This is a genomic window from Candidatus Bathyarchaeia archaeon, from assembly GCA_038882715.1.
Classification (GTDB): domain Archaea; phylum Thermoproteota; class Bathyarchaeia; order Bathyarchaeales; family DTEX01; genus DTEX01.
The window spans coordinates 1-57,585 of record JAVZNR010000011.1; the positions used below are offsets into that span (position 1 = coordinate 1).

Annotated in this window: 52 protein-coding genes and 1 tRNA gene; 35 read left to right on the plus strand and 18 right to left on the minus strand. The window is 44.6% G+C overall.

Translation table 11 applies throughout. The annotated features are described in order from the left end of the window. Positions 1–2,706 (minus strand): hypothetical protein (locus QXR61_07135; GenBank protein ID MEM3757719.1); only part of this gene is annotated, 2,706 nt, incomplete at its 3' end. Positions 2,707–2,804: 98 nt separating this feature from the next. Continuing rightward, positions 2,805–4,406, minus strand: coding sequence for a tagaturonate epimerase family protein (locus QXR61_07140; protein MEM3757720.1), 1,602 nt, complete (start codon positions 4,404–4,406; stop codon positions 2,805–2,807). Between the two features lie 70 nt (positions 4,407–4,476). Here QXR61_07140 and QXR61_07145 point away from each other — a divergent pair, with 70 nt between their 5' ends. Then, entirely contained in the window at positions 4,477–6,021 is a 1,545-nt protein-coding gene (locus QXR61_07145) for an L-lactate permease (GenBank protein MEM3757721.1), read from the plus strand. 34 nt (positions 6,022–6,055) lie between these two features. On the opposite strand, the gene thrC (QXR61_07150) is transcribed toward QXR61_07145, so the two are convergent. Next, on the minus strand, positions 6,056–7,282 hold the full coding sequence (gene thrC, locus QXR61_07150) for a threonine synthase (protein MEM3757722.1): 1,227 nt from the start codon (positions 7,280–7,282) through the stop codon (positions 6,056–6,058). A gap of 109 nt (positions 7,283–7,391) precedes the next feature. Between thrC (QXR61_07150) and thrC (QXR61_07155) the strand changes: the two genes are divergently transcribed. The 5 genes from thrC (QXR61_07155) (at position 7,392) to QXR61_07175 (ending at position 12,150) form a co-directional block, all read left to right on the plus strand. Next, positions 7,392–8,786 (plus strand): threonine synthase, encoded by a 1,395-nt coding sequence (gene thrC / locus QXR61_07155; protein MEM3757723.1) that lies wholly within the window; start codon positions 7,392–7,394, stop codon positions 8,784–8,786. A gap of 122 nt (positions 8,787–8,908) precedes the next feature. After that, complete coding sequence (locus tag QXR61_07160; GenBank protein ID MEM3757724.1) at positions 8,909–9,862, plus strand: nucleotidyltransferase domain-containing protein; 954 nt, start codon at positions 8,909–8,911, stop codon at positions 9,860–9,862. Positions 9,863–9,983: 121 nt separating this feature from the next. Next, on the plus strand, positions 9,984–10,742 hold the full coding sequence (locus tag QXR61_07165; GenBank protein ID MEM3757725.1) for an ECF transporter S component: 759 nt from the start codon (positions 9,984–9,986) through the stop codon (positions 10,740–10,742). Positions 10,743–10,867: 125 nt separating this feature from the next. Next, positions 10,868–11,659, plus strand: coding sequence for a flavodoxin family protein (locus tag QXR61_07170; protein MEM3757726.1), 792 nt, complete (start codon positions 10,868–10,870; stop codon positions 11,657–11,659). 53 nt (positions 11,660–11,712) lie between these two features. Continuing rightward, positions 11,713–12,150, plus strand: a complete 438-nt coding sequence (locus QXR61_07175) for a CoA-binding protein (GenBank protein MEM3757727.1) — start codon at positions 11,713–11,715, stop codon at positions 12,148–12,150. A 38-nt stretch (positions 12,151–12,188) separates the two neighbouring features. On the opposite strand, the gene QXR61_07180 is transcribed toward QXR61_07175, so the two are convergent. Both QXR61_07180 and QXR61_07185 read right to left on the minus strand, forming a co-directional pair. Beyond that, a complete protein-coding gene (locus QXR61_07180) occupies positions 12,189–12,893 on the minus strand; it encodes a fibrillarin-like rRNA/tRNA 2'-O-methyltransferase (protein ID MEM3757728.1) in 705 nt (234 codons plus the stop codon). 10 nt (positions 12,894–12,903) lie between these two features. Continuing rightward, the gene (locus QXR61_07185; protein MEM3757729.1) at positions 12,904–14,106 is read right to left on the minus strand and encodes a C/D box methylation guide ribonucleoprotein complex aNOP56 subunit; all 1,203 of its coding nucleotides are present in this window, start codon (positions 14,104–14,106) and stop codon (positions 12,904–12,906) included. Positions 14,107–14,221: 115 nt separating this feature from the next. Here QXR61_07185 and QXR61_07190 point away from each other — a divergent pair, with 115 nt between their 5' ends. Continuing rightward, a complete protein-coding gene (locus QXR61_07190; protein MEM3757730.1) occupies positions 14,222–15,139 on the plus strand; it encodes a dihydroorotate dehydrogenase in 918 nt (305 codons plus the stop codon). Then, entirely contained in the window at positions 15,114–15,941 is an 828-nt protein-coding gene (locus QXR61_07195) for a dihydroorotate dehydrogenase electron transfer subunit (GenBank protein MEM3757731.1), read from the plus strand. The genes QXR61_07190 and QXR61_07195 overlap by 26 nt, the downstream gene beginning before the upstream one ends. Positions 15,942–16,006: 65 nt before the next feature. On the opposite strand, the gene QXR61_07200 is transcribed toward QXR61_07195, so the two are convergent. The 4 genes from QXR61_07200 to QXR61_07215 all read right to left on the minus strand — a co-directional run bounded on the left by QXR61_07200 (position 16,007) and on the right by QXR61_07215 (position 23,356). Then, the gene (locus QXR61_07200) at positions 16,007–16,909 is read right to left on the minus strand and encodes a PH domain-containing protein (protein ID MEM3757732.1); all 903 of its coding nucleotides are present in this window, start codon (positions 16,907–16,909) and stop codon (positions 16,007–16,009) included. Positions 16,910–17,019: 110 nt separating this feature from the next. Further along, positions 17,020–20,364, minus strand: coding sequence for an isoleucine--tRNA ligase (gene ileS, locus QXR61_07205; protein MEM3757733.1), 3,345 nt, complete (start codon positions 20,362–20,364; stop codon positions 17,020–17,022). Between the two features lie 507 nt (positions 20,365–20,871). Continuing rightward, entirely contained in the window at positions 20,872–22,440 is a 1,569-nt protein-coding gene (locus QXR61_07210) for an ATP-binding protein (GenBank protein MEM3757734.1), read from the minus strand. Next, entirely contained in the window at positions 22,361–23,356 is a 996-nt protein-coding gene (locus QXR61_07215; GenBank protein ID MEM3757735.1) for a hypothetical protein, read from the minus strand. The genes QXR61_07210 and QXR61_07215 overlap by 80 nt, the downstream gene beginning before the upstream one ends. A gap of 191 nt (positions 23,357–23,547) precedes the next feature. Between QXR61_07215 and QXR61_07220 the strand changes: the two genes are divergently transcribed. Both QXR61_07220 and QXR61_07225 read left to right on the plus strand, forming a co-directional pair. After that, on the plus strand, positions 23,548–23,952 hold the full coding sequence (locus QXR61_07220) for a hypothetical protein (GenBank protein ID MEM3757736.1): 405 nt from the start codon (positions 23,548–23,550) through the stop codon (positions 23,950–23,952). Between the two features lie 34 nt (positions 23,953–23,986). Beyond that, on the plus strand, positions 23,987–24,529 hold the full coding sequence (locus QXR61_07225; GenBank protein MEM3757737.1) for a 2-thiouracil desulfurase family protein: 543 nt from the start codon (positions 23,987–23,989) through the stop codon (positions 24,527–24,529). Position 24,530: 1 nt separating this feature from the next. Here QXR61_07225 and pyrE read toward each other — a convergent pair whose 3' ends face one another. Further along, positions 24,531–25,178, minus strand: a complete 648-nt coding sequence (pyrE, locus tag QXR61_07230; GenBank protein ID MEM3757738.1) for an orotate phosphoribosyltransferase — start codon at positions 25,176–25,178, stop codon at positions 24,531–24,533. A gap of 110 nt (positions 25,179–25,288) precedes the next feature. Here pyrE and QXR61_07235 point away from each other — a divergent pair, with 110 nt between their 5' ends. From QXR61_07235 to QXR61_07245, 3 genes are read left to right on the plus strand one after another with little or no spacing between them, the layout of a single operon-like run. Then, entirely contained in the window at positions 25,289–26,722 is a 1,434-nt protein-coding gene (locus tag QXR61_07235) for a TldD/PmbA family protein (protein ID MEM3757739.1), read from the plus strand. 2 nt (positions 26,723–26,724) lie between these two features. Then, positions 26,725–28,056 (plus strand): TldD/PmbA family protein, encoded by a 1,332-nt coding sequence (locus QXR61_07240; GenBank protein MEM3757740.1) that lies wholly within the window; start codon positions 26,725–26,727, stop codon positions 28,054–28,056. A 44-nt stretch (positions 28,057–28,100) separates the two neighbouring features. Further along, positions 28,101–28,751, plus strand: a complete 651-nt coding sequence (locus QXR61_07245; protein ID MEM3757741.1) for a DNA-3-methyladenine glycosylase — start codon at positions 28,101–28,103, stop codon at positions 28,749–28,751. On the opposite strand, the gene QXR61_07250 is transcribed toward QXR61_07245, so the two are convergent. After that, positions 28,698–29,819, minus strand: a complete 1,122-nt coding sequence (locus tag QXR61_07250) for a glycosyltransferase family 2 protein (GenBank protein MEM3757742.1) — start codon at positions 29,817–29,819, stop codon at positions 28,698–28,700. The two genes, QXR61_07245 and QXR61_07250, sit on opposite strands and share 54 nt — an antisense overlap. A gap of 137 nt (positions 29,820–29,956) precedes the next feature. On the opposite strand from QXR61_07250, the gene QXR61_07255 reads away from it, so the two are divergent. Continuing rightward, the gene (locus QXR61_07255; GenBank protein ID MEM3757743.1) at positions 29,957–31,159 is read left to right on the plus strand and encodes a mandelate racemase/muconate lactonizing enzyme family protein; all 1,203 of its coding nucleotides are present in this window, start codon (positions 29,957–29,959) and stop codon (positions 31,157–31,159) included. Between the two features lie 52 nt (positions 31,160–31,211). Here the strand turns inward: QXR61_07255 and QXR61_07260 are convergent, their stop codons facing one another. Continuing rightward, the gene (locus QXR61_07260; GenBank protein ID MEM3757744.1) at positions 31,212–32,246 is read right to left on the minus strand and encodes a uroporphyrinogen decarboxylase family protein; all 1,035 of its coding nucleotides are present in this window, start codon (positions 32,244–32,246) and stop codon (positions 31,212–31,214) included. A 93-nt stretch (positions 32,247–32,339) separates the two neighbouring features. On the opposite strand from QXR61_07260, the gene QXR61_07265 reads away from it, so the two are divergent. The 8 genes from QXR61_07265 (at position 32,340) to QXR61_07300 (ending at position 38,983) form a co-directional block, all read left to right on the plus strand. After that, a complete protein-coding gene (locus QXR61_07265; GenBank protein ID MEM3757745.1) occupies positions 32,340–33,302 on the plus strand; it encodes a mannonate dehydratase in 963 nt (320 codons plus the stop codon). Between the two features lie 57 nt (positions 33,303–33,359). Beyond that, on the plus strand, positions 33,360–34,133 hold the full coding sequence (locus QXR61_07270; protein ID MEM3757746.1) for a polysaccharide deacetylase family protein: 774 nt from the start codon (positions 33,360–33,362) through the stop codon (positions 34,131–34,133). Between the two features lie 143 nt (positions 34,134–34,276). After that, a tRNA-Ser gene (locus QXR61_07275) sits at positions 34,277–34,365 on the plus strand. 374 nt (positions 34,366–34,739) lie between these two features. After that, positions 34,740–34,901 carry a DNA-directed RNA polymerase subunit P gene (locus QXR61_07280; protein MEM3757747.1) on the plus strand — a complete coding sequence of 54 codons (162 nt, stop codon included), beginning with the start codon at positions 34,740–34,742 and terminating at the stop codon, positions 34,899–34,901. Between the two features lie 100 nt (positions 34,902–35,001). Next, on the plus strand, positions 35,002–36,255 hold the full coding sequence (locus QXR61_07285) for an adenosylhomocysteinase (GenBank protein MEM3757748.1): 1,254 nt from the start codon (positions 35,002–35,004) through the stop codon (positions 36,253–36,255). Positions 36,256–36,285: 30 nt separating this feature from the next. Then, positions 36,286–37,053 (plus strand): DNA primase, encoded by a 768-nt coding sequence (locus QXR61_07290; GenBank protein ID MEM3757749.1) that lies wholly within the window; start codon positions 36,286–36,288, stop codon positions 37,051–37,053. 225 nt (positions 37,054–37,278) lie between these two features. Next, a complete protein-coding gene (locus QXR61_07295; GenBank protein MEM3757750.1) occupies positions 37,279–38,103 on the plus strand; it encodes an inositol monophosphatase family protein in 825 nt (274 codons plus the stop codon). Positions 38,104–38,113: 10 nt separating this feature from the next. Further along, positions 38,114–38,983 (plus strand): metallophosphoesterase, encoded by an 870-nt coding sequence (locus QXR61_07300; protein ID MEM3757751.1) that lies wholly within the window; start codon positions 38,114–38,116, stop codon positions 38,981–38,983. Here the strand turns inward: QXR61_07300 and QXR61_07305 are convergent. Beyond that, entirely contained in the window at positions 38,975–40,861 is a 1,887-nt protein-coding gene (locus QXR61_07305; protein MEM3757752.1) for a glycoside hydrolase family 127 protein, read from the minus strand. The genes QXR61_07300 and QXR61_07305 overlap by 9 nt on opposite strands. Positions 40,862–41,147: 286 nt before the next feature. Here QXR61_07305 and QXR61_07310 point away from each other — a divergent pair, with 286 nt between their 5' ends. From QXR61_07310 to QXR61_07320, 3 genes are read left to right on the plus strand one after another with little or no spacing between them, the layout of a single operon-like run. Beyond that, the gene (locus tag QXR61_07310; protein MEM3757753.1) at positions 41,148–41,495 is read left to right on the plus strand and encodes a hypothetical protein; all 348 of its coding nucleotides are present in this window, start codon (positions 41,148–41,150) and stop codon (positions 41,493–41,495) included. Beyond that, entirely contained in the window at positions 41,489–43,081 is a 1,593-nt protein-coding gene (locus QXR61_07315; protein MEM3757754.1) for a hypothetical protein, read from the plus strand. The genes QXR61_07310 and QXR61_07315 overlap by 7 nt, the downstream gene beginning before the upstream one ends. 2 nt (positions 43,082–43,083) lie before the next feature. After that, complete coding sequence (locus QXR61_07320) at positions 43,084–44,442, plus strand: radical SAM protein (GenBank protein ID MEM3757755.1); 1,359 nt, start codon at positions 43,084–43,086, stop codon at positions 44,440–44,442. Positions 44,443–44,536: 94 nt separating this feature from the next. On the opposite strand, the gene QXR61_07325 is transcribed toward QXR61_07320, so the two are convergent. After that, positions 44,537–44,767 carry an Lrp/AsnC ligand binding domain-containing protein gene (locus tag QXR61_07325; protein ID MEM3757756.1) on the minus strand — a complete coding sequence of 77 codons (231 nt, stop codon included), beginning with the start codon at positions 44,765–44,767 and terminating at the stop codon, positions 44,537–44,539. Between the two features lie 97 nt (positions 44,768–44,864). On the opposite strand from QXR61_07325, the gene QXR61_07330 reads away from it, so the two are divergent. Continuing rightward, entirely contained in the window at positions 44,865–45,431 is a 567-nt protein-coding gene (locus QXR61_07330) for a hypothetical protein (GenBank protein MEM3757757.1), read from the plus strand. 174 nt (positions 45,432–45,605) lie between these two features. Here the strand turns inward: QXR61_07330 and QXR61_07335 are convergent, their stop codons facing one another. After that, entirely contained in the window at positions 45,606–46,394 is a 789-nt protein-coding gene (locus tag QXR61_07335) for a M55 family metallopeptidase (GenBank protein MEM3757758.1), read from the minus strand. 182 nt (positions 46,395–46,576) lie between these two features. On the opposite strand from QXR61_07335, the gene hisS reads away from it, so the two are divergent. Continuing rightward, positions 46,577–47,875: a histidine--tRNA ligase gene (hisS, locus tag QXR61_07340; protein ID MEM3757759.1), complete on the plus strand. Its 1,299-nt coding sequence runs from the start codon at positions 46,577–46,579 to the stop codon at positions 47,873–47,875. A 33-nt stretch (positions 47,876–47,908) separates the two neighbouring features. On the opposite strand, the gene lysS is transcribed toward hisS, so the two are convergent. Continuing rightward, complete coding sequence (gene lysS / locus QXR61_07345; protein ID MEM3757760.1) at positions 47,909–49,540, minus strand: lysine--tRNA ligase; 1,632 nt, start codon at positions 49,538–49,540, stop codon at positions 47,909–47,911. Between the two features lie 181 nt (positions 49,541–49,721). Between lysS and QXR61_07350 the strand changes: the two genes are divergently transcribed. From QXR61_07350 to QXR61_07375, 6 genes are all read left to right on the plus strand, one after another. Then, positions 49,722–50,360, plus strand: coding sequence for a 30S ribosomal protein S5 (locus QXR61_07350; protein ID MEM3757761.1), 639 nt, complete (start codon positions 49,722–49,724; stop codon positions 50,358–50,360). Positions 50,361–50,365: 5 nt separating this feature from the next. After that, positions 50,366–50,845: a 50S ribosomal protein L30 gene (locus QXR61_07355; GenBank protein MEM3757762.1), complete on the plus strand. Its 480-nt coding sequence runs from the start codon at positions 50,366–50,368 to the stop codon at positions 50,843–50,845. A 16-nt stretch (positions 50,846–50,861) separates the two neighbouring features. Then, a complete protein-coding gene (locus QXR61_07360; GenBank protein MEM3757763.1) occupies positions 50,862–51,317 on the plus strand; it encodes an uL15 family ribosomal protein in 456 nt (151 codons plus the stop codon). A gap of 70 nt (positions 51,318–51,387) precedes the next feature. Then, positions 51,388–52,809: a preprotein translocase subunit SecY gene (gene secY / locus QXR61_07365; protein ID MEM3757764.1), complete on the plus strand. Its 1,422-nt coding sequence runs from the start codon at positions 51,388–51,390 to the stop codon at positions 52,807–52,809. 5 nt (positions 52,810–52,814) lie between these two features. Next, a complete protein-coding gene (locus QXR61_07370; protein MEM3757765.1) occupies positions 52,815–53,285 on the plus strand; it encodes an EMC3/TMCO1 family protein in 471 nt (156 codons plus the stop codon). A gap of 20 nt (positions 53,286–53,305) precedes the next feature. Next, positions 53,306–53,926, plus strand: coding sequence for a cytidylate kinase family protein (locus tag QXR61_07375; protein MEM3757766.1), 621 nt, complete (start codon positions 53,306–53,308; stop codon positions 53,924–53,926). Between the two features lie 30 nt (positions 53,927–53,956). Here the strand turns inward: QXR61_07375 and QXR61_07380 are convergent, their stop codons facing one another. Further along, positions 53,957–54,781, minus strand: a complete 825-nt coding sequence (locus tag QXR61_07380; protein MEM3757767.1) for an A24 family peptidase C-terminal domain-containing protein — start codon at positions 54,779–54,781, stop codon at positions 53,957–53,959. Positions 54,782–54,968: 187 nt separating this feature from the next. On the opposite strand from QXR61_07380, the gene QXR61_07385 reads away from it, so the two are divergent. After that, positions 54,969–55,646 (plus strand): hypothetical protein, encoded by a 678-nt coding sequence (locus QXR61_07385; GenBank protein MEM3757768.1) that lies wholly within the window; start codon positions 54,969–54,971, stop codon positions 55,644–55,646. Positions 55,647–55,715: 69 nt separating this feature from the next. Continuing rightward, positions 55,716–57,146: a cysteine--tRNA ligase gene (gene cysS / locus QXR61_07390; GenBank protein MEM3757769.1), complete on the plus strand. Its 1,431-nt coding sequence runs from the start codon at positions 55,716–55,718 to the stop codon at positions 57,144–57,146. A 180-nt stretch (positions 57,147–57,326) separates the two neighbouring features. On the opposite strand, the gene QXR61_07395 is transcribed toward cysS, so the two are convergent. Next, positions 57,327–57,482: a hypothetical protein gene (locus QXR61_07395; protein MEM3757770.1), complete on the minus strand. Its 156-nt coding sequence runs from the start codon at positions 57,480–57,482 to the stop codon at positions 57,327–57,329. Between the last annotated feature and the right edge of the window lie 103 nt (positions 57,483–57,585).

The window sequence follows — 57,585 nt, forward strand, 5'->3', positions numbered from 1 at the left end:
TCGTAGGAAATGTTTATTCTTCCCTCGCAAAAGGTACGGTATCTGGAAGCCGTAGAGATTCGGCTGCATGGAGAAGCCTCCTCTACTAAACCAATACCTATCGAAATCTGGAACAGCGTATCCGTATTCTTCGGAAATATAGCGATTGTCCTCATAGTCTTTCAGTATCCACTCAGCGATCCTCGAATATGGATCCACTAAGCCGCATAAAATTAAGTGTATAGCGCCCTCCAGCGTCTCACGTATCCATCCAATATCGCGCCCCCGTCTGTCAACCCTCGAAGGAATATATGGCACCCATGTTCCATCCCTAAGCTTAACTGCAGGGCTCCTAACCATGGCTTCCATAATACCTGCAAGCAAATCCTCCCTGTATGCTTCAGCCTCCTTCCTTAATCTTTCAGCCTCAGGGTGATTTATTTCGCTCAAGACCTCTGCTACAGATTTAAGCCCCCTGTAAGCGTGGGCGTTCGTCACAATCCAATGCCAGAATTCTCTGACATCCTCTAGGGAGCCGGGAGGCAGAAAACCATATTCAATAACCTTTTTACCGTTAATTGTCTTCATGGTTGCTTTTCTCTCCTCAATTATCCAGTTACATGCCTCAACTAGATTTGACGCGACTCTTCTAAGCCACTCTTCATTGCGCGTATGTTTATAATGTTCCGCAAAAGCCCATAAAACCCAACCATGATGCTGACCATAATCTCCACATTCATAGCCTCCTGCGCCGAAGAATACACCTTTAGCTGTAGAGTATTTTCCAGTCATAACGGCTGTTCCCTGATAACGTATAAAGACATCTAACCTGCGCTCCGCTTCATCATAAAGCCCCCTCCGATCAAGCTCGCTTATAACCATCGCGCTTTCATTGGCGAAAACACCGTAATTAAATGAGCTTACTCTACACATGTATCTCTGTGATCCAGGCTCTTTATCGTCAGTTATATGCACGTGGCTCAGAAAGGCTTTGTAAAAATTATTTAGCCATTTCTCCGGAACATTAATCTGCGTTCCTCGACTGAGTAAACTCCTCCAATACTGAATTACCCTTTCCTTCTCTTCCTCGAAATCTAAACTTTTAAGCCTACTTATCTCAAGGTTTTCAAGCGGGGTTATTGAGGGGATCTTGACGTACACCGTGTGTTTTTCGCCGGGACTAAGATTCAAAACGTAAACAAGGGAACCGTCTGAATCTTTAACTTCCCCTCGTCTACATGCATCCAGAATATATCTGAGCCTTTTAGTCGGATAACTTTGACACAGCGCATAAACAAATCCATTCTCGTATTTAAGTTGCTCCTCTATACCTTCAGCATCACGCCAATTATTCTTACACAACGATGATATTTTAAGGCATACGGTTTTCGGAGAAAGCCTCTGGGAGAAAAGCGTTATTTTCATCAAACATACGACTGGATCATCACCGTCTATCATCTCCTCCCCTTTAAGATCCTCAAGCAGGTTCTTTAACAGCAGCGTTGCGAAAGCTTCTTGTTCAAAAACTATGCCATCTTCAATCCACTTGGCGTGTACGATCGGCAGGTATTCATCCTCTAACCATCTTTCCTCTGGTTCTCTATCTGGAAAACCGAACCTATAAGCGATGGTATCCCCATCCCACAACAACCTATCAGAGCACTTTCCCTTCACCCTTATATTCCAAAGTTTCGGTATGAAGACTGTGCCTCTCGTATCGACCCCAATCTTCTGCCTTCGACCCTTACATCCCAGAATAAAATGTATGCTCTTTTTCTTAGCAGGCATCTCTTTCCAAGCCCTTTCAAGGCTTTGTTCAGGCATTTTATCGATCATATCATATACGGTTGCTAATCTTTTCTCACTTAACATGCTACTGTAAGCTTTGAGACTTAGGTTTTCAGAGGACTCTGAAACTAAAACATTATAATCTCTTATCAGGATAGCCCCTTCCCTCTCAAGATCCTTCATCGAGAAAGAAAAGCTGAAAGCAGCGGATCTAACAGTAACTATGGTTTCATCAAAACTTTTCGGTTTCCCGCTGTAAGTATACCATATTTCCGCCCTAATCCCGTCGGTTTCATCATTCTCAATCTTTGAGGACCAAGAATTCTTAGACAGGATTTCTACTTTACTGTTAGGGTTAAGCGGTCTTAAGTTCTCTAACTCTCCATTAAAGACCTCAATGAACCCGTCCCAGACCCTTTTCCCATCTGATCCGCATCCCCATTCGACAGAGACTTCCGTCAGCTTCCAAGTGGAATCAGTATAAACTTCGAAGCTCTTGATTCCATGTAAATCCTTAGAGGAAAGAACCCTAACCTTCAGTGTCCTACGATACTTCACGTCATAATCAGTAAACTCCGGAAATTCCCTAGTTAGAGGCTTAAATGTAAAAAGCAACGCGTCTCCTTCTTCGCTTAAATCGAATTCTGCGTCTTTCCACTGCCCATTGTAAAGATCATCTATGGGAAGCCATCCTGAGAAGCCAGCGCCCGCCTGCTCAAACCTGAACTTAGGCCAATTACTCTGCCAATACTGCACCTTAAAATCCTCTTTATTCAAATCAGTTAATGTACGCTCAAATCGTATAATTATCGCGCAGACATCTCTAGGGTCATCCCATAAAGCGCCAACCTCCCTAGGATTGAACCATAAACTGCCATATTTCGCAGCATTAACGTAGGCGCCCGCTGCGGGGGAAAACGAGAATTTATTTGCTAACATTTTCTCGACTCCTCATGCCCATGAATCTCTCGTTTTCTCTCCTATAAGTGTTCCTAGATTACAATTTTAAGAGCCGATTCTTGCTTACTACCAAGCGATTAAGCTTTATTTGCTGGCCTTCGACATGCTAAAAATTCAACGTGCTTTCTGATATGTTTAGAAATAACCTCATAGTATTCTTCTTCTTTGTCTAGCAAAATTTTTCTGATCCGATCTCTAAAGATCCATTTTCCGTCTTCTCCTCTAGCCGTCAGTACCGAGCCGAATGTAACATGAAGTATTTGTCTCATATCGCCGTTATTGAGATATGTTTCCTCGAGCTTTTCGTCTGGGACTCCTTCGGGCGGATGGGCTCGCGATGGCTCCGCGCTAATATAGTATGATGCTTTATCTTTTTCAAAGCTCCTAATGCTGAATTTAACGATTTCGCGAAAGAGATTCGGATCATGTCTCGCTATTATGCGCAGCGACTCCAAGTAGCTGGTTCCAGCGGTTTTTAGATGAACTATATCGCCAGCTATTCTACCTATAATAGGATATAGAGTGAATTTATCGCTCCCAGAATGAATACTTAATTTATAGGGTCCGAAGTTCCTCGCTATTAACGCGTGGACCTGAAAGGCTCTTTCAAATTCCTTTAGATCACCTATATAGTCAACTGCCTTTTCAAACCTGCCCACGAACCTAAGGGCTAGGCTCTGTAAATTTATTTTCAATCTCTTTAACTCCAATGCTATGAAAAGGTGTTCAATTGGATCGGTTGGAGTATCTGTCTCATCGACAGATAGCTCCAGATCATACTTTTCGCCCCTGAATAAACTGTCTAAAAGCTCTTTTAGCTTTAGGGTATGAGCTATGGCGGCAGAATATTTTACCGCAGCCCTAAGGAGATTCTCTCTTGAGAAAGAGAGTTTCAGAAGGATTCTCTCATTCGAATCTTTCACCTCAAAGGTTTTCCCTAAATATCTTTTCAAGATCTCTTCTTTACAGCACTTCAAACTGCTCCATGGCAGCTGATTAAATTTCTCCTCTAGAATCTGGATAGAATAGCTGTCTGCCCCGTTATCGACGTACTCCGAGGGATCTATAGTATACATAGTAAAACCCGCTGCAAAAGCCTCTTTGACATCCTCCTCAGTCTTCAGGTGATCTGCGTCAGCTGCAAAACCATCACGGTAGCCTTCCTGAAAAACCGCCCAAGTAACATCATCTATAACATCTTGAGGTGATCTGAGGGTACGCTTCATTTCACGTACTGATTGTTGAGCAAGAACAGGAAATATCTCAATGCTAAGATTGCGTATTGCGCGTACAGCGCGTATATGGCCCGGCGTAGCTAGTCCGATACGGTCACCAGTTCCGATGGCTGGAGTTAAACCTATTGGGGTGGGTCTAGTATATGGAAAGATCCTCCGTATCTCCACAGCGTTTTGAGCGTTACATGGACATATCTTATAGCTTAAAGACTCATTAAGATCGCCTTCTTCCTCGGAAAGAAAATTGGCGCAAAAAACGGGAGGCTTCTTCGAAGGATAAATTATGGTTAACTTTCGTTCATATTCTTCCCTCATCAGGAAGAAAACCGCGTTATCCTTACTTGAAATCGAAGAGACGTAAATTTTCACTTTTCGCCCTTTCTCCTCCAGCGATCTCTTAAATGCTGAAACCTCGCTCCGCACTGGAACCTCCCGAGCGTTCATAAAGAGACCATCTCAAGCAATAAATTACAGATAAAAATATATTGTGTAACTGCGGCTAAAAGTATTTATCGTGGATATATGGATTCAGCCGATAGATCCCTTGGGAAACTTGTTCCTATCTTTCCTATCAGCATTAGTACCTATTCTGCTACTTATTCTGCTCTTATGCTTATTTAGGATGCCGGGATGGAAAGCATCTCTGATATCCTCAATCGTATGCTTTATCATCTCGCTTACAGTGTATAGGGCCCCCATCCACATAGCTCTTTTAAGCTATATTTTTGGGCTATCTTTCGGCATTTGGCCAATATCATGGATAGTTTTAAACGCCATTTTCCTATATGAAGTCTCTGAGGAATGTGGCTGCATAAAGAGCCTTTCCGATTGGATAAAGGATAGCCTACCGGGCGATAAAGGGTTATATGCCCTCCTCGTATCCTTTCTCTTCGGGGGTCTTATAGAAGGGGTGGACGGATACGGTTTCCCCATAGCTATGTCTTCTACGTTGCTTATAAGCCTCGGATTTAAACCGCTTGACGCTGTCTGCATATCGCTTATAGCGAACACGGTAACGGTGCCATTCGCGAGCCTAGGCGTACCAGTGGAAACTTTAAGCATGGCATCAGGATTAGATGTTAAGGAGATATGTCTACCTCTCTCGTTGCACTTAACCTTAATATCGATGATTATAGCGCCCCTCATAATTTACATGTCATCGGAGCGCAAAGCTAAGCGCAGGGTTTATGAGGCTAGCATAGTGGCGGGTGCAACATTAGGCGCGTCAATATATCTTGTGTCGACTTATTTAGACCCTCATTTATCAGGCATATTGGCGCCATTAGCCTCCATGCTATCAACAGTAGTTTATATCAGAGTTAGGCTGGGGGTAAAGGTTAAATCTATAGGCTTTAAGGGCTGGCTTCCATGGATAATCGTCTCAATTTTAATGGGAGTGGCAGGTTTTAAAGGGCTGCATAGAACATTTGCGGTGAAAATATACATGTCAGGTTTACATGAAAAAGTCTTTATACCCCTATACGGCTCAACCTATAGTGCCATATATGAGATCCAGCCGTTGGCGCATGGAACCTTAGCGTTAATCTCGGCTTTAATAGTGGCATGCATTTTTAGTTTAAAGCCGTCCAAAACGCTAAGGTTATATATAAACGCTTGGAAGAAGATGAAGTACACATTTTTAACTATAGCGGAAATACTTGGCTTAGCTTTCCTCATGAATTATACGGGCTTATCTTTAACGCTGGGATACTCGCTCTCATACGTGGGACCGCTATTTCCCATTCTCTCCGGCTTCATAGGATGGATCGGAACCTTTGTGAGCGGATCAGAAACGGGCTCTAACGCCCTATTTGGAAACCTTCAGAGGATAGTGGCCATGAAGTGCGGTCTCTCGCCATATTTAACTACGAGCCTAAATGCCGCTGGAGGGGTTTTAGGCAAAATAGTCTCCCTACAGAGCATAACGATTGGTCTCTCAGCAGCGGGATTAAGGGGAGAAGAAGGCACCGTTATGCTTAAACTGATCGGCTACAGCTTAACATTAACATTTATACTTGGATTAACAGCTTACCTACAAGCATATCTTTTGCCCCACTAGGCGCCTAAAATATGAGTACGGGTGAGATCAAGTTTCAGAGTTCAAGCATTTTCACTATGGCGTTTACATCAGCCTCCATCTCAACTGGTTTTGAATGGATCTTCAAAATAATTTCTGGATCCTTCAACCCATGCCCTGTAAGTATGCAGACAACCACCTCATCTTTATCTATTAGCTTCGTCCTCGCGAGCTTTATTAGCCCAGCTATAGCTGCGGCGCTGGCCGGCTCAACGAAGATGCCTTCACGTCGAGCCAGGAGCATTTGTGCATCTAATATTTCTTCATCCGAAACTGTCTCCGCCAAACCATTAGATTCTTTGATGGCTTTAACCGCTTTCTTCCAGTTTACCGGCGAGCCAATCCTTATGGCGGTTGCAACTGTCTCAGGGTTCTCAACAAACTTTATTTCGCTTAATTCCCCCTTAAGGAAACCCGCTATGGGCGCGGCCCCCTCAGCCTGTATGCCGATCATTTCGGGCAGCTTCTCTATCAGCCCAGCGGATTGCAGTTCCTTAAAACCCTTCCATATGGCGCTGATGTTTCCAGCGTTTCCGACAGGAACAATAATTTTATCCGGCACATTATGGTTGAGCTGATCCCATATCTCGAAGGCTATTGTTTTCTGCCCCTCAAGCCTATATGGATTTATTGAGTTTAGCAGGTATATTGGACGCGTTAGGCAGATCCCCTCGATGATCTTTAACGCCTCATCGAAGTTACCCTTTACCTGAATGATCTTGGCGCCATGAGCTATTGCTTGGACAAGTTTCCCAAACGCAACTTTACCGGATGGAATAAGCACCATGCATTTCAACCCGGCTCTAGCGGCGTACGCTGCAAGCGAGGCAGAGGTGTTGCCAGTTGAAGCGCACGCAACATACTTCACGCCGAGCTCTAAAGCCTTTGTTACACCAACCGTCATGCCTCTGTCCTTAAATGAGCCGGTTGGATTCTCGCCCTCATTCTTCACATACACATTTCTCAGATTCACCTCGCAACTAAGTCTAACACATTTGTTTATGCTTGTTCCACCTTCACCCAAGCTCACTATTTTATTTTTATCGCTTATTGGTAATAGTTCAGCGTACCGCCAAACTGAGAGATCTCTCGACTTCCACTCTAGGGCTATTTCAGGCCTCATTATATCGCTGCTATATTCAATGGAGAGGAGATCCCCGCATCTAGAACACCTATAAATAACGTTGTTCGGAGCGTACTCGGCCCCGCAGTTTATGCAAGTCAGGCGATAATGATCGTTCATCCCAGTTTCTCCTATAAGTGCTAAACTTAACCAATTCATTTTTAGCCTATAAAAGTTATTTCAAGGTTCTCAAAAATTATCTTGTGAAGAAGACTAGGTGCCAGCAAACATGCTCATATGTGTTGAGTGTGGAGAGAAAGTGGAAGGGGATTTCCCAAGAGACAGATGTCCAAAATGCGGCGGAAGAGGCGCATTAGAATATCAGGTTGACTACGAAAGGTTAGGGGAAGTAAAATTTGTGGGGGAGTTTTCATTCTGGAGATATAGGGCGCTACTTCCAAAAGTAAAGAACTGCGCAACACTTCATGAAGGTGGGACGCCGCTGTATAAAGCTGAGCGTTTAGCGAAGTATATTGGGCTGCCGAAATTATACTTAAAGGATGAGACGAGAAACCCTACGGGCTCCTTTAGGGATAGGGCTGCGGCGTTAATGGTCTCAAACATGCTGGATCTGGGCTACACGGTAGCTGTATGCGCGTCAAATGGCAACATGGGCGCATCATTATCCGCGTACTGTGCGAAGTACGGTATTTTATGCCATGTAATAATACCAAAGTATGTAGATATGGGCAAGATGGCTCAAATGATAATATATGCCGCTCTCATTGAAGAGTACGGCGAAACAGTTGATGAGTCGATGGAGAGAGCTGAGAGAATCGCTGAGGAGACTGGCTGGTATCAGGCTACATCGGCGTTAAACCCGCTCGTTATTGAAGCACAGAAGACTATAGCTTTTGAGATAGCTGAACAGATGGGCGTTCCAGACGCTCTTATTGTCCCTATGGGAAGTGGAGGAAACATATATTCCATGTGGAAGGGCTTCAAGGAACTTAATGATCTGGGTAAGATAAAGGGTTTACCGAGGCTTATTGGGGTTCAATCAAGCGGATGCCCACCCATAGTGAGCGCTTTCCTCGGAAAAGAGACCGCGCTTGACACTTTATGGACTAAAGCCACAAGCATATTTGTTCTTAACCCGCCAAAGGAAAAACTTGCTATAAAAGCCATAAAGGAGACTGGCGGGCTTGCTCTCTCTGTGTCTGATCAAGAGATGCTCGAGGCTGAGCGAGAAATCGCTAAAATGGAGGGGTTGTTCGCTGAGCCGGCTAGCTCTGGGACAATAGCCGCCCTCAAAAGGCTCATACAAGAGTCCATTATTAGTAGAGATGAAAGCGTTATCTGCTTAATAACTGGGAGCGGACTTAAGGCGACAGATGTTTTGCAGGCTTTATCGAAGAAACGTAAAATGGCTTTGCTGGAGACGGAGTTTAGTACGAAAGAGAAGATACTGCGTATAATAGCGAGAAAGAAAACGTATGGATATGAGATATGGAAGGAGCTGGGTAAAACCATGACTAAAGCAGCCATATATCAGCATCTAAACGATCTGAGAAGCAGAGGCTTAATATCCGTCCAAGTAAAGAATGGGAGGAAATATTTCACAATAACCCAGAGGGGTAGAAAAGTGCTCGCCGCCATAGACGAAGTAAAAGTGCTCTTGTAGAACGAGGACGACAAAAGACGGTTTAAGATGCTTTAAGCATGCGCACAAAATATTCTCTGCTAGACTATTAACATCTAGCAGGGTAGAAAGTATTTATTCACCAAATATCCTATGAATCTTGTATGACAGCCTCTTCAAGAGAGGCTTTAGAAAAAGTTAATGAGCTTATATCTTCATCCTTGAGAAGATACGGATATAATTTTCTGGGAGCCGTCGTTTTTGGTAGCCTTGCTAAAGGAACGTGGCGTAAAAATAGCGACGTGGATATAATGCTATTATTTAATGAATGCGATTACTCTAGGAATTTTAAGATTTATGACGGCTTAAAATTCGAGATATATAATATGCCTGCAAAGATATTTTTCTCGCCGTTTTCCGGCGGCAGGAGAAATCTTTTCTTTGATATGTTTCGCCTACAAGTGCTGAGAACAGGAAAGGTTCTTTATGAGAAAGACTATATAATAAGCCGAGTATTCGCCATGCTGAGTGGACGGAAAATCCCGCATGAATATGTGGGTGAAGCCCTGAATAAAGCCCACGGCCTAGCGAATGCCGCTGAAAGATACCTTTATAGAGGCAGTATTGAGGGCGCTGAGCTAAAGCTATTAGATGCCTCAATAAACTTTGCGAGAGCACTGTTAATGAAGATGAATATTCCGGAAATAAATACTCCTAGGCTGCTGATCCCGCATATGCGTGGAAAGTCTCCAGATTTCTATGGGGTTTTCAGAGAAATCTGCGGATTAAAAGGTATGGGAAGGGGCGAAGTTGAAGCCAGAATTGTAGAAGTTAAGGAGACGCTAAATAATATTAGGCGTAAATTTGGGAAAAACATGGGGCTTAAAGGAGTTATCAACAAGGCGGAAAGCGAATTATCAAGCGCTGAAGACTGCCTAGAGGTCGGCGACCACGACTCAGCAGCGCTGCAGGCGGAATACGCCCAATCAATAATTATGAAAAATATGCCGGTGCGCAGCAAGCTTTTGACGTGCACGCTCATGCATAGAAATCTTGAAAAGGGCGAAATTAAAGAATATGTTAAAATTCTGAAGGAGATGAAAGAGAAGTATTTTTGAATGGCCCGATTCTATGCATTCTAAAGCGCTTTCAAATTTGGCGATGGGGGCGCGAAAATTTTAAATAGTATAGTTACAACTATACTATTTAAGATTTAACTAAAATATGAGAGTTTGAGCGATGTCCGCAGAAAGATCTAAACCGGTAGAGAGAGTATTACCAGTTTTAAACCTTGTGTTCGCTGCGATCTCGACTGCTTTGGTATGCATCGCGACGATGTTCTTTAGTGTGTATGTTCCGGCTACCAGGGGTTTCTTTAATATAGGCGAATCTATGGTTTTCCTGTCAGCCATATTGTTTGGGCCCTTTGTTGGGGCGTTTGCTGGCGGGGTAGGCTCAATGCTCGCCGATGTCTTATTGGGCTATCCGCATTATGCTCCGGCAACGTTGATAATTAAGGCATCGGAGGGCTTTATAGTTGGATATTTGAACAAACGAAACCCCAAACTTAATAGGGCGAGATGGAGGGCGCTAACTTCAATTCTAGCTATAGTTGCGGGGGCGCTTTTAGCAGCTATCGGCTCAGCCTACTATAGCGGGGAGGTTGAATTGACCGTGGGACAGATAATTATTCCAGTCCATATTTCAGAATTATTCTGGCTGACCCTTGGTTTGATAACAGCCATATCCATAATCCTAGCGGGCTTGATCACAGATCCAGAGGTCGGCTGGACAATCCTATCCGTCATCATCGGCGGCTCCATAATGGTTCTAGGATACTTCATCTATCAAATGTATTTTCTATTCCCGCTATTCGGCATAGAGGCGATCGCAATAGCTGAGGTCCCAGTTAACATTGGACAGATGACCATAGGCTTAATAATAGCCGTTCCAGCATCTAGAATTATCCGAAAAATATTCCTGACTGGCGGAAAGTAAAAGCGTCTATGGTTGGAAAGCCGCATTTATCTGTTCAATTAATTATTTGAAGGTAGAGAGGAAGCAATCTGAAAATTTAAATATCTGCTTTTCACTTCACTCGATGCATTGATGGGTGCTTGGATATGAGAGCATTAATCGTGTCTGGTTCACCCCATAAAAATGGGCTTTGCGCAACGATATCTAATGAGATCGCAAACGGTATTAAGGCGGCTGGTGGAGAATCCAAAATAGTATTTCTGGCGGAAAAAAGTGTTAGCGCGTGCAGAGCATGCACTAGCCCATTATGTTGGCAGGAGATGGAGTGCGTAATAGAGGATGATGCGCTTGAACTAAGGAGGCTACTCAATGATTGTGATGCGCTGGCGTTTGTTGCTCCAGTCTATTTTCTCTCGGTAAATGGGTTATCTAAAAACTTCATGGATAGGATGAGATATTATGGGGGGAATGGAAAGCCAGCTATGGCGGTCTCGGTAGCTGGTGGCACAGGTAAAGGATGCGTGCTCGCATTACAGGAGATTTGCAGATGGCTCATTATGCTGGGTTTTCGCCCGCAAAACCCGCTGCCGGTAACACGCTATAACTTAGATACAGCTCTTATAGAGGTCAAAGTTAGAGGAAAGAGAATGGTTGGAGTGAAACCTCAGCGGTTCTCTAGCCTAGCTGAAAAAGTTGCCTACTATGAATCTTTACCATACATGAAATACAGCGTGATAGATGAAATCCTGCTTCTAGCCAAGGAAGCCGTTAATGGGATAATGAGGAAAGGGAGAGCTGACTTAATAAGCGAAGCCAAGGAAAAGATTGAGGTTGGAGAAACCCTGCTTAGAATAGGTAAGATTAGCGATGCCATAAAAGTAATTACAGAAGCCCACGAAGAAAGCATGAGAATCTTTAACGAAGTATCTCGCCAATGATTTTAAATAAATATATCTTTGTCTCAGAGCTCTCTTCTGAGGATTAAATTAAAATGAGCGGAGATGAAGATCTAATTAAGGATATTCTGTCAAAATACAGGACTATTGCCATAATTGGGCTTTCGAGAGACCCAGAGAAGGATAGTTATAGGGTTGCAAGGTATCTGGCGGAGCACGGCTTCAAAATAATACCTGTAAACCCCAATGCTGACGTAATTTTAGGCGAGAAATGTTATGCCAGTTTACCTGAAATCCCCGCGGATAAACAAAAAATGATTGAGATTGTAAACATTTTTAGGCCGCCGGGCGAGGTTCCGGGAATTGTTGAGCAGGCAATTCAATTAAGAAGGTTTCATGGTAAGCCTTATGTCATCTGGACTCAGCTTGGCATAATTAACGAGCGCGCTGCAGGTATGGCTAAAGACGCCGGCTTCGTTGTGATAATGGATAGGTGTATTATGCGGGAGCATATGCGGCTCTTCAAAAAGTAGAATGATTCGCTTCTTCTCTAAAGATTCATTAACGCAATTTACTTGTCTGGCAGATATTGGGCTAGTATCATCGCATGGTCTTTATCATATGGTTCTAGATGTATGACTTGGTGTATTTGGAAGCCGTTCTTCTCCAGTATAGCTATTTCTCTCTTATAGATTTCGCTAGGCTCCTTCGTAACATCTATGCTCCTCGCTTTTATAGCCAGCATTATCCACCCGCCTTTCTTGAGAAAAATCTTAGCGTTGTCAGCCAATATCTGAGCCTGCTCCGGCTGAGCTACATCACAGTATATCATGTCAACTTTCTCAACCATATTGGCGTATTTCTCTGGGAGCCTAGCGTCAGCCAAAATAGGCGACATGTTAGGTCTATATCTGCAGACGTTATCTACGAGCTCCTTCAATGGTCGGGGGGCAAACTCTATGCAGAAGACATGCCCTTCTTCGCCAACTATATCTGAAACATGGCTTGCAGTTGTCCCAGAAGCCGCGCCTAGATATAGAACCTTGTATCCCGCCCTAATTGGAAGCATTTTTAAGCCCTTGAGTATGGCCGCAGCTATCTTGCTTCTATACGGATCCCACACTCTATACTCAGCGTCCGCATATTTTATTAAGCGTTCACCATAAACATCTTTGCCCGGTGCAAGGTTCTTTGACGCTATCCTATGTGATCCGTCCTCAAGGGTCACTCTATACACTCCATCAAACTTTGGCAACGGCTCAACCTTCACACTCATCTATTTACCATCACCTCTTTACTTTAGGTTTAGCCTTCTTCTTCGGCGCTTTAGCCTTCGGCGGGCTTGGATACTTCTCCTCTATCTCTTTAATTCTCCGTGACAACTCCTCTTTGAGTTTATCGCCCACGTAGTTTCCAGTGAAGGCATCAGTCCTAGCGGCTATGGAAAGCTTGCCGGCAAGAGCCCTCGCAATCTTACCTCTAAGCCACTTTTTAGCCCTGAAAACCAGCGAGTGCTGGAATATAACGCCGTGTTTAGGCGGCTTAGCGCCAGTTCTTAGAGCCCTGAAGAGCGCCTTCTCAGCGCCTAAAACTTGCACTGTGCTCGCCGGCATTTTGGCAAGGTTTTCCAGCCCGCCAGCGAGCGCTATCAGCCTAGCCCCTAGGGAGGAGCCTGCCAGGGCCCTGAGGTTCGGCGCCACATCTTCCATGAGCGCATCTATATATTTTTCTAGGTTCGCTCTGGCTTCGTAAAGCTGCAATATGTTTTTAGAGATTTTCCTTATCTGCTCTATGTCGATATCTTGTAGGTCGGCGCCCATAGAAGACTTGGCTGATTCAGATATCTGTATGGCTTTTCCCTCCGGAAAGCCCTCCTTTTCAAGCCTTTCAACGGTAAAGTTGTCCCTACGCCCAAGGGTGTAGACGAGTTTCGCATATGTTTCATGTTTCTCCACTAGGCGGTTCAGCTCTGGGAAATGGATACCATACCATTCACGCAAGCGGCTCATGAAAAGATTCAGCGTCTGATCCAAGTCGTCAAGCGCTTGAACGGCTTGAACAACGAGTAGATCTCTCTTCTCAGTGGCTTTCCTAATCCTAAGCTTTGAGAGCTCTATTGTTACATCGCGGATCCATCGTGTTATCTCAGAGGGCTTACTAATGAAGCCAACCTCAACGCCCAGTTCACCCATGTTCTCACGTATCTTCTCACTCAACTCAACTAAAACAGCTGGTTCAGCATTAACCTTAAATTCTTCCCTTACCGCGTTTGCTAGCTCTGGGTGATCAAACAAGAAACCGGTATATTTCTGATCCTTTAGCCTTCTAATTAACCTTTTTATCTCAGGTGTGGGTTTACCCTGCTCAAGAGCAAATAGCTTTTCAGCTATTTTAACAGGATCCCTATCAAAAATCTCCTTATCTATTAGCTTGCCGTCTTCGCTTAAGCATAAAATCCCCATAACGCTTGGTATAACCGCAACCTTCAATTTATTCACCGCGCTTCTTTCCCCTAAAACTATAACATATTCACATAAATATGTGTTGCCAAATATTCACAAGATGAAGCCAAAAATTCTCGAAAATATTGGAGGGATCTGGGAGATGACCGCCGTTGACTTGAGAACTCGGATCGCAGGCTTAAATATGCCGAACCCAACTATGCTAGCCTCAGGCATACTTGGAACAACAGCCGACATTCTGAGGGAGGTCGCTAACGCTGGGGCTGGCGCTGTAGTGACGAAATCTGTTGGACTTAAGCCGCGAGAAGGCTATCCAAACCCGACCGTTATACAGGTTGAGTGCGGCTTCCTAAATGCCGTCGGTCTCCCAAACCCCGGAATACATAAATTTATGGAGGAGATAAGAAGTTTAAATGATCTAAGAGTTCCGTTAATCGTTAGCGTGTTCGGCTTCTCGCCGGAGGAGTATGCTGAAACCGCAAGATTGGCCGTGGAGGCTGGCGCCAGCGCTGTGGAGCTTAACCTCTCTTGCCCACATGTCAAGGGTACTGGGGCTGAGATTGGGCAAGATCTAGAAGCCGTTAGGTTAATTGTTAGAGCTGTTAAGGATCAGGTAGATAGGCCTGTTTTCGTGAAGCTGACGCCAAACACCTCTCATATACCTGATTTAGCTGAGGCGGCAGCTTCAGCCGGAGCCGACGCGATTACAGCCATAAATACTGTAAGAGCTATGGCGATAGACGTCGAAACCTTTAGGCCCATACTCGCTAATAAGTTCGGCGGTTTATCCGGCGCCGCCATAAAGCCCATAGCTGTTAGGTGCGTTTACGAAATATATGAGGTGGTTAACTTGCCAATCATCGGCTGCGGCGGCATAAGAGGCTGGAGAGACGCTGTAGAGTTTATGCTCGCAGGAGCATGCGCGGTCCAGATAGGTTCAGCAATAGCTCTAGAAGGCTTATCCATATTCAAGAGAATCTGCGATGGCATATCTAGTTTCCTTGAGAGGAAAGGTTTTAGGAGCGTAAATGAAATTGTTGGGCTGGCACATAAAAAATAACATGCTGCGGATCGTAGAGATACTCGACGTTAAGATCGAGAACCCTCTCGTTAAAACACTGTCTTTTAGGGATGAAATATGCCGCTTAGCGGAGCCTGGGCAATTTGTTATGGTGTGGGTTCCGGGTGTCGACGAGATCCCGCTGAGCATATCTTTTACTCGTCCAGACGGCTCCTCATCTGTAACCGTTGCAAATGTTGGCGAAGCGACAAAAGCCCTTACGGGATTAAGGGTCGGCGATTTGGTGGGGGTTAGAGGCCCCTTCGGATCGGGCTTTAAGGTTACTGGTGGAAAAGCGCTGATAATCGGTGGCGGAACAGGTATGGCTCCTCTAATGATGCTCATAACTAGGCTTGTTAAGGAGAGGGTTGAGACAACCGTGATTGAGGGCGCGGAAAATTCAGGCAAACTTATATTTCTAGACGAGTTAAAGGACCTATCGAAGAACTGCGGGGTTAAGGTTTTCTTTATAACTGAGGATGGGAGCTACGGGGTTAAGGGGCTTGCAACGGATCTAGCCGAGAACCTATTACACCGCGAAAAGTTTGATGTGATCTATACGTGTGGTCCGGAAAAGATGATTCGGAAGGTTTATGAAATGGCTAAGGAACATTCGATCGACCTTCAGGCGAGCTTGGAACGGTACATGCGATGCGCCGTTGGAATATGCGGAAGCTGCACCATAGGGAAGTATAGGGTTTGCGTAGATGGACCTGTATTTGATATGGCTAAACTGAGAGAGGTTGAGAAATACCTTGGAGCCTTCAAGTATAATGAGAGAGGCGAAAGGATTCCAGTTTAAGCTGAATCTTGAATAATAACTCTTTTATTATCTGAAGATTGTTTTGATTAGAAAATTCACTTGAATTATTGAGTATTCTCCTCCTCTTTCTCTTCCTTCAGAAGATCTTCAATCCTTCTTAAAATTGGAGCTTCCTTAGTCTCCAGCTGCCTATTCACGATGATTGCGCGTACTTTTCTTGGGTTAGATACGCCATACAGCGAAAAATATGTTGCAGCTCTCGGCCTACTTACGCCTTTTTTCCCGCCAAAACCTACGCTGATACCGCTCCTCTTGATTGGTGTCGCCGACACATATGCTAGGGACGCGTTCTCTCCTAGGCCAAAACCCGATTCAGTTACCGGTATAATTGTGCCGTAATTAAAAATTCTGCCAAGTAACCCCTGATCCACATATATATCAGCTATCTTATCATACATTACTTCTCTAACTTCTTTGCCAATAAACTTTTTAACAGTAATGATTCTATAGTTTGTTAGAAAATATTTGTGTCCTCTTCGATAGCTCTCCGTTAGGATAAACCCAATAAACGCGAAGAATCCCAGTAGCCAAATTTTGATCGTTGCTTTAGGTATAAATGCGAGGTATTGGGGTATAGGCGAATAAACCTCAACTAATGTTCCAGCGAGAGCTATCAAAAACATGTATATTAGGGGCGCCTTACTAACCCATAGAACGCCCATCAATAGCCCGCTTAATACGAGAATAAGCCAGAAAACTATAAGAAAAAATAGGCTTTCAGCATCCATAGTTGGAATGAAGCCAAACAGTAAGTTTAGAAAGCTGGTAAAACCAGTGTTTAACTCCATGAGCTCATGGAGCCGCAAGTATAAAAAATGTAGCGCTACCGCTAAGAGAATTAAGTAGAAGTTTGCAAAGTAATATTTTAGAAAGGATAGGGGATGAGGCTTAAGATAGGCGTCCACTCGCTCATCCTTTAGGAGGTCAAAGTCATAGTTTTTAACCATTCTTCCACCAACACCAACCTAATACATTAGCCGAGTAAATAACCTTTTGCATTCAGTGGGCGCGATAGATCTGATTGAAATTTTTAGATTGTTTAAAGTATGTTTGAGCGTTATCCTACTTTCCTAAGCCAAATCTTTAGTACTTCGCCAGCCAAACTATATGTTGCTGAGTGGGCTTCTCCCGATGGGCTTCCCCTTCTTATTATCACCGATAATGTTTCAGCGGCTATGTAATCCCCAAAGCTCTCAAAAACTTCAGTTAACGTTGGTCCCGCTTCATAGTAAGTCTCAATTTGATCCGCTATGTTAAACCCTGCCTCCTTCCTCTGGTTCTGTATGCGCCTGACAACGTCTCTGGCAAGCCCCTCTAGTTTAAGGTTTTCCGGAATCACACTAAACACGCCAACAACTATGTTATCTTCCTCTGAAATTGAGTAGCCGTCTTTAGGCTCCTCTATAATTCTTATCTCTTCTGGCAGAAGCTTTATCTCCTGCCCTTCGACAGTTAAACTTAAACCTCCGCTTTTTATGGCAGCAATAACTTCTTCTACACTCATTTTTTCAGCAGCTTCCTGGATTTTTGGAAGTAGTCTACCGTACTTTTTACCGAGGGCTTCTGGGACAATTTTGATAGAGTAATTGAACAGCTCGCTTCTCCGAGCCGTCAGAGATAAACTCTTAATATTAAGCTCATCCATTATTATGCCTTTAAGATTCTCTACGCGTCTTAATATCTCCTCACTGGCAACAACCTTCGCTTCCAGTAAAGGTTGACGCAGTTTAATTCCAGCCTTGTTGCGGGCTGAGCGGCCTAAACTACAGACTTTAATAGCTAGATCCATATCTCTCATTAGATCTTCATCGATCATTTTCTCGTCGACGGTGGGCCAATCATTGTGATGTATGCTTTCGGGAGCATTCGGGTCAACGCTACGCACAATGTTTTGATAAATCTCCTCTGTCAAGAACGGGGTGAATGGGGCGAGAAGCCTGATGAGCGTTATTAAACATATGTAGAGCGTTGTGTACGCGGCATTTTTATCCTCATCTCGCTCGCTCTTCCAGAACCTTCGTCTAGATCTCCTAATGTACCACGTGGAGAGATCATCAACGAACCTCTCTATGGCGATTGCAGCGTCATATGGGTTAAAGTCTTCAAGGAACCTAGTTACATCCCTGATTAATACGTTAAGTTTTGAGAGAGCCCATTTATCAAGCGGTGACAATGAGTCATATGGCACAAGGTTTCTGGGGGACCATTCATCCAAGTTCGCGTAGGTCACAAAGAAGCTGTAGATATTCCATAGCGGCATCAGAAAACGTTTCTTCGCCTCCTCAGCCCTCTTGTATCCGAAAAGAAGGTTTTGCTCAGGTCTAGTTGTGCAATATATCCAGCGCATGACATCAGCCCCCATCTTCTCGACGGCTTCATCGAACCATATGACGTTGCCCCAAGACTTATGCATCTCCCGACCCTGCTCGTCGAGGACAAGACCATGTCCGAAACACACTTTGAAGGGAGGTTCGCCCTCCATGACCGTGCTCATTGCGAGCATAGCGTAAAACCAGTTTCTGAATTGGCCGGGAAGGGACTCGCAGACGAACTCTGCCGGAAACCATTTTCTCCAGTATTCTCTATCAAACCTGTAGCGTATAGTTGAATAGGCAACTATGCCGGCGTCAAGCCACGGGTTTCCGACATCCGGTATACGCGACATTAAAGAACCGCACTTAAAGCATCTTATTTTAACCGCGTCAATCCAAGGTCTATGCGGAGTATGCCCTTCAAAAATCTCCCATCCTTCGACAGCCCTCTCCTTAAGCTCCTCTTTACTGCCTATAACCTCAAAGTTTCCGCATTTCTGGCATTCCCATATTGGTAGAGCTAGTCCCCAGTAGCGCTTCTTAGATATCATCCAGTCCTCCATGTTTTCAAGCCAGTTCAGCTCATGCTGCAATCCATATTCAGGTATCCAGCGAACTTTCTTCGCAACCTCAATGATCTGGTAGCGGAGGTTTTGGGCCTTCTCCTCTTCAGTTATCTCCTCAAGCGGCTTATTGAGTTTTTTACCCATCGATATGAACCACTCGTCAACTAGGCGGAACACTAGCTCGCTGCCGCAACGCCAGCAGACCGGATAGCGGTGCCTATAATCCTCAACCTTAAAGAGTAAACCCTTGCCCTTCAAGTCCTCTATTATCGGCTTTGCCGAATCGTAAACATGCATGCCCGTATACTTGCCGAACCCGTCACTGAATACTCCGAACTCGTCGAGCGGCGCTATCGTCGGCAGCCCATATATTTTTCCAAGCTCAAAGTCCTCTTTACCGCAGCCGGGCGCTATGTGAACTATGCATGTCCCCTCTTCCTCCGTAACACCATCCCACAATATTAACCTGTGTGCTTCAACTGCGCCAGAGTTTATTTGAGCCGGAAGATCGTCGAAGGGCCCTTCATAAGCCCAACCCTCCATATCGCTGCCTTTCATCTCTTCAACTATCTCGTAGCTTCCTTTCGGCAAAATTCTGTCTAAAGCTGGCTTGCCGAGATAGAAGTATTCATCGCCATACTTGACTTTCACATAAGTCATATCAGGGTGGGCAGCCACCGCGACATTGGATGTAAGAGTCCAAGGCGTTGTTGTCCACACGAGCAGCGACTCGTTTTTCCTGCCCCTAAGAGGGAACTTGAGAGTTAAACCGGGATGAACCAGCTCTCTGTAGCCTTCGGTGACGATTTCGTGCTCTGAGAGAGCCGTTGAGCATCTAGGGCACCATGGCATAACGTCTGTACCCCTGTAGACCCAGCCCTTCTCGTAACACTTCTTTAGAAAAGCCCAGATCATGTAGTTGTTTTCGTCTGAGAAGGTGAAGTATGAGCCGCCTATCTCCGGGGAACCCAGCTGCCCAACAATCCTTTCAACAGTGCCCGTTATCAGCTGACCTTCGGCTCCCCGAATAGTTACTATTTGATTTGGGTTCTCTAAAGCGTCTGCCAGCCAGCGTAGGAAATCCGGGTCGTTCCAATCCATCCAGTAGCCTAAGCGTATGGACTGCTCGGTTTGCTTAGCAGCGTAGCGCAGAACCCTCTGTTTACATCTTTTAACGAACTCAGCTATGCCATACGCTTCAATGTCCCTCTTAGACTTGAAACCAAGCTCCTTCTCAACTTCAACCTCAACCCATAGTCCCTGACAGTCAAAACCGTTCTGATACCGTAGTTCATAACCCTGCATCGCCCTAAACCTTTGAAACAAATCCTTATATGTTCGGCCCCAGGCATGGTGGACACCCATAGGGTTATTGGCGGTTATAGGACCATCTATAAAAGAGTAAGGTTTCTTCCCCCTATTCAGTTCCACAAGTTTTTTGAAGGCGTTGCTTTCCTTCCAGAACCCCAGTATTTTATGCTCGATTTTAGGGAAATCTGGTATTGGCGGGACCTCTTTAAACATCTGCGTCACCACCTTTCATTCTGAAGTGAAGATAAAATTATTACATTTGAATATAAACTGCGCTGTGAGACGCTAAAAGAAAAACGTATTTCTAAATGGCGAAAACCTTTACCTGAGGATTTGGCGGCCACCTTTCATTCTACGCACCATGTGAAATGTATATTTAAAGACAAAGATATAAAACTATTGATGTAACCCTTAGAGACCGCCAGCCACGAATATTTTCAGTCTACGCATGATAAGTTTTGATAAAAATGGGATAAAACATGGATTAGTTGAGTAGGGTCTTAAGCCTGAATGCTGCCTAACTCGCTATGAAGATGAGTGGGGACCTAGAGGAAAGCGCCTCTCAAAAACGCTAAATTACTCATCATGGCCTGATATGGCTCTCAGTAATACCCGCTTTCCTCATTGATTTCTCTCAGACAGCCGCAAGAATAAGTAACGTGTCGACAAAATATAAGCTTTGCTGATTCTCTTGCAGGAGCCGAGACTATGCGCATGGAATTAATCCGTAGTCTTTTTGATGCTTTCTTCCCTCTCGATGAAGAAGAGCCTTGTCTCGCCCATTGCCTTAACCCTTAGTGGCCTAACTTTTACAATTAACGGAAAGTCTCTCACCACGTCGCCCAGCATTAGACAGTGATGGGGTGGTAGATCCCGAACGATGGATATCGTTGTTTCAGCGTCCACTTTAGCGGCTCTGGAAATAACTTCTAGATCGTGTTCATTTACGAAGTTGAAGAGAAAGATGTTATCTGCTTGGCGATAAATGTTCTCCTTTATCGTGTCCGGCTGGTTTGTTATAAAAGTTGTGAATATTCCAAAATGCCTCATTCTCGTCACTATATCATCCCAATAAGTTTCCTTAAGGTATAGGTGCGCTTCCTCGGCGAAGAGAAAAACCGCCCTGATCTTCCATTGTGAGAGTAAGTCTTGGAGCTTCGCGAGGACATACTCCACTATTATCTGCCGGTCTATAGAGGAAGAGTTACTGAGATCTATTATTATGGCTCCGCCCTGATTCCGCTCAGATTCCTGAAGTAAAGACTCAAAGTTAACAGAGCCATCCATATTATCAGTGAAGAAATTTGTGTGCAGAAGAGTGTAGTAGCGGGAAAAGAGGGCGTCTTTAACCTGCTGGTTGCATTGCCATCTCCTGATGGCTTCGCCGATCTCCTGCAGCGACAACATATTCCGTTCCTCTAGAAAGCGCCATATATGTCTAAACTCACGAGATGATGTTCCAGGGAGGTTAAGGGCGTGAACAAGTATCTTTATGATGACTGGGAGACCCGCCTGAGCCAAGGTAACTTTAAAGTTTTCGCCGGGGATTAGGACGTGAATTTTCTCGTAGAACTCGTTTTTCTCTCCATCAAGGTTTAAGCCTAAATTCTTATATTCGCCGTTCAAGTCGAAGATTACAACGGTTGCACCATGCTTAACTAAGCCTAGAACTAGGATCTTCGATAGATGGGATTTGCCAGCTCCCTTTCTCCCAGTAATTATATTTAGTTTTCCATCCAGTTTAGAGATATCTATCGTTATGGGCGTGTTCTCTATTGTCTCGCCTAGGTTTACCGGATACTTTATCGCCGTGTTAACTATTTCCATTAGCTTCTCAATAGGAAGCCTATGTATTATAGAGTGAGTTCTCGAAGGCAACCATGAGCTGTTTGAACTCAATTTGCCATTCTCTATTGTCCCGTGAATCTTGCAGACCAGTAGCCGAGCATCCTGAACATACAGTATGTGTGAAGTTATGTCAAATGGGTCGACATCATCCCCCTTAACCGGGTCGTCTATTAATGGCTCACGTAAAAGCTCCTCCATTATCCCCGGAACGTTCGCGAACTGAACATCAATAACCTGAACCACCATCGATTTGCCGGCTTTTTTATCCTCTATAATAAGATAGCAACCTTTTTCGACGTCTTCGTCTGGAAAACTAATAATGTGAATGGTGTTGCCAGTCTTCTTGTAGAGGCGCATAACCTTAATCTCCGGCGCCGCCAGCTCCGAATGGCCCGAATAAGGCTTTTCTAATGCTTGGCCATGTAACAACTTTAAGCCCATATCTTTTCGCTATGAAGCGCTGTATGCCTATGACGTCGCTCGCTGTGAAAGTCGAGAATATATGCGCTAGTCTTAGGGTTTCTGGGTAGCCTTGGAAAACCAGATCGTTTCCCAGTAGCCTTTGAACCACCAGCATTTGCGCCTCTCTGGGCAGAGCTTTATCAATATCTGCTCTAAAGGCGTAGCCTCTCTCACTCAATTTAACGACACAGATTTTACCTAGCAAACGCAGATTCTTCCTAGAAGATATGGAGAGCATTCGTTCATCAATCTCTAAGAGACATGGCCCCTTCTGTTTAGCGATTAAATCCGTGATCCTTTTACCTAAAAATTTGACCGTTGAGGCTTTGGAGAGCGACAAAACCATATTTGAATTGCTTCTAGCATCCCTCAGTATTTGAAGTATTAGGTCAGCGTGACCGTTTTGATAGCTGCATGAAAGTGATCCATCCCAAAGTATAATGCTGTTGCTTGTAGATCTAGAAACCATCATTTGAATCCATCTTTCAAGGGCGTCGCATAGGCGACTCTGCACCTCAACTAAGTATGATAGACCAGTGTTGAATATAGTTGGTGAATGTTGCCCAAGAACTCTTAAGATTTCTTTCCGATTCTCCTCAGTTATGTGGAATGGAAATGGTCCTACGCGCAGATATCTGTAATTTCTCCTCTCATTCCAAACGACCGCTCCTCTGACAGCGCATATAACGCCGCACTCAGTTTCACCAATCCTAATGCTTGAAGCATCAATTGCCACTATTGGCGTATTATCGGGGATCGGCTCCAAATGTGAGATTGTGGAGAGGGAGTCTTTACCGTAAACCTCTACGGTATCTTCCTGTTCACCAATTCTCTCTGCAGATTGGTCGTCTAGATCAATCCACGGTTGAAAAAACTTCTCTCTTATTTCACTCATCGAGTTAAGACTCAATTCAATAAACTTTTTTGATAAGCCTGTATCATTGAGAGTCTGGGGAAAATTATATCTTGATGTTGTTGCATAATGTATTTGTCCAATCAACAACTTTCACCAATTTATAGATGAATGATGTTGTATATAAATGTTGCGCATGAACAAGATGAACAACATCAACAAGAGAGATTAAAATGATTGAGAAAAATGAAGAAAAACCTCCAGTCCACATAAAAATGAAGGTTGGAAATGTAGAGTTTGAAATAAGTTGTAGGGAAGATCAGGTAAAGGATGTCATAGATAAAGTTCTTTCAAGTCTAGCCAGCCACGCATCTATTCGGGCTGCGGCGCCTGAAACCACCACTCCGCCAGCTAAAGCTGAAACATGCCGGGGTGTTATCGAACATCTATGGAAGGAAGGCTGGTTTTCTGTGCCACGTTCCCTAGATGACGTTCATAAAGAGATGACCCGTATAGGTTACCATTATGATCGAACAGCTGTCGCGCATGTTCTGCTAGATCTCGTTAGAGACGGGATATTGACTCGGGAAGGAAAGGCGAAAAGATACCTTTATACGCAGAAAAGACCTCCGCCATAAATGCCAGAACGAAGAATAGCGTCGGTGAAGCCCAATGAGCTTCTCATCTAAGGTTTTAGTGCTCTCTCATTGCCTGCTTAATAAGAGCACAAGGTGGTGGCAGGACGGCAAACCAATTGAGAGAAATATTGGTTTAGCCGCGGAGCTGGTGGAGTTCTCCTTAAGGCATAACGTCGGGGTTTTTCAGATGCCTTGTCCAGAGTTTACCTTCTGCGGTAACCCTCGCCCATCTAGAACGAAAGACGAGTATGAGGCGCTGCCCGGTTTTAAGGAGCACTGTGATAGTTTGGCGAGAAACGTTGTTGAGCAGCTGAAGGCTCTAGTATATATGAGCTTAAAGCCGCGCATCCAGATACTGGCGATTATTGGGGTTAAGCGCTCCCCTTCATGCGCTGTCAGCAACGTGATACGGATGGTGAATAATGAGGCGAGAGTAGTTGAGGAGAGGGGCATTTTCATGGAGAGCTTAATGAGACATATCCTCAAGAAGGGGTTAAGCGTACGCTTCCTAGAATTCGATTTTGATGAACCATGCAAAATAATTGCAGATTTAGAAAGATTGCTTCATCAAGGCTGAATTAAATTTTCTTAGCTTTCACCTGACTCAATATTATTTTAATTTCATCCTCACTTATAGCATTCATCTCATAAAGTTTTTGGGCAACCTCCCTTATCCTTAACACTGGATGCAATTTAACGCCTATGCTTTCAAGCCTTTCGCTTCCGCCCTCCTCCCTATCCAGCAATACGATTGCGTCTGAGACCAATCCGCCCTCAGCTCTAACCGCCAAAGCAGACTTCTTGAGACTTAAACCAGTAGTCACCAAGTCATCTATTAAGAGAACCCTATCTCCGGGCACAACTAGCCCCTCAACCCTGCGCTCCCTGCCCTTAAGCCTCTGCTTCTGCCGAACATAAATGAATGGTTTCCTAAGGACGTACGCTGCAACGGCGCTTAAAGGCAGGCCGGCCGTTGGTATGCCCGCCACTCTATCAAAATTCTCCACCCCAATTTCAGCTTTTATAGCGCTAACAAATATTTCAGTCACCTTCGCAAAGGCGTCGGGGAAGCTTGGAATAACTCTTAAGTCAATATAGTAAGGGGTCATTCTGCCGTTAGGTAGTTTAAATGCTCCGAACTCGATAGCTTTAGTCTTCTTAAGAACCTGACAAATCTCTACTAAAATTGATTCTTTATCGCTGGATGCATATTTATAGGCTGACATACCTTAACTCCCATAAGAAAATAGGGTTTGAATCCTTAAAAGGTTGATTAACAATTTTATGGGAAACCAAAAATATACGTTAGTTAAAAACATTATGATGGTGATGATTTTTGGAAGATGTTGCTGAGTTCATTGTTGATAAAGCGAGGGAGATGGGGGCAGAATACGCTGAAGCAAGACTGCAAATAGATCTACGTGAATCCATAGTAATGAAGAACGGGGTTTTAGAAGCATCCGCCTTCGAGGAGAGCAGAGGGTTAAGTGTAAGGGTTCTTGTGGACGGGGCTTTGGGCTTTGCCTCCATAAATTCTTTCCGGAGAAATGACGCAGATAAGGCTCTCAAACATGCCTTAAGAACCGCCAAGTCTACTTCGAGGCTGATAAGGCAGAAGATCTCCATGGGTAAGGGCGAGCTTGGACGCGGAAAGGTTAATGTTAAGCCAAGGGTGAGTTTTGGAAGCGTTGATCTCGAGTCAAGGGTTGATCTACTTAAGGATGCTGACGAACAGTCAATTCAAGCAGCCCTGGCAAGCGGCGTTAAAGCCCCATCTAGAATGATAACTCTGGACACTTGGATAACTGAAAAAATGGTTTTGACTAGCGACGGAGCAAACGTTCATAGTATTACTCCGAGAGCCGCCCTTTTCGCTTTTATAACGGTCTTTCATCCACAGAAAGGGCCGACTCAAAGATACTTTAATCTTGGTGAGACGGGCGGATGGGAAGTCGTCGAGAGGTGGAATCTGCCTAAAACATTTTATGATGAAACCTATGCCCTTTCAAGAATTTTGATAGAGGCGGTTGAGCCTCCTAGGGGTGAAATGGATGTTGTTCTCGGGCCAGAAGTCGTTGGGATAGTCAGCCATGAGTCGTGCGGGCATCCAAGCGAAGCCGACAGAATACTTGGCAGAGAAGCGGCTCAGGCCGGTGAAACATTTCTTAAACCGGATTCAATAGGGCTTAGGGTTGGCTCATCGTATGTTAATGTCGTTGATGATCCGACTTTAAAGGGTTCTTTCGGGTTTTACCTCTATGATGATGAAGGCGTTAAGGCTAGGAGACGCGTACTAATAAAAGAGGGCGTTGTTAACGAGTTTTTACATAACCGTGAGACCGCAAGTGTCTTTGGCGTGGAGAGTAATGGGTCTTCCAGATCAGTGGCCTATAACCGCGAACCCATAGTTCGTATGGCAAACACGTTCTTTCTGCCAGGCGATTATACGGAGGAAGAGATCTTCGAGGACGTTAAAAACGGCTTATACATTAAAAATTTCATGGAGTGGAATATTGACGATAGAAGGTTTAATCAGCGCTATGTTGGGCTAGAAGCCTATAAAATAGAGGGCGGTGAACCTAAAAACTTAGTTAAAAATCCTGTTTTAGAGATAACCACCATTGGGCTCTGGTCTTCCGTTGATGCTGCCAGCAAAAAGCTAGAGTTTCAGGCAGCGTACTGTGGTAAGGGGGATCCCATGCAGGGTATACCAGTTTGGACAGGTGGGCCGCATATACGTTTGAGGAAGGTTAGGATTGGTGGTGCGTAGACATGAGGTTGAATGAGATCCCATCATATATTGTCGATTTGGCGAAGCGTTTAGGCGCAACCGATGTAGCGGTCAAGCTCACAGAAGCTCAGAGAATTATGATACGCTTCTCAAACAACGAGGTAACCGTGTCGAAATCCTTCCTCGAAAACAGCGTGGACGTATTCGTAATGATTGAGAACCATCGAGCTGCGACAGCGATAAGCACATTATCTACTAGAAATATTAGGAAAACCGTTGAAAATCTTATAAAGACTGCGAAATCAACGCCTCCAGCCGACGTATACGCGCCGCTGCCTCAGGGACCATTCACCTATAATCCTGAGCTGATGAAGGCGCCAAAAATACCCTTAGACCCAGATAACCTGGCATTTTACGTTGAGTCATCGGTTAAATCCGCGTTGGAGAAAGGCGCTAAGAGGGCTGCTGGAACATTAAATGCTTATAGGTCTAAAATAACGCTTGCAACATCAGGTGAGGTTTATGCTTCGCAGGAGAAGGCTGGTATAGAAATATCTGTTAGAGCTTTTGTTTCAGATTTGGCTACAGGGCACGCTGTTTCCGTCGCCAGTAAACTTGAAGACTTCCATCCGGAGGAAGCCGGCAGGATGGCTGGCGAAATAGCTAAAGCAGCATCAAACCCTAAGCCCGGGGAACCTGGAAAATATATGGCGCTCCTGGGGCCGATGGTCTTCGCGGATATTGTTAATCAGGTTGGGTCGCTCTCATCAGCCTTCCTAGTTGACGCTGGACAATCGTTCCTAGTCGATAAAATAGGCTCGGAGGTTGCCTCCAAAAAATTCACTTTGATAGATGACCCAACCCTAGTGGGCTCTCCTGGCGCTAGGGCTTTTGATGATGAGGGTGTTCCAACGAAGAGGAACGTGATAATTGAGAACGGGGTTCTGAAGACATATCTGCACAACAGTATAACTGCCAAAAAATTTGGTGTGGAGACTACTGGTAACGCTGGGATAATCGTGCCTTATCCTTGGAATCTAACAGTTGAATCTGGGAGTAAATCGCCTGAAGATTTGCTGGCGGAGATCGATGACGGCATATATGTTACAAATGACTGGTATTTAAGGTACCAGAACTATAGGACCGGGGACTTCTCGACTATACCCCGAGATGGCATGTTTCGAGTTAAGAATGGAGAAATTGTCGAGTCGATTAGGGAGCTCAGAATAAGTGATAACATGCTTAGAATATTGCGGAACATAGTGGACTTAAGCAGGCTAAGAGCATGGGTAAGATGGTGGGAGGTTGAGATTCCAACCCTCGCGCCCTACGCGTTGATCAGCGAATTAAACTTTACTAAATCAGCGATGTAAATCAAGTTTCCGGACAAGCCTAGATTTTAGGAGAGTAAGCTGAGCTGAGTGGGAAAGCACCGTTACCAAAAAGCTTCTACACGAGGGACCCTAAAATCGTTGCGATAGATCTTCTGGGTAAGATTCTAGTCAGGAGACTTGATGACAATTATCTTGAAGGGATAATCGTCGAGACAGAAGCATACTATGGGGCTAATGATCCAGCCTCAAGGGCTAGAAATGGTATGAAGAGATATAACGCTCCCATGTGGGGAGAAGTTGGCTTAGCGTTCATATATAATGTGCACAATAATTGGATGCTTAATGTGGTTGCCCACGAGCAAGGAAGCGTTGGCGCGGTACTCGTTAGGGCAATAGAGCCATTAAGGGGCATAGATATCATGATGGCTAACAGAAAAATTTATGACGACATCATTAACTTAACTAATGGCCCTGGAAAGTTAACGAGGGCACTAAAGATTGATGGGAAGCTTAACCGTGTTGACTTAGCCAATAATGGAAGTCCCATCTTTATTTCTCCTGGTGAAAATTTGGGCTGGCGGAGAATCTGGCAGTCGAGGAGGGTGGGCGTTAAGAAAGATTTGGACATGAGGTTAAGGTTCTATGTGGGTGATAGTTCCTTCGTTTCTAAAAGGTTTAGATCAGACCTTCCAGTCGACTTTAATGCCGTCAGGCTTAATGTAAATTCTGATTAAGCTGGCCACAACTATCAGGAGCCATAGGGGGGCTGTAATAAAATAGAATACTATGAATTCTAAGGGATTAAAGTAGATCCGGAGTTTTCTAGCAACAAAATAGAACGTCAGCGAGTAAGCGGCTAGGTTTCCAAGAACCACAAGGAAGTTTCTCAGCAATGAAAGGGTTGTGGAGGTTAAAGCGGTTGGAGGTAGAAGAATGTTCGCCTTTGTTGATAGCAAAATCAAAGATAAGTAGAGCATTTTAAGGGATAAATCGTCTGGCACAAAAATGTTCATCAGCATTACTGGTAGAGCTGGAAAAATCAGCAGTAATGATGGAATTATAACCTTAGGGTACCTCCGTACAGCTTCTCTAAGTATTTTGAAGTTCTCTTTAAACCAGAAGGCTGCGCCGATACCCCAGCGTTTTCTCTGATTAAACCATTCCCTCCATGATGAAGGCGCCCTTGTATAGACGGTTAGATCCTCTGCAAACTTGAAGCGCGCGCCGTTAGTGAAAGATCTGACGGCCATATCCAAGTCTTCACATATCACCCTTCTAAATCCCCCCATTTCTTCAAATACGCTTCTCTTGATGGCGAACGCTGCGCCGTTAATGCCTAAGCATTTTCCTATGCTGCGGGAGAAGTAGAAGCTTGCCAGGTTAAAGCTTATATAATCGTAGCCCGCGATTTTCGCGGTGAAGGAGTCCCTTATAACCACTTTTTTAACATCAAGTATCTCGGCATCTTCCATTTCTTTAACTATTGATTCAAGAAAGCTTTCTCCATTCCTCTCTATCGAAATATCGGCGTCCAAAAATAGTAGTATGTCGCCCCTCGACCTCTTGGCAACCTCATTTAATACGTTGGCTTTACCCTTCCTAACACCATTAAATATGAAGTGAACGCCTTTATCCGAAAACTTCCTAGCGATATCTAAGCTTTTTTGCGTTGGCTCGTCTATAATGATAAAAAGCTCTTTCTCTTCATATGGATCTCTAAGAAGATCTTCAATTAAGGATTCAAGAAGATTAGACTCCCTATAAACTGGGATCAAAATGCTTATCTTTTCACGCCTAATCATATCAAACAATATTGGATCTTCACTATATTTTTGACTTTCGATACTTCACAGAAAATATTTTCTGCTTCTATCAGGAAGTCTTATATTATGTTGCCGCTGTTTAAGACATGTAAAAACCATGGTTCTGGTGGTCAGGCATGAAGATAGTTGATTTGAAATGCACCGTTGTGGAGGGCTACCCCATAGTTCGAATAGATACAGATGAGGGGATAAGCGGTCTCGCCCAGATTGAAAAACCCAAGTACTATATAAAACCACACGTCCTCTTCTATAAACGCTACATAATTGGACAGGATCCGACAAACGTTGAGAGAGTCATGCTGAGGATCCGCAATCTAGGCGGCTTCAAACCCTGGGGTAGCGCCGTCAGCGCCATAGAAATTGCCCTTTGGGACATAGCCGGAAAGGCTGCTGGGCTGCCGGTCTACAGGCTTCTTGGCGGTAAGATAAGGGATAAAGTGCGCGTCTACAATACTGGCGTAGGGCCCGCACCGACCGGTTTCACACCGGAGGAATACGCTGAGAGCGCTAGGAAAAGAAAAGCTCTTCCTGAAGGCTTTAAAATATTTAAGTTTGGCATTGGCTTCCACACAAGGATGCCTGCAGCTATCCCCAACTTCTTTTACGGAGAAGTTGACGAAGGAGCGACACCCTACCCAAACAGGGGGCGTTTAACTGAGAAGGGATTAAAGCATATGGTTGAATGCGTTAAAGCGCTCAAAGAGGTTCTTGGAGACGAGTATGGGTTAGCCTTAGACTGCGGACCAGGGTTCGATGTTCAGTCGGCTTTAAGTTTAGCTAAAGCCTTAGAGCCGTTTAATTTAATGTGGCTTGAGGATATGATAACCGGAGATTATACGCCGTACACCGCTGTTGAAGCCTACCGTTTAGTCTCATCTAACACCATAACCCCGATACATACAGGTGAGCAGATATACTTGAGACAGGGCTTCAAGGATCTAATTGAGAAAAATGCCGTCGACGTCATAGGGCCGGATCCATGCGATGTCGGTGGGCTGGCGGAGCTTAAATGGGTTGCAGAATTCGCCGACCTACACAGCATTCTCATAGCTCCCCACGGGGTTTTTGACGGAATAATTGGAGTTGCAGCGTTAACGCAGGTTTGCGCAACGCTGCCCAAAAACTTCATAGCTTTCGAGATGCCGGTAATAGAGCCTGTTTGGTGGGATTTGGTTAAGGGGCTTCCAAACCCGCCTGTCAAGGACGGATACATAGAGGTTCAAGATAAACCTGGGTTAGGTGTTGAGATTAACGAGAAGGCTCTGGCAAAATATCTTCCTGAAGGAGACGACTTCCTAGATTACAGTTCAAAGAAGTAGATGAACTTTTACGTAAACTCAGAGCCCCCGATTTTTCCGCCTCAATTTTTTATTAATAGAGAAGCTGTAGATCTAGAGCTAAACCTCTAGGAGAAAGCTCCTGACGAATCACTCGAAAATCTTGTCGAGTAACCGGCCCGGTTATTATGAGGGGCTTCTCCTCCTGTATCTTTTTGAAGGTTGGAATTAGGTCTCGTATCGGCGGGGAGAAGGCTCTAGCTGGGTAATCTATGCTCACCTGCACTGCGCTTAGCTCCGACACCCCTATCAGTTTATCCACCAAATGGATGTTCGCGGAATGGAGGTGGAAAATGGAGTATTTAGATGCTCTAATAATTTTTAAGTCATATGGGAGAAACGTTTTTTCATAAACTCTAGGAGAGATTAGCACCGAGTAGTCTGCTTGATTCCTGCAAATAGGTTCAGGGGCCCAAATGCCGTACATGCAGCTATAACCGCCACTGAATTTTGGAAGCATGCTCAGTTGCATCTTAAAAGATTGGATGAAAACTTCCGCGCAGAAATCTAGGAAACTTCTGAGAGAATTCGGGTACCTGAATATTGACACGCAGAGCTTCTCCGGCCCTAAGGCGGATGCGGCCATGTCCATCGGCCCCCTAAAAAGCGGTTGCACGACTGGTAGGCGGCCTCCGGAGAATTCGATAAGCGCTGATGTGAATTCAAGAAACTTTCTAAGCCATTTATCGTTGATCCTCATGTGCACGTGTATGTTTTCCACATCGCGTATAAATGGTTCAGCCCACACTTTACCGGCGGAAACACGGATTGGGCAGCCGATGAAGGCTTGAGTCCAGCAAAGATCGCTTGGAGCCAAAGTTCTGAGAAAAACGCCAGAGAGAACTGGTGAATCAATATCTAAGTTTGAGTGTTTAATGAAAAGTTTGGGGTCTATGAGCTGGGGCTCTAAAAGCATGCCGTCAGTTGCTAAACATCCATTAGCCAACGGTATCGCCGTATCCCTTCTGAAGGGCTCATACCTGCTTAATCTGATAAGCGGATTCGGGTTGCTCATCTGCCAGAAAAGCACGTGCATTTCTAAAATTTCTTCTAGACTCTTTTCGCTCATGCACGTAGTCTCTGCACGTACTCAGTAATATGATTTTAGCCCATAAATCTTAAAGACTTAAAAAACTGTTAGATAGATGTGGAGGCTTTGGATATGAGACTTGCCCTTGGATCCATATATGAGCTGACTGACGATAAACTTGTTTTCGCAAAACAGCTTGGCGTCGAAGACATAATTGTTCACGTACCAGTGGATCCTTCCCTATCAAGTGGGCCGGGATACTACGAGTTTTACCCTCTTTTAAGGCTTAGGACTCGCGTTGAGGCCTATGGGCTTAGGCTACTTGCCATAGAAAACATTCCTTCACAATGGTACATGAAGGTGATGCTTGGCCAAGAGGGTCGGGATGAGCAGATAGAGAATTTCTGCAAAACTTTAGAGAATATGGGTAGGGCCCGGATACCGATACTTGGCTACAATTTTATGCCGACAGGGGTTTGGAGGACGTGCACCGATATGCCCTGGAGAGGCGCCCGCGTCACAAGCTTCGATTACGAGCTCATTAAGGATGCTCCGGCGAAGCTAGGTAAACTCAACGATGAGCAGATGTGGGAGAACTTCACATACTTTATTAAGAGAGTTCTGCCAACGGCTGAAGAAGCCGGCGTTAAATTGGCTCTGCATCCAGATGACCCGCCAGTACCGTCTATAGCGGGCATAGCGAGGATCTTTCGGAGCGTGGAGGCTTTTAAGCGCCTTATCGAGATGGCTCCAAGCGAATATAATGGCATATTATTCTGTCAAGGAACCTTCTCAGAGATGGGTATAGACGTCATAGAGGCGATCCGGTACTTCGGCTCAAGACGAAAAATCTTTTATGTACATTTTAGGAATGTTCGTGGGAACCCATACAAGTTCCATGAAACATTCATAGATGATGGACAGACAGATATGCTTAAGGCGATGTTAGCTTACAAGGAAGTCGGCTACGACGGTGTCTTCATAGACGACCATGTTCCGCATTCCCCAGACGACACCCCGTGGTGCCATAGAGGCAGAGCCTACGCGTGCGGCTACATAAAGGCTCTAATAGAAGCCGTAAAGAGGCTCGGCTAAAAACACTTCGCTTCTCAGCATCCATTTACCACACGTAAATATTCGGAGGCGGACCATATGAGCGAACCCTTCAAGTGGCCTGAGGGCAAAAAACTAGCTGTTTCGCTAACTTTTGATGATGGATTGCCTTCCCAGTTAAAATTTGCGGTGCCGCTTCTAGATAAGTTTGGCATTAAAGCTACTTTCTACGTAAACCCTAGGGGAGAAGACTATAAGCGTTTTCTTAAGCCTTGGAGGGAAGTCGCCGATGAGGGGCATGAGATAGGTAATCACACTCTTACGCATCCATGCTCCTGTAATTTTCAGATCTATAGGAGGGAAGGTTTACAGAACCCCCGATGCTTGGAGAATATGAGCCTCGAAGATATAAAGGCGGATATATTTGAGGCACATAATAGGATTAGAGAAGTCATACCTGGCGGCAGCAAGACCTTCGCGTACCCATGTTATGAGACGTATGTGGGTAAAGGCCGATTTAAGAAGAGCTATGTGCCGATAGTCGCTGAGATTTTCTTAGCCGCTAGGGGTTGGGGTGAACACGGATACTCCAATTCCCCTCTACTATGCGACTTACATGAGCTCTGGTCTTGGCCTGCCCATAGAATGAGTTATGAGGAGATGATAGGATTAGCCGTCAGAGCCTCATATGAGGGGAGATGGGCAATATACACGTTTCACAATGTTAACGAGGGTTATCTATCGGTTTCAGACTACGATCTAACCGGGTTCCTAAAGTTTCTGAAAGACCACGAAGATAAAATATGGGTTGCACCCATATGCGAGATCGCCAACCATATACTGGAAGAGCGCAGCAGGCTAGGTCTCCCATAAAAGGCTCGGCTAAAGGCAGCCAATCTGAACCTCATACACCCCTACCTGAAAAAGAAGCGCCGATCTCCTTCCCCAAGCTATCCGACAAAACTTAAATCCTTCGATTTACATTAAAATGAAATTGCAAAGCTAGAATATAGAAAGCCGGGTTACCCTAGCCTGGTAGGGGGCAGGCCTGCTAAGCCTGTGGCGTGTATACGCCGCGCGGGTTCAAATCCCGCACCCGGCGCCAGCCAAAAATCTTTCCCAGTTATTGAAAAGCAGCAAATTTTGGGTTTTTCTATGAGTATATAAAGGTTCGTGTTTTCTGTGGGATGCGCCCTTAGCCCTGCTGATAGGAACTGTTCTCTTAGGATGGCTTCTAGGAGCTGGTTTGGTGTCCTGAAGCCCATCTCAGCGTAGATCTTCTCAAGCAGCTCCTCAACCTCTTTTTTTAACAATTATCCCATCATAGCCCGGCTTAGTCACCTTTTAAGCCCCTCCCCTTACCTAATAGCTGTTCTCGGGTTAAGGGTTTTCTTCTTAGCTGTAAGTCATATGGAACGTGCGCATACGATAGTAAAGCTTAAATTTTGGGTTAACCGTCATCTTTGCGGTGAAGGCTGTTTGGCGAGTGATGAGGAGCAAGCCCTTCTATATCAATGTGTCAGATGCGGCGCTATTATTAAGTCAACTGAGCTTGAGCTGGGTATAAGATGCCCCTACTGTCGATACAGGGTTCTAAAGAAGGTTAGGCCTCCAGTCATTAAACGTGTTTTGGCGAGATGAGGGAAGAGCATATTAACTGAAAAGCCCATTGATTTTTAGAGATATTGTTAAATCTTATTTTTCCCGACTATTGTTTGAGGGCGTGGTGTGTGATATATCTATGGATTTTAAGGTTAAAGATTTGAGCCTCTCTGAGAAAGGTGAGCTGCTTATCGAGTGGGCTTCTAGGCATATGCCGGTCTTAAATCAGATTGCCAAGCGTTTTGAGAGTGAAAGGGTTCTTGAAGGCTTGAAGATAGGCGCCTGTCTACATGTAACTAAAGAAACGGCTGTTCTCGTTAAGACCTTAATGGCTGGTGGGGCTGAGGTTGCGCTGTGCGGTTCTAACCCATTATCAACCCAAGATGAGGTTGCAGCAGCCTTGGCTGATATTGGCGTTAAGGTTTATGCGTGGCGCGGGGAGACTGCTGAAGAATATTATTGGTGTATAAACCGCGTAATAGATCATCAGCCTAATATAACGCTGGATGATGGCGCTGATCTAGTGACCACGATACATTCATCTAGGAGGGAGGCTCTCCAGGACATTATTGGTGGAACCGAGGAGACAACGACTGGTGTTATGCGGCTGAAGGCTATGGCTGAAAAGCAGGTTCTCCGATACCCGATTATAGCTGTGAATAACGCTTACACAAAGTTCCTGTTTGATAACAGATACGGAACTGGGCAGAGCACACTGGACGGCATATTAAGGGCAACAAATATTCTTCTGGCTGGTAAGCGGCTTGTTGTCTGCGGCTACGGGTGGTGTGGTAGAGGATTAGCCTTAAGGGCTAGGGGGATGGGCGCAAACGTTATAGTGACGGAAGTTGACCCTATAAGGGCTCTTGAAGCCGTTATGGATGGTTTTCAAGTTATGCCGATTAGCGAAGCCGCGTCGATAGGCGATATATTTGTGACGGTGACAGGCAATATAAACGTTATACGAATGGAGCACATGCTTAAAATGAAGGATGGCGTGATATTAGCGAACAGTGGACACTTTAATGTTGAGATAAGCGTATCGGATCTGGAGAAAATTTCCGTTTCAAAGAGGACCATTAGACCGAACCTTGAGGAATACGTCCTTAAGAATGGTAGAAGGGTGTATCTGCTCGCTGAAGGGAGACTGGTGAATCTAGCCGCGGCTGAAGGGCACCCGTCAGAGGTTATGGATATGTCATTCTCCAATCAAGCCTTATGCGTTGAATATTTAGCTAAAAATCCGAAGATGGAGCCTAAAGTCTACGATGTGCCGAGGGAAATAGACGAAGCCGTTGCTAGGCTAAAGTTATGGTCGATGGGCGTAGAGATTGATGAGTTGACTGAAGAGCAGAAAATTTATCTTAAGAGCTGGGAATCCGGAACGATTTAGGATACTCGACTATAGGTGGATGCTGGCGTAATGGGCGGTTATTATCTGCCTAAGGGTATGCGTCCCTCAACCCTAAATGAGCGGAAACAGTTCTATGCGTATGAGTTCAGCCTTGAAAGAGTTAGGGAATGGTTTAGTGGATGGCGTGGGAAAATAGTTTTCGCGGTGATAATTGGAAGACATACAAGAATTTATCCTCCAGAGTATGAGGAGGATGCTTCAACAACAATACTGATAGATGACTATAAAGACTTGGAGGATATTAGGGGATGGATATTGGAGTTTCTTCCAGAATCAGTTTATTATGATAGAAATGTTTATGATGAACGGGGGCGCGCCATAGGTCAAGAGATGGCTTTCGATCTAGACCCAGAAAACTTAACTTGTCCAATTCATGGTTCGCTTGAAGATAAAATGCGTAGGCATGAGGGATTAAGCTTCTGTGAAGTGGAGCTCGAAATGGTTAAAAACGAAACAATAAAATTATATGAGGAGCTCTCCAAACAGTTTTCGAGTTTAAGAATAGTTTATTCGGGTAGAGGCTTTCACATACATGTCTTAGATGAAGAAGTATTCAGCTGGGGCCTTGAGAAACGTAAAGAGATCGCAAAAGAAATGAAGAGTAGGGGTTTTATGATAGATGAGTGGGTTACATCCGGCAGCATGAGGCTTATTCGACTGCCGTATAGTCTTCACGGTATGGTCTCTAGAATTGTAACTCCACTAAGCATATCGGAGATCGGCGACTTTAACCCAATTGAGGATGAGAGGTGCATACCAAGGTTTCTGAAAGCCTAGGTCTCTTTAAGAAGGCTGTAAACCTACTTTTTCTTTGCTCTCCCACATCTCCTCTTCTTCACTTCTTCAGCCTTCTTCTCCTTCTCGCCATAATAATACTTCTTTTTCTTCTCGGCTTCAGCCTCCGACAAACGGCATTCCTCCAATAAATAGTGGTCACCAACGTGGATATAAGGCTTACAAGAATATATATGGGAGACATCCAATGATAGGATTGATGGATAAATGGGCGGCAGCATCAATTTACTGATTGAGGTGGCTAAAGAAATATTCTCCTCCGTTCACCCGATGCTTGGGAAACCTAAATCAGGGGAGATAGTCGGATTAGGTTTCGGCGGTGACAGAACCAGGTTGATTGATGAGGTGGCGGAAAAAGTCGCCGTTAATTATTTGGAGAAGAACGGTTTTTCATGCGTATTTGTTGGTGAGGAATGCGGCATTAAAAAGATCGGTTCCTTGCCAGAATTCTACCTTATAGTGGATGGCGTTGACGGCACAAATAATGCTGTTAGAGGGATTAAGTTTGCATCGTCGTCGATAGCTTTGTCACCTACGGGAAGGCTGAGCGATATAGAGGCAGCTGTTGTGATAGATCTTTATGACGGCGGGATTTTCTCAGCTGAAAGAGGTCACGGCGCCAAATATAACGGCCAGCAAATTAAGCCGTCAAACGTGAGAAGCCTAAAAGACGCCATTGTATCGGTTGACGTGTCAAGGAGCGCTGAATCAATAGAGAGAACAGTGCCGATAATGGGTAAAGTTAAGGGCTTAAGAGCTTTTGGATCGGCATCCCTTGAGATATGCCATGTCGCATCCGGTTTTCTGGACGCCTACATCGATTTACGCGGAATGCTTAGGACGATAGACTTCGCCGCTGGGATGCTGATAATTATGGAGGCTGGGGGAGTGTTTCTACAACCGAATGGCGACAATGTACCGGATGTCCCGTTAACTGAGGTTAAACGCTTTTCGGTGATAGCCTCGGCTAACAAGAGCCTCTTTGACGAGATAACATCGCTGATAGCAGTTTCCAAGCAGAAGATTGGTTGAGTGAACGCATATGGATGAAGGAGACACTCTACTTAAGCCGGTAAGCCCATATGCAGCCCTCATGATAGATGATGGTTCAGAAAAAACCTTAGTGATATCAGATGTGCATTTAGGTTGGGAAGCGTCGCTATCAGAGGAAGGGATCCATATACCATCCCAGACGGGCAAGCTTATAAGAAGGCTTGAGCGCATAATATCGCTTGAGAAACCGGACTGCCTAATAGTGCTCGGAGACGTTAAACATACAATTGAGAAAATAGAGATTGAAGAGTGGCGGGATGTCCCATTCTTCTTTGAGAAGATCCGCGAAAAAGTCTCCTGCATAAAAATAGTGCCGGGGAATCACGATGGGAATATAGAGGTTTTATTGCCTGAAGGCGTTGAGGTTGCGCCGCAGCAGGGCGTGATGATAGGTTCAGTTGGCTTATTTCATGGGCACGCCTGGCCGGAGATAAAGATGCTTGGATGCGAAACGCTTGTTATAGGGCATATTCATCCAACAGTGGCTTTTAGAGACCCGGTAGGCTTCCGTATAACTAGTCAGGTTTGGGTTAGGGCTCCCTGCGATAGGAATACGCTTGTAAGATCTGTGCTAAAACATTACGGCGTCAAGTTTAAGAAGGACGAAGATCCTGAAAATCTACTTAAAATAAAGTTCTCCATAGAACCAAGGGTAAAAAACCTGCTGGTGATGCCCTCATTTAACGATTTCCTCGGCGGGAGAGCCATAAATAAGGCTTCAATATACGGGGAGGCTGTCTTCAAAGATTTTATCGGCCCGATTCTTCGATCCAGAAGTATAATCCTCGATAAATCTGAGATTTATCTTCTAGACGGAACTTTTCTCGGCTCACTAGACATATTAAGATCATTAGAATAATTTCTCCGGCGATCTTAACCACACTGTCATCGGCCCTTCTTCCCTATTCGCCCACGCATAGTACGGTATCGCGGTGAAATCCACTTTACGAGTCTCGTATTTAACATCTGTCTTAGGGGCATATAGCCTATTCCCGAATCTCTCAGCGTCAATGGCTAAGGCTTTGCCACGTATAATAACGACGCCGCCGAGCATGTTTGGCACATACTGCGTAGTTAGCGGGGCTTCATCTGGCAGTATCACGTCCCATACGTCAAAAGTTTTATTATCGGCTCCTTCAAGGCAGTATATTATCGGCCCCCTCCTCAAAGCAACCCTGTCATTATTCTCCATCACGCGTGTATGGGAAACAATCCTTTCAACCGGCATAGCTAACGATAAACGAACTTTGTCACCTTTCCTCCATAAACGGTGGATCTTCAAGTATCCTTGCTCAAAAGCTTTCTCGATTCTTTCTCCATTAACCTTTACTTGCGATTCTCTACACCAGCTTGGAATTCGGACGAATAGGCTAAACTCAATGTCTTCTTCAGGGTTTACAACGATTTCTATGTCGCCGCTCCACGGATAATCGGTATTCTGAGTTAATGTGATGCGAGTTTTCTCATATTCTATTTCCGCAGCGTTTTTAGCATAAAGATGAATCCACACGCCTCCCTCCGAAGTGCTGTAAAAGTATCCTGGAAGCGACGCTATTAAGCGGGCTATGTTGGGGGGACAGCACGCGCATTCGAACCATTCTTGACGTCTATGGCGGCCCCTATCCGCAAGGGGATTAACATAGAAGTAATGTTTTCCATCAAGCGATATGCCCGATAATATGCCGTTGTATAGGGCTAACTCCATAACGTCCGCGAAAAGCCCGTCGCCGGTTACCGTTAGCATGCGCCAGTTCCACATGAAATTGGCTATGGCGGCGCATGTTTCAGCGTACGCTCGGGCATTCGGCAGCTCGTAATCATCGCCAAAGGCTTCGCCCTCATACCGTGAGCCGACCCCGCCAGTTATATACATTTTTCGCTCAACCATATTGTGCCAGAGACGCATAAGCGCGTTGAACAGTGATTTATCGCCTATCTCAGCATAGACATCAGCCGCGCCGCAGTTTAAATATAGAGCTCGGACAGCATGCCCAACAATCTCGTTGAGATCCCTGAAAGGTTTATGATCAATGTGGTATGGGCTTCCACCAATGGTTCCTTTACCCCTAGTGTCGATGAAGAAGCGTGCTAAATCTAGATAATCTTTTCTGCCAACCGTTCGATAAAGCTCCACGAGCGCCATCTCGATCTCCGGGTGCCCGCATACACCGATTAGCTTGCCGGGGCCAAATGTGTCCACTATGTGATCGGCAAATTTACACGCTGAATCTAGAAGCTTCCTGTGGCCGGTAGCTCGATAAAATGCTATTGCAGCCTGTATGAGGTGGCCTGCACAGTAGAGCTCATGCATATCTCTTAGATTTCTCCACCTATCGTTTTTCCTCTCGAAAGTGAAGTAAGTGTTAATGTAGCCGCTCTCATCCTGCGCTGCAACAACCTCATCAATAACGCTCATCGCCATGCTGAGAACCCTATCGTCCGGATTATATGCGTAAGAGAAGGCCGAAGCCTCAATCCACTTATATACATCTGAATCATTAAAGTATAGGCCGCGGAAATCCCCTTTCTCTTTACCGGAAGCTCTGCGAAAATTAAATATGCGTCCGGTCTCCTCAAGCAGACGATATTGTGATGGCAAGGTTACTTCCTGAACAAGCTTCAGCCTCGGAGCCCAAAACGCATCTTCTAGATGGACTTTTTCGATCGGCACTGGACGTAGTAAAGCATACGGGCTACGGGTGGTATCCACCACATTAGTTAAACCATTTTCACTCAAGCGTTTCACCCTAATCCTGAATTATCGAGATATTTATGGATAAGATATTCCTGCTTATAAGCGTGATAACGATGTATATGGTATTGGATACCAAACTGTGTTTCGAAATACATATTGGCTGAAAGGGGCTTTTTGTTTAGGGCGAAAGAAAAGATTAATCTAGGTGAGGTTTAGAAAGGCGCTGAAGATTATAGATTTGTAATTTGGCTTGAGATGAGAATAAGAATTATTATAAGAGTGAACTGTATGTTTCTCTTAGTGCCATATTCGGGGATTTAGATGCGGAATGGTTAGAGGTCTATTAAAGATTATAGTGTATGGTGCATCTGCGCTTCTGCTGTTTCTAGGCGTGGTCTTCATGATGTCATTTAATCTCGGACTACCCTATCTCCTAGTTGGGGTTCTACTCACATCAACGGCGATAATACTTCTGGCATTAACTAGGGAGAGAAAGCCCATAGAGATTAAGCAGACAATATCGGTCGGCGGCCCGGTGAAGGTTAAAGAGGTGCGCTGCCCAGTCTGCGGCGCAAACATAGATGTGACTAAAGTTAGGATAGTCGCCGGGAGACCAATAGTTACATGTGGTTATTGTGGAAACAATTTTGAGTTGACAGAGGAGCCGCTATGGTAGCGACAGCTAATAGATGGGTTATCTTCCCGCTCCTAATACTTGCTTTAGCCTTGAGCATCCATCCGGCTTATGCCCAGGTTAGATATAGGGTTGATAGGGAGTGGGTTCAGATATGGATAAATAAGGATGGCTCAATAGACATACTATACAACATAACCATAACATATGTTTCGGGAACCCCTAAGGGGATAATCACCCTCGGGATGCCGAAAAAAGGCTTCCAAATACATTATGTCCGCGATATTAATGGCGGAAATATCACTCACGCTATAATCTCCTATGGAGACTTTTATGGCATAGACATATTGCTTAGAGACCCAATCCTACTGAACAAGTCCTACACGGTGATTGTTTACGCTTCAGTCCCAGAAATGATATATGAGGATGAGATGAACCCGGGTAATGTTGGGCTGAAATTCTATCCATCGACATTCGATGACGCCGAGGGAAAGATAAGCGACATTAGGGTTGCAATAGTTCTCCCAGAGGGGGTCAGGGAGGATGAGGTGAAATATGCTGAAAGAAGATTCAGCAATGTTTACAGGAATGAGGAGAACCTGCTTGTAGTCTACTGGGAAGAGGACGATTGGCCACCAGCCGAAGAGTTTTGGGTTGGGGTTTCCTTCCCAAAAAAGTATGTTAGCATAGGCCCAGACATCTGGCATTATATTTTAGTTGGCGGGTCAATCGCAGCATTTATGGTCGCGATAGGTGTAGTCATAGTTTTAGCCTTTAGGGGATTGAGGAAGGCTAAGTATGAGAAGCCTAGAATAGCCATCGAAGCCCTAGGCCCAGCTCGGGGCCTCACGGCTGTTGAGGCAGCCGTCCTCTTAGACCTAAAGCCCATTAAGGTTTTAACAATGATTCTCTTTAGCCTTCTCCTCAAGCGTGCAGTTGAAATAGTTTCTACCGAGCCTGTGATCAGGCTTAGGAGACTACATTACAATAGCGCTGATGAATCCAACCTAAGATACTATGAGATTGACTTTCTATGGGCGATAAGGTCTGATGGAAGCCTAGATGAGAAGGCGCTCGCAAGACTATACCTTAACCTAAAGGACACAGTGAACCTTAAGATCAGGAGCTTCTCTAGAATTGACACAATAAATTACTATAGGGATATTGTGAATAGGGCTTGGCAGCAGGTTATGCGGGCTGGCACACCGGAGCTTAAATGCGATGCTCTTGAGGGGAACATGGAGTGGCTTTTGGCCGACGAGAGATTTGAGGAGAGACTGCGAATAGCGTTCCCGCCAGACATAATAATCTATCCTAGGCCCGACTGGTGGTGGTATTGGGGTTGGCCGCGCGGTCAACCTCCAATCCAGACCGGTGGCGAGGTTAAGCCGACCCCCATACCAGGCCAAGAGTTCGCAAATAATATAGTCTTGGCGATTCAGAAGGCCGCAAACAATATCGTTTCAAATGTGCAGGAGTTCGCAAACCGACTGGTTCCAGCACAGAAGACGCAGGTTACCCAGAGGCCGCTGAGATATCCTAGCTGTGTATGTGCCTGCGCTAGCTGCGCCTGCGCATGTGCGTGTGTGAGTTGCGCGTGTGCCTGCGCCCATGGGGGTGCCCGTTAATCATGGTTAAGATTGGTCTTAAGAGGCTTTTTTCTGGGAGGATTAGGCTCCCTCTGTATCACTTGAGGGTTTACGATAATGTTCATAGGGGTTTAAGGCTCCACTTAAGGCTTGAGAGGGACGGAAGCGGTGTATTAATTGTTAATGCCTCAAGGGTCCTATTCCTCAATAAGACCGCAGCCGAGTATGTTGCCTCATTCATTAAGGGAGAGAGCGAGGACGAAACTGTGAGAAAAATGGTTAAGCGCTACGATATCGATGCTGAAACGGCGCGCAAAGACTACCATGAAATTCTCTATGTAATAAACACTTTTGTGAATACGCCGGATGTCTGCCCAGTCTCGTATTTGGGCGTTGAGAAGATGGAGCCGTTCCAAAAGGAGCTGAGCGCACCATACCGCATGGATCTAGCAATTACATACAGATGCAATAATAGGTGTATCCACTGCTATGCTGGTGGACCTAGGGAGACGAGGGAGCTGACGAAGAAGGAGTGGTTTAAGGTTATGGATAAAATCTTTAGTCTCGGGATTCCACACGTCGTCTTTACTGGTGGTGAGCCAACTTTAAGGGATGATCTGCCCGAGTTAATAGCGTATGCCGAGAAGATTGGACTTATATGCGGGTTAGTTACTAATGGGCGTAGGCTTAAAGATAAATCGTACTTTCAGTCCCTGGTTGATGCTGGCCTAGACCATATTCAGATAACCCTCGAATCCCATGATCCCGAAATCCATGATAGAATAACTGGCGTTGCTGGGAGCTGGAATGAAACGGTTGAGGGCTTGAGGAACGCTGTCGAGTCGCCCATATACACTATAACTAACACGACGCTCAATAAACATAACGCTGACGGAATTCTGGAAACCATAAAATTCATACATGACCTTGGACTTAAGCAGTTCGCATGTAATAGTATAATATATTCTGGAAAGGCGGCTCAGCCGGAAGCGATTAAGGATTTCGCCATAGAGGAGCATGAGCTTGAGCCAATACTAACTAAAATTAGGGATTATACATATGAGCTCGGGCTGGAGTTCATGTGGTATACGCCGACGGAATACTGTATATTAAATCCGCTTAAACTTGATTTAGGAATAAAGACGTGCAGCGCATGCCGAATAAGCATGTGCATAGAGCCAGATGGAACAGTTATACCGTGCCAGAGCTATTTTGCTCCGCTTGGAAACATTCTTAGGGATGATTGGGTGAGTATCTGGCAGCATCCATTATGCCAAGAGATTAGAGGTAGAAAGTATGCTCCGGAGAAATGCCGCGAATGCCCGATGCTGAACATATGTGGAGGCGGATGCCCATTAAAAATTAGATATGAATCCTATGTTTGCGGCAACATACCATAGAAATGCTGCGCGCTATGCTCTGGGCGGTGGAGGAAAACGACATCTAATTTTTCTATAAAAGATAAAGATGTTAAATTTAGGCATCCTAATATTCTTAGGGTATGCAAACGGCTGTCTGTGTATGTTGAACCCCCTCTATTGCATGTATCCTCTTTATAACGCTTTTAAGCGTTTCTAAGCCATCCAGCTCAGCGTAAACTATTATATCGTATTGTCCAGTCACTGCATGCGCTGTTTTTACGCCTTCAATCTTCGATATCTCTGATGCTATTTGCCATGGCTCTCCTCTTTCAACCTCGACTAAAATGTATACGCTTATTTGCATTTGCCACACCGACTAACATTATTCGCAAGGGTGATTAAAAATATATCGTAGTTCTATCCAAATAATATCTTGAATAATTGTTTTGGGAAGACTGGGGATGGAGGAAGAAAAGCTAAGAAAGATTGCGGAGTTAAGAGAGTTTCTTGAAGAGAGAATAAAAAGTCTGGAGATGGAGATTGAAGGTTTAAGGATGATTCTGGAATTTGTTAACGCGCTCCTACTGGAGAAAAGCTTTAGAAGAGCTGAAGAGATCACTCCGCTGAGAGCTGCTGAAGCTGCGCCAATCACGGTTCCTCCTCTCAGGGAGGGGGTTAGAGTTATACCATTAAAGACGAGCACGGGCGAGGCTTTAGCAAACATATACGTGGAGGATAAAAACCTACGTGTTATCCCAGAGGCTGATAAGAAATTTTATACGGATACTCCTCCCTTCGAGGCCTTCTTGATCGACAAGGTTTTAAATAAGATGCGGGACATTGATCAAGAGGCCGTTAAAAGAGGAGAACTTATGCCTGAAGAATCCTTATCCTTCGAGGTAAAGACTGAGGGAAATCTGATTCGAGAAATAGTTATCCGGAATGTGGCGCCGCAGAGGGAACGTGAACTAAGGTCTGCGATAAGGTGGACTCTGGAGAAGATGTATGAAAAAACCAAGGGAACATAAAGCGCCTACTGTACTGAGCTATAGCCGCGAAACATTCATATCCATCTATAGGATTTTATCTATTGGACGATGAGGAGATCGAGGTACGTGGACGCTTGCCAGTGGATGACGATCTTTTCCCGCTCCCGAGTCCACGCCATTATGCCACCCTGACAATAGGCAACCATTAAAAGGCTACCAATAGTAAATTTCCCTTGCACTCCTAATTGTTTTGCGCAGTGTACGGGCGTCTAGGCGCTCAACCCCTGGCCTAGCCGCGTACTCGTCAGCATAGTCGCTTCGGCAGAGCTCCAGCCTCATTTCAATCGGAGCTTCGAGTATGAAAGGCTTAAATTCGCCGGATTTGGCGCGCCGTATAGCTCTCACAGCAGCATCATGTATCATTTCATGCGCTCTTTCAGGTGCAATGCATTTAGCTTTGTTTCGGCCAAGCCCTTCTTTAACGGCGACTACCTCAATATCTCCAAAGAAGGTGCGCGCTTCTTCACATGCGGCCTTATCTCCCGTAACCATGATGACTGGTACACCGAATGCACCTGCGTAAGCGCCTGCCTGCCCAATTTCACCGAATTTTCTACCGTTAACGTAAAAGTTGAACCAGGAAATTGAGGATTGGGTGTGATCTAGAAACCCGTTTAGCGTTCCGGCCATGGCGTGGCAGCCAACTTGCATTAATCCGCTGAAGCTCTCATCAAGACTTGGCATAACCTCTAATGGGCTTTTCACAGTTTCGTAAATGGCTCTATTATCCAGGAGCTCAAGTATAAAGTTGTTGCCGTCACCGTGTCCATCTAACACGACAACTTCCGTAGCTCCGCCTTCAAAGGCCCCTCTAACAGCGGCGTTAACATCTTCACAAAGAAGCTTACGGCTTCTCTCGTACTCTGGGTTACCCTTCTGCACTTGTTCTGGACGCCAAATGCCACTAATACCTTCCATGTCCGTTAAAACATATATTTTCATTTTAAACCTGCCTCCAACCGCTTTAAATCACATTTTTGGAAATTCAGTTTTAATCCGTTTTACTCCGTAAGATATTAGAGTATCCGTCTCGGAAAATAATCCTTAAATCTCCTTAATCCCTAATGTGTAGCATGACACGCATTTAGTTTAATGCTGGGATTACTGCTCTTGGAGGGAAGCATTTGCATCCGGATTTCCGGCAACCAGTACGCGGCATGAGGGATCTACTGCCTGATGAAGCTTGGACGCTAAGGTTTATTGAGAAGAATGCTAGGCAGCTGGCTGAGCTATATGGCTACGAGGAAGTTATAACCCCAATCATCGAATACTATGATCTATTAGCCGCTAAAATCGGCGAGGAAAATAGGAGGCGCATGTATGTTTTTGAGGATCTTGGCGGCAGAAAGGTCGCCTTAAGACCCGAGTTCACCGCGTCAATAGCTAGGCTTGTGGCCACGAAGATGGCTAGCTCACCTAAGCCAATAAGGCTTTTCTCGATTGGAAGTTTATATCGATATGATGAGCCTCAGCTAGGCAGATACCGAGAATTCTGGCAGGCAAATTACGAGCTTATAGGTTCAAGTAAACCTGAAGCAGACGCTGAGGTTTTAAGCCTAACAATCGACTTCCTTGAAGGGATCGGATTAAAAGACTACGTGTTAAAGGTAAACCATATCGGTATACTACGTAGCATTCTTGGAAGGGAAGGCATGCATGAGGAAAGGCAGAACATAATCATGCAGTATTTAGACAAGAAAGATTTGGATGGGGCTATAAGGGCTGCCGAAGAGTATGGCGTATCAAATAAATGCCTAAAATCCCTCAAAAACCTCTTTAGCATAAAAGTTGATGATAAGGACGAGTTTGTTAAAAAGATTGGTAATGAGGTGATTTGTGAGTACCCGGAAGCAGAAGAATCTTTAAGAAACCTTAGCGACATTATTGATCTGGTTAAAGGTTGGGTCACCAATGCAAAATTTTATTTTGAAGCTAGCTTTGCTAGGGGGCTAGAATACTATACTGGCATAATCTTTGAGACCTATGTTCCAGAGTTAAATATAGCTGTAGGCGGTGGGGGAAGATATGATAGGCTTATAGAGATTTTTGGCGGCGGAGAGATACCTGCTGTAGGCGTGGCTCTTGGCGTTGACAGAATAATGATCGCTATGGAAAAGCAAAGGGTTAATCCGCCTAAAACGCGGAGAGCGCGGGTTCTAGTCATTCCGATTGGTGAAAGTAACATAGCTGAAGCCTTCAAAATATCGGCTATGCTTAGAAGGCATAATATTCCAGCTGAAGTAGAAGTTATGAGGAGAAGTCTTTCACGCGCTCTCTCAGACGCAAGCAGGAGAAACATAACGCATACGGTTATCGTTGGATCGAGAGAGCTCAGTGAAGGAAAGATTATTCTGAGAGATATGAGAAGCGAAACCCAAGAAACCATTAAAATAGAAGACTTATTGGATAAAATACCGTCTTAATAGGGTAAACGAGGCTTCTAGGAAGCCTTATTTTTAAGCGCTCTCTAAGATCCTCTCTAATGCTTTTATAACATTTTCCCTTCCCATAGCAACTATATATGGCCCTAACCTTGGGCCTGATGGGGCGCCTAAAAGTATCATGTAAAGCGTCTTAAAGAAGCTTTTCGGCTCTATATCGTTCTTTCTAGCAACCTCAAATATTGCGCTTTGAATCTTTTCAGCTTCTTTTTCCGCCTGAATTCTTTGAATCAATTGTTTTATCGCGTCCTTCTCATTTTGAGATAGGCTGATTGCTGTCTCGGTTATCTCCTCAAAGTCTTTAACCCAGTTAAGGGCATACTCAATACGCCGTTTTAACTCATCGTCCACATCGCTTTTACCTTTTATATAGCCGTAGTCTCGCAGCTTATCGGCTATGAAATCGAGCTCCGAACCCTTAGGCGCGATCTTTGCGAGGTAGGTGAGCACGTTGTACGGCACATGTATACTTGCTTTATCTGGAACCTTAAGGAGCCAACAATATTCATATAAGCCTTTAAGCTTAGTCTCCTCCCTTTTATCACTTGTCTTGATCCTGCCGAAATATATGTCCTCTAAATAGTCGAACTCATTCATGTAGCGTGGCACATCGGAGATGGAAATATTCCTTGTCCCAACGAACCGCTTCAGCGTTAATAAAAGCAGGGATTGGGGGGAACCATATTTAAGCCAGAGCTGAGGCGTAAGAACATTTCCAGTCGACTTGGAGATTTTTCTCCCGCTCTTATCTAAGAACAATTCGTAGCGTGCATGAAGCGGAGGCTCATATCCCAGTATTTCGCGTGATATTCTATCGTTTACTTTAACTGAATCCGTTAAGTCTTTCCCATAAGCCTCAAACCTTATATCCAGCGCGCGCCATCTAGCTGCAAACTCGCCAGCTTTCCAACTGAGCTTGCCTTCTCCTTTAGTGTAGTCTGCCTCGCCCTCATATCCGCATCCTTTAAGCCACTTGCCCTTAACCTCCATCCCTTCACATACGTAAAGCACCTTACTCTCATCCGGTAAAAACTTGTAAGCTTTAGTGGTGTATATTCTCCCGCAGGAAGCGCAAACAGGGAAGTATGGGAGCGCTTCAAGATATTTTTCTTGTCCAGTCTCTTCATGCACGATCTCGCCTACGCGTGCCGCGTTCAGTAAAATATCTCGAGTCTCATTGTTTAGTAAACCTTGCTTGTAAGCTTCGATCGCGGACATGAATTTATATTCTATGCTAAGCCTATCCAAGGTGTCGAGCAGCAGGTAAACCATGTGGTCTCCATAGCTGCCATGGCATCCGAAAGGATCCGGAATATCCGTTACAGGTTTACCTAAATGTTCCTCTAAAGACTTTGGCAGTCCGGCTGGAACGCTTCTCAAACCATCCTTATTGTCGGAGAAAACTATAAACTCGGATTTATACCCCTGCTCCCTGATCGCTAGTGAAATCGCGTAGTTTCTCGTAACCTCGGATAGGCTACCTATATGTGGTATACCTGACGCCCCGACACCGCTCTCAACCCTAATGATGCTTAAACTTCTACCGAGCTTGCGTTCCCTCTCTATTATTTTAAGCGCCATTTTATCATACCATGTTCCGTGTCCAATAATCTTCTCATCTGGCTTCGGCTTCAGCGCGCGGCTCATTTTCCTTACCTATCTTCGCTTTGACGCTATAAATATGAAGGTTTAAAATGAAAATAAAAGCTTATTGATTTTGCTTACGCAAGCCTTCAGAGCGGTGAATTAGCAGATAAGTTTAAATCTATTGTCTGCATTGTTTCTTTAAAAATTTGATAACCCAGCTAAAGATATGGTGTGATATGCGTTGGGCGAGGCTGTCAGCAGAACTAAGGAATCTGAATGGGTTCCGCGCACTAAGCTTGGTAGAATGGTGCTTGAGGGTAAAATATCTTCTCTAGAGGAGATATTTGCCAACGGACTTAAGATAAACGAGCCAGAAATAGTAAATATGCTTGTTCCAAACCTCGAGGAGGAGATTATAAATATAAGTCTCGTTCAAAAGCAAACAGATGCTGGTGAAAAGTCTAGGTTTAAGGCTATTGTAGCCGTTGGGAATAGGGATGGATGTTTGGGCATCGGTTCTGGGAAGGCGACTCAAGTACGCACAGCCATAGAGAAGGCTGCGAGAGAAGCCCGCCTAAACATTACAATTGTACGTAGAGGTTGCGGAAGCTGGGAGTGCGGATGCGGTCAACTCCATTCATTGCCATTTGAGGTTACTGGAAAATGTGGCGCGGTGAAAGTTAAGATCTTGCCCGGACCTAGAGGTTTAGGTTTAGTTGCCGGCGAGGTTGCTAAAGTCATCCTCAGGCTTGCTGGCGTTAAAGATTGTTGGATGAGAAGCTATGGTTCAACTGGGACGATACCTTCATTCGCGTACGCGATGTTTGATGCCTTAAAGAAAACATATGAAGTTGTTACGCCACTAGACTGGGCGAGGTAAGGGAGATGGAGAAGAGAGGCAAGTGTTTAGCGGTTGTTAGGGTTAGGGGCACTGTTAATGTCAGGAAAGATATTGAAGATACTTTAAAGATGCTTAACTTAACCCGCAACTGCCATGCAACCCTAATAGATGATCGCCCCTCATATTTAGGTATGCTTCAGAAGGTTCAGAATCAAGTGACTTGGGGGGAAGTTTCAAAAGAGGTTATCGCGATGCTTCTTAAAAAGAGAGGGAGACTTATTGGAAACAGAAAGATAACAGATGATTATGCTCAGAAACTTGGCTTTCAGTCCCTTGACGATTTGGCTGACGCAATATACGGTCTACGAGTTGAGTTTAATAAGATTCCTGGAATTAAGCCTGTTTTTCGCCTTAAGCCTCCGAGTGGAGGTTATGAGGGAAGCGTAAAAAAGAGCTGGGTGAGTGGCGGCGTGACGGGATATAGGGGTGAGGCGATAAACGATTTATTGAAGAAAATGATTTAGGAGGGCTGAATAATATATGCCGCATAGCCTTAGAAAGATCCGTAAGAAGCGTGGATCTAGAACATGTGGATATGGAAGGGTTGGGCAGCATAGGAAAAGTGGGTCTAAGGGTGAAAGGAGGGTTGGCAGACATAAGCATCTGTGGTCTTGGGTTCTTAGATATGAACCAGATTACTTCGGCTACAAGGGCTTCACTTCCCCAAAACAAAAGAAGATAAAGGATCTTCGGTGCATAAATCTAAAAGATCTTGAGGAGATAGCGCTGAAAATGGCTTCAAATGTTAAAAAAGGCGAGAAAATAATCGTAGATCTTGAGGAGATGGGTTATGTTAAGCTTCTCGGCGAAGGGAAGATAACTATACCGGTCACAGTTAAAGTTCCGTTGTGTAGTGAAATCGCCTTAAGAAAAATTAAGGATGCTGGTGGAGAAGTGCTAATAACCGGGAAAACTGGAGGGGTTGAAGCCGCCTAGATACGCCTAAACTAATATAAGTCTTTGAAATAACATTTTTAATTGCGGGACACTGCTTGAGGGATAAAATGTGGCTGGCAGATTTCTAAGAGCTTTTCAGCCGCTAATAAAATTTATTCCGGAAATCAAAGCCCCTGAGCGAAGAGTTAGTTTTACTGAGAAGCTGGTCTGGACGGCCCTCGCCCTACTTATCTACTTTATTATGAGCGAGATACCGCTTTACGGTTTAAGTAAAACTGAGGACATAATGTTCTATAGGGTGATATTTGCCTCAACTAGGGGCACATTAATGGAGCTGGGTATAGGGCCAATAGTCACCGCGGGCCTAATACTGCAGTTGCTTGCAGCCTCAGGCTTTATAGGTGTAGATTTCTCAAACTATGAGGATAGAGCGCTATTCTCAGGCGCAAACAAAGTTTTAGCGGTAATAATGACCGTAGTTCAAGCATCAGCTTATCTGCTGGGCGGCTTCTTCGGAAACCTAGGAGCTCTGCAGGCGGTGATAATTTTCATGCAGCTGATAGTTGCAGGAATAATTGTCATGCTTCTAGACGAAATGATTCAGAAGGGTTGGGGAATAGGCAGCGGTATAAGCCTCTTCATATTGGCTGGTGTCGCTCAGCGCATAATGTTAGATTGCTTTTCAATATGGCCTTCTCTAAGTGAACCGGGAAAAGCTAGAGGAATAATCTCAGCTATGATTCAAACACTTGCCGCGGGAGAATCTCTGAATAGTCTCTTAATTAGGTCGGCCGATGATCCAAGTATTCTTGGCTTAATACTGACAGTAAGCATATTTCTATTCTGCATTTACGCTCAGGGTGTTAGGGTTGAAATACCTATCGCCCACTCCCGATTTAGAGGATTTAGAGGCAGATACCCAATAAGCCTCCTCTATGTCTCTAACCTGCCAGTTATATTCGCTTCAGCGTTGTTCGGAAACATCTATATTATAGGTCAGATCCTGTGGAACAATTACCATAATAATCCAACCCTATATCCATGGATAAAATTAATCGGCGATTTCCAATATACGGAGGGAGGGTATCTTCACCCTGTAGGCGGGATGGCGTATTACGTTACATCCCCAAGGGGCTTCTATGATGTTTTAAATGATCCACTCAGATACACTGTTTACGCAGTGCTGCTAGTAGCTTTCTGCGTCCTCTTCTCATGGGTTTGGCTCCAGGTTGGCGGGCTAGATCCGAGAACCGTCGCCAAGCAGCTTGTTGACGCCGGTATGCAGGTTCCAGGCTTCAGGAGATCTGAGAAACCTATAGAAGTGATTTTAAAGAGATATATTCCGGTGGTAACTCTACTTGGAGGATTTATTGTAGGTTTAATGGCGGCTATAGCCGATCTATTTGGAGCTTTTGGTACTGGAACAGGGATACTGCTTTCAGTAGGAATAATCTATCAGTATTATCAGCAGATAGTAGGCGAACGCATTGAGGAAATTTATCCGGGGATAAGAAAGTTCCTCGGAAGGTGACAGATATGCAGCTAGATCTTTTAAGTCCTCCAATCTCAACTTTCTTCATAATGTTTATAGCGTTCATCTCCTCCCTGGTGACCGCGCTAATCAACAGAAAGTTCATTGATAGAAAGATGCTTGCGGAATGGCAGAAAGAAATCTCCGCGTGGAACGCTGAGAGGGAGCTCGCTAGAAAAATAAGTGACAAGAAGCTTATGGCTAAGGTTAAGAAGCAGGAAGTTCGGATAATGCAGATCAAGGCAAGGATCTCCATGCAGCAAACAAAAGTCTGGCTTATCACTTTTATTCCATTCTTGATCATGTGGTGGTTACTGATATTTTTCTACGGGAATAGGCCGGTCGCCTTTATGCCTCTACTTGGCGAGAAAGTGGAGATACCGTTCTTCTTCTGGTATATTATATGCCAATTCTTCTTCAACTTTCTAATATCAAGGATACTTAACGTTGAGATGGGCTTTGGAACGAGGACATAGTGTCTAGGAGGAAACAATGGATGGCTTCATCAACGGAAGGAAGGAAAAAAATAGTTATATGTATTTCCGGCCTAGCCGGATCAGGAAAAAGCACTGTCGCCAGGAGGATCGCTGAGCACTATGGCCTAAAGTACTATTCTGGCGGGGATGCGTTAAGGGCGATCGCGGCGGAGAGGGGCTACCGTATCTATGATCGGGGTTGGTGGGAGACTGAAGAAGGGATGAGGTTCCTTGAAGAACGCCTAAGAAATCCCGATTTAGACAGGCTCATAGATGATAGGATGCTTAAATGGGCTGAGGAGGGTAACGTCGTACTCGACAGCTGGACGATGTCTTGGCTCTTAAAGGACGCTGACTTAAAAATATGGCTTGATGCTTCAGAGGAGGTTAGAGCTCAGAGGATATCTAAGCGGGATGGAATAAGCTTTGAAGAGGCGCTTAAACGCATGAGGGAAAGAGAGAGACAAACAAAAGAAATTTACAGGGCCCTTTATGGCTTCAGGTTAGGCGAGGATCTTGAACCATTCCATGTAATACTGGACGTGAACAGTCTTGATCAAGATGAGGTTTTCAGGGCTCTCTGCATGATAATTGATAACATGCTCTTGAAGAGAAAGGAAGAAGAAAAACAGAACCCTTAAAAAATTTCAGCTAATTAGCCCGTCGCGCTCCTAAATTGATATTGATTTTAGAAGATTGAATGTTAGCCAGAATATTATGTCGCCTAGAAATACCGTTATTATCAAGCCGGCTTCCATGAAGATAAGGAAGGGTAGTGCTGGCGTAACCCAAATTTTTCCATTAATTCCCTCCGGTATCTTGCTCTTGGTCTCATTGTTAGCGCCTAATATCCGGAGTATTTTCAGATTCCTCTTGAAGGAACCATCGCCCTCCATACTAAACTCTTCCATAATCATATAATGATGTTTTCCAGAGCGCAATTTTTCAGCTTTCACCCTATACCCAATTGTGAAGGCCAAAGCCTTCTTAAGAAGACTAGTCTTCTCTAATCCCTCAAATATTCTTCCACCGCTTCTCGCTAAATCTATGAGGTTCCTCAAAGACATCGCTGCAGTCAATAACGCGGCGGCTAAAACAGAATTATTCAATGTTGATATCGGTATTGGCAATGGGAAAACGTTTTGCAAACGCTGCTCAAAAATGGGTTTAATAAACTCAATGTTCAAGCGCGTGGGCATCGAGATCGCTAAGCAGATCATGGCTTTTGCGTCAGCTCCACCCCACAGACCTGAGTAGAATAATGCCAGCGATAGCCCGGAGACTATAATTAGCGTCATAATCCACGCGATCATGTCTGAGATTTGATTTGCGCCGCTTAGGACTAATGATGCTATTGAGAGCGCTAAACCTACTGGCGCAGAAATGATCCAAACGAGATCTGGGACTTCTCTAAACTTCAAGTCATAGATTGACGCTATGGAGAGAAAAGTTAAGCATAGGCTTAGTCTCAATGAATCGAGTAGACCATTAACCATTCGTCTATCCCTCTAGTTAAACTATTTTGAGAGACTTTTGAACACTTTTAAGAGACCTTACATTAATCCAAGAATGCTTTAGGATGATATTGGTCTATAAAATATATATGTTTTCTCGGGAATAACCATAATATTATTTGGATGCCAGTAGCCGATGAGAGTCTCTTCCATAGCGAGTTGATGAATAATGGGGGTTAGAGTTAAAGCGATAATAAAGCTCTCTGGTATAATTATAACGGTGATGCTTTCTACGTTAACCCTATATAAATTGCCTACTAACTCTGCGCTGTTAAGGGAGCATGAGATTATAAGTATTTTCTTGTCAGCTTTTTTTAGTCATTTGGCGATAATTGCAAGAGGATTTTTTATTCCGCTTTTCCTATCTATGACCGAAAAATACAATCCGATGCTTTTAGGCTTATCTGCAGGTTTAGGCGGAGGTCTTGGGGAAATAATTGCGTATTGCTGGGGGCTTAGCATAAAAGAAACAGTGTCGACCAATGGAGACAAAGCGAACGACCCCTTACCTAAATGGGTTGAAAAATACGGTTTGCTCGCGATCCTATTATTCGCCTCCTCACCATTACCTGACACGCCAATAATGCTTTTAGCTGGAGCCCTTCGTTTCCCACTCTGGAAGCTGATTATCGCTCAAATTGTTGGAAAAACAACTCTCTACACTCTTGGAGCTATATTTGGAGGCTTTATCTTCATGGAGCTTAAGTCTGCGGCTGAAGAAGTAATCGTCTCAACAATGATTTTGGCCGCCTCAGTGATTTTATGCGTACTTGTCTCTTGGAATAAAAGTAGGAGGAAAATTTTAAGTATTCTTGATAGAGGCATGAAGACGATTATGCGCCAATGAGCCCGTAAATCCAAGCCAATCTATTTATATATTGGCGTATTAGCAGATTAATGTTGAATCCATATGGTGCTGAGAATATTCAACACTCTGGGCATGCGAAAAGAGGAGTTCAAACCACTGCATGAAGGCGAGGTCAGAATATATGTCTGCGGCCCCACAGTATACGATTTTATCCATATTGGAAATGCAAGGGCGTTCATTGTAGCCGACGTTATACGCAGATATCTAGAATATAAGGGCTTCAAAGTTACTTTGGTGAGTAATATAACTGATATAGATGACAAAATAATTAGGCGCGCACAAGAGACGGGGCTAAGTGTACAGCAGATCGGCGAGATCTATAGTGACGCGTATTTTGAGGATATGGCTGCGCTAAACATAAAGAAGCCAGATATCAATCCGCGTGCAACACAACATATACCTGATATGATAATGGCTGTTCAGAAGCTCATCGAAAAAGGATACGCCTATGAAGTCGACGGAGACGTTTACTTTGACGTGTCAAAATTTAGCGACTACGGCAAATTATCAGGAAATAAAATGGAGGCCTTAGAGGCTGGCGCAAGGATTGAAGTTAACCCAAAAAAGAGGAACCCCGCGGACTTCGCATTATGGAAGGCGAGGAAAGAAGGTGAACCGGGATGGTATAGTCCTTGGGGTTGGGGTAGACCAGGATGGCATATTGAGTGCTCAACAATGGCCATGAAGTATCTGGGCGAAACATTAGACATCCATATGGGTGGAAAAGATTTAATTTTCCCGCACCATGAGAACGAAATAGCGCAGGCTGAGGCCCTCACTGGAAAGCCTTTTGCCCGATACTGGATACATAATGAGTGGCTTACTGTTAATGGTCAAAAAATGTCTAAGTCTCTAGGGAACTTCATAACGGTTAGAGATGCTTTGAAAACGTATAGCCCACAGATTCTAAGATTCTTCTTAATATCTGCGCATTACAGGAGTCCAATAGACTTCAACGAAGAGAGCATGAAGGTTGCCAAGGCTAATGTTGAGAGAATATTTGGGGCTTTAGAAAGACTTCTCTCTCTTAAGGAGCGGGATGAAAGCGGAAAAGAAGATGAGAAGCTGGTTTCTCAGGCGCGGGAAGCAAAAAGGAGGTTTGAGGAATCCATGGACGACGACTTTAACATGCCTCTAGCGATAGCTGCCGTATTTGAGATAGTTAAGGCAGTAAACGCCTACGCAGATCAAAATGGCGAAATCGGAGCCGCAACGAAAAAAGAAGTGTATGAAATCTTTAAAACGCTTGTTGAAGATGTTCTTGGAATAAAAATTGAGATTAAAAAAGAGGATGGCGAGGAAAGACAGGAGACAATACTGAAGAGTTTAATTGAGGTAATTCTTGAGGTAAGGCAAGAGATGAGGAGGAGAAAGGAGTGGAAGATATCTGACGAGATCAGAGATAAACTACAAAAAATCGGCTTCATTATTGAAGACACACCTAAGGGAACAAGATGGAGAGTTAAAGAAGAAATCTAAACAGATTAGGTCGATGAAAGATTAACTGTTATTGTGCTGGAAAATCAAATATTCTCGATTTTCATTGGGGTCTCTTTGAGGGGATTTGGTTGCGATTTTTACGTTCTCTATGACAATTTACGTATCTGGTGTTATGCTTTCACGTAGAAGCGCTAAGAATGGATCTAGTAAGAGAATGCCTTATGTATGCGGTGAAAGACTGGCATCTTTAACTTCAAGAGCTATTATCTCCCCATACAAATATATTATTTTCTTCATTATTCTTGATTCCTCTCTGGTCATAATTGCTTTTGCATCCGCTGCATTAAATCCGTTTAACATTTGGTTCTTCAGCATTTACGTTCTCTTGCTGCTTATCTCAAGCACTCTTCTAATGGAAGTGGTAGAGTGACGCTGGCAGATGGTATACTTAGATGGGCTATTAAGAGGTCACCTTGGG

What these genes read in the sequence shown, in the direction of transcription:
- QXR61_07290 (MEM3757749.1), top strand. Translation starts at nt 36,286, where the DNA reads ATGGGCGGTTATTATCTGCCTAAGGGTATGCGTCCCTCAACCCTAAAT.
- QXR61_07385 (MEM3757768.1), top strand. Translation starts at nt 54,969, where the DNA reads ATGGGGGTTAGAGTTAAAGCGATAATAAAGCTCTCTGGTATAATTATA.
- QXR61_07310 (MEM3757753.1), top strand. Translation starts at nt 41,148, where the DNA reads ATGGTTAGAGGTCTATTAAAGATTATAGTGTATGGTGCATCTGCGCTT.
- QXR61_07330 (MEM3757757.1), top strand. Translation starts at nt 44,865, where the DNA reads ATGGAGGAAGAAAAGCTAAGAAAGATTGCGGAGTTAAGAGAGTTTCTT.
- QXR61_07225 (MEM3757737.1), top strand. Translation starts at nt 23,987, where the DNA reads ATGAGCTTCTCATCTAAGGTTTTAGTGCTCTCTCATTGCCTGCTTAAT.
- QXR61_07260 (MEM3757744.1), bottom strand. Translation starts at nt 32,246, where the DNA reads ATGAGCGAAAAGAGTCTAGAAGAAATTTTAGAAATGCACGTGCTTTTC.
- QXR61_07370 (MEM3757765.1), top strand. Translation starts at nt 52,815, where the DNA reads ATGCAGCTAGATCTTTTAAGTCCTCCAATCTCAACTTTCTTCATAATG.
- QXR61_07285 (MEM3757748.1), top strand. Translation starts at nt 35,002, where the DNA reads ATGGATTTTAAGGTTAAAGATTTGAGCCTCTCTGAGAAAGGTGAGCTG.
- QXR61_07220 (MEM3757736.1), top strand. Translation starts at nt 23,548, where the DNA reads ATGATTGAGAAAAATGAAGAAAAACCTCCAGTCCACATAAAAATGAAG.
- QXR61_07320 (MEM3757755.1), top strand. Translation starts at nt 43,084, where the DNA reads ATGGTTAAGATTGGTCTTAAGAGGCTTTTTTCTGGGAGGATTAGGCTC.
- thrC (MEM3757722.1), bottom strand. Translation starts at nt 7,282, where the DNA reads ATGAACGATCATTATCGCCTGACTTGCATAAACTGCGGGGCCGAGTAC.
- QXR61_07165 (MEM3757725.1), top strand. Translation starts at nt 9,984, where the DNA reads ATGTCCGCAGAAAGATCTAAACCGGTAGAGAGAGTATTACCAGTTTTA.
- QXR61_07355 (MEM3757762.1), top strand. Translation starts at nt 50,366, where the DNA reads ATGGAGAAGAGAGGCAAGTGTTTAGCGGTTGTTAGGGTTAGGGGCACT.
- QXR61_07380 (MEM3757767.1), bottom strand. Translation starts at nt 54,781, where the DNA reads ATGGTTAATGGTCTACTCGATTCATTGAGACTAAGCCTATGCTTAACT.
- QXR61_07140 (MEM3757720.1), bottom strand. Translation starts at nt 4,406, where the DNA reads ATGAACGCTCGGGAGGTTCCAGTGCGGAGCGAGGTTTCAGCATTTAAG.
- QXR61_07360 (MEM3757763.1), top strand. Translation starts at nt 50,862, where the DNA reads ATGCCGCATAGCCTTAGAAAGATCCGTAAGAAGCGTGGATCTAGAACA.
- QXR61_07255 (MEM3757743.1), top strand. Translation starts at nt 29,957, where the DNA reads ATGAAGATAGTTGATTTGAAATGCACCGTTGTGGAGGGCTACCCCATA.
- QXR61_07250 (MEM3757742.1), bottom strand. Translation starts at nt 29,819, where the DNA reads ATGATTAGGCGTGAAAAGATAAGCATTTTGATCCCAGTTTATAGGGAG.
- QXR61_07215 (MEM3757735.1), bottom strand. Translation starts at nt 23,356, where the DNA reads ATGAGTGAAATAAGAGAGAAGTTTTTTCAACCGTGGATTGATCTAGAC.
- QXR61_07240 (MEM3757740.1), top strand. Translation starts at nt 26,725, where the DNA reads ATGAGGTTGAATGAGATCCCATCATATATTGTCGATTTGGCGAAGCGT.
- QXR61_07170 (MEM3757726.1), top strand. Translation starts at nt 10,868, where the DNA reads ATGAGAGCATTAATCGTGTCTGGTTCACCCCATAAAAATGGGCTTTGC.
- QXR61_07160 (MEM3757724.1), top strand. Translation starts at nt 8,909, where the DNA reads ATGACAGCCTCTTCAAGAGAGGCTTTAGAAAAAGTTAATGAGCTTATA.
- QXR61_07335 (MEM3757758.1), bottom strand. Translation starts at nt 46,394, where the DNA reads ATGAAAATATATGTTTTAACGGACATGGAAGGTATTAGTGGCATTTGG.
- ileS (MEM3757733.1), bottom strand. Translation starts at nt 20,364, where the DNA reads ATGTTTAAAGAGGTCCCGCCAATACCAGATTTCCCTAAAATCGAGCAT.
- QXR61_07315 (MEM3757754.1), top strand. Translation starts at nt 41,489, where the DNA reads ATGGTAGCGACAGCTAATAGATGGGTTATCTTCCCGCTCCTAATACTT.
- QXR61_07175 (MEM3757727.1), top strand. Translation starts at nt 11,713, where the DNA reads ATGAGCGGAGATGAAGATCTAATTAAGGATATTCTGTCAAAATACAGG.
- QXR61_07375 (MEM3757766.1), top strand. Translation starts at nt 53,306, where the DNA reads ATGGCTTCATCAACGGAAGGAAGGAAAAAAATAGTTATATGTATTTCC.
- QXR61_07395 (MEM3757770.1), bottom strand. Translation starts at nt 57,482, where the DNA reads ATGCTGAAGAACCAAATGTTAAACGGATTTAATGCAGCGGATGCAAAA.
- QXR61_07180 (MEM3757728.1), bottom strand. Translation starts at nt 12,893, where the DNA reads ATGAGTGTGAAGGTTGAGCCGTTGCCAAAGTTTGATGGAGTGTATAGA.
- QXR61_07270 (MEM3757746.1), top strand. Translation starts at nt 33,360, where the DNA reads ATGAGCGAACCCTTCAAGTGGCCTGAGGGCAAAAAACTAGCTGTTTCG.
- QXR61_07200 (MEM3757732.1), bottom strand. Translation starts at nt 16,909, where the DNA reads ATGGTTAAAAACTATGACTTTGACCTCCTAAAGGATGAGCGAGTGGAC.
- QXR61_07325 (MEM3757756.1), bottom strand. Translation starts at nt 44,767, where the DNA reads ATGCAAATAAGCGTATACATTTTAGTCGAGGTTGAAAGAGGAGAGCCA.
- QXR61_07210 (MEM3757734.1), bottom strand. Translation starts at nt 22,440, where the DNA reads ATGGGCTTAAAGTTGTTACATGGCCAAGCATTAGAAAAGCCTTATTCG.
- QXR61_07190 (MEM3757730.1), top strand. Translation starts at nt 14,222, where the DNA reads ATGACCGCCGTTGACTTGAGAACTCGGATCGCAGGCTTAAATATGCCG.
- QXR61_07265 (MEM3757745.1), top strand. Translation starts at nt 32,340, where the DNA reads ATGAGACTTGCCCTTGGATCCATATATGAGCTGACTGACGATAAACTT.
- lysS (MEM3757760.1), bottom strand. Translation starts at nt 49,540, where the DNA reads ATGAGCCGCGCGCTGAAGCCGAAGCCAGATGAGAAGATTATTGGACAC.
- pyrE (MEM3757738.1), bottom strand. Translation starts at nt 25,178, where the DNA reads ATGTCAGCCTATAAATATGCATCCAGCGATAAAGAATCAATTTTAGTA.
- QXR61_07300 (MEM3757751.1), top strand. Translation starts at nt 38,114, where the DNA reads ATGGATGAAGGAGACACTCTACTTAAGCCGGTAAGCCCATATGCAGCC.
- thrC (MEM3757723.1), top strand. Translation starts at nt 7,392, where the DNA reads ATGCTCATATGTGTTGAGTGTGGAGAGAAAGTGGAAGGGGATTTCCCA.
- QXR61_07295 (MEM3757750.1), top strand. Translation starts at nt 37,279, where the DNA reads ATGGGCGGCAGCATCAATTTACTGATTGAGGTGGCTAAAGAAATATTC.